Below are 55,349 nucleotides of genomic sequence, written 5' to 3' on the forward strand. Positions count from 1 at the left end.
ATGGTCCGCGCAACCCCTTCGGCGTCACGGTAACCCACCCGCGGCCGCTCCGTGTCCACATCGGACAGTGAGACGTCCGAGACCTCGAAGGAGATCGGGTACCCGCGGGCTTCGTGCGCGTCGATCAGGTCCTTGACGATCTCCTGCTGCCCGTAGACCGTGATCGTCTTCCCGGTCAGCTCGGTGAGCGCGATCCGGTGGTCGGCGCGGTCGAACCGCAGCGAGAGGCCTTCGTGCGGCATGCCTTCGGCAGCCAGCCGCTCGCCGAGTCCCAACGACGTCAGCAGCTCGACGGTCGGTTGCTCGCACACGCCCGCACGCACGCGCTGCCGGACGTACTCGCGGTCACGCGCTTCCAGGACCACGCAGTCGATCCCGGCTTCGTGCAGCAAGAACGACAACAGCAGCCCGGCCGGGCCGGCGCCGATCACCGCGACCTGCGTGCGCATCACGCCGCCCTCGCCTTCAGGTATGCCTTGAGGTCGAAGGCGCTCGCTTCGAGGTCGGCGTAGGCGGGCCGCGGGTCCGCGGTGAACAGCCGCCGCGCGGCGACGTGGTCGGCCGGCCGGTTGACCGACTCGACGGCGATCAGCACGTCGTCGCGGAAGGACAGCACGGAGAACTTGCCTTCGGCCGGGTCGCCCGCGACCACTGTCCGGTCGGCACCGGCGAGGATCCCGGCGATCTGCAGCTTCGCGCCCGCCTGGTCCGTCCAGAACCAGGGCAGGCTCGCGTACGGCTCGGGCGTGCCGGTCAGCACCGCGGCCACGCACCGGGCGTGGTCGACGGCGTTCTGCACGGACTCCAGCCGCGTCGCGGACCCCGCCTGCACGCACGGGAAGTTCGCGCAGTCGCCGATCGCGAAGATCCGCGGGTCCGCGGTGCGCAGGTGCTCGTCGACGACGACGCCGTTGTCCACGGGAAGGCCGGCGGCCGCCGCGAGCGTCGTCTCCGGCACGACACCGACGGCGACCACGACCAGGTCGGCGGGCAGCCGGGTGCCGTCGGACAGCTCGACCTCGCGGACGCGCTCGTCGCCGTGCAGGGCCGTGACGCCTTGGCCGAGCACCACCGTGTGCCCGGCCTCGCGGTGCAGCGAAGCGAAATAGGCGGAGATCTCCGGCGTCGCGACCCGGTTGAGCAGCCGGTCCTGCGCCTCGACGATCGTCACCGGGCGGCCGGCGTGCGAGGCGAACTCCAGCCCGATGAACCCGCCGCCGACCACGACGACGTTCCCGGCCTGTTCGAGTGACGCGCGCAGCCGGTCGGCGTCGTCGCGGGTGCGCAGGGTCAGCACGCCCGGCAGGTCCGCGCCGGGCACGGGCAGCCGCCGGTTGCGCGCGCCGGTGGCCAGGATCAGGTGGTCGTAGCCGAGCCGCCGGCCGTCTTCGAGCCGGATTTCGCGCGCGCCGCGGTCGAGGGTCTCGACCTGGGCGTCGACCAGCTCGATGTCCTTCTCGGCGAAGAAGTCCTCGCCACGCAGGTGCAGCTGTTCCTGCCCGGCGGTCCCGGCCAGGTAGGCCTTCGACAACGGCGGCCGCTGGTACGGCACGCCCGGCTCCTCGCCGACCAGCACGACCCGGCCGTCGAAGCCGCGATCCCGCAGCGAAGCCACGGCCTGGAACCCGCTCTGCCCCGCCCCGACGACGAGAACCGTGTTCTGTCCACCCATGCCTTTCATCCGATCACAAGAGACTCAAGCCGTCGAGGAATCGCCGGACGACCGCAGCGCGCGCGGCGCGCCCAGCACCCGCGAAATGCCGCGCGCCGCGGCCCGCACCGCCGGGATCAGCGTCCGCGGATCCGTTCCCTCGGCGGGAACGACGACGGAGATCGCCGCCACGACCTCGTCCGTCGAGTCGTAGACCGGGGCCGCCACCGACAGGGCGACCAGTTCGATCTGGCCGTCGCTGATCGCGTACCCGTCGCGGCGGACGTCCGCCAGCACCCGCCGCAGCTGCGCGGCCGAGCCGACCGTCTTCGGCGTGAACGTCTTCAGCGGGCCGGCCAGGACCTCCTCCTGCGCTTCGGCCGGCGCGTGCGCCAGCAGCACCTGGCCGACGCCGGTCGCGTGCGCGGGCAGCCGTCCGCCGACCCGCGTCAGGACGTTGACCGCGGCGCGGCCGGAGATGCGCTCGACGAAGACCACCTCCGGCCCGTCGAGCACCGCGAGCTGCACGTTCTGGTGCGTGGCCTCGTAGAGGTCCTCCAGGAACGGCATCGCGCTCTCCCGCAGCTCAGCGCCGTGCGGCGCGAGCGACGCGACCTCCCACAGCCACAGCCCGACGCGGTACGCGCCCGCGTCGTCGCGCACGAGCGCGCCGCGCCGGGTCAGCTCGCCGGCCAGCCGGTGCGTGGTCGACAACGGCAGCCCGGCGCGGCGGCTCAGCTCCGACAGCGTCAGCCGCGGCCGCTCGGCCGTGAACGCGCCCAGCAGATCGAGGACCCGGTCCACGACCGACGGCGGCCGCGACGCGCTGTGTCTCACCCGTCTTCGTCGTCCGGGAGCAGCGGCCGCATGAACGTCCGCCGGTACCGCAGCACGCACCCGCTCTCCTCGCGGATCTTGTCCGCCTCGATGAAGTCCGGGTCGACGCCGAACAACGTCCGGTAGCGCTCGTACGCGGCGAGGCTCTCGAAGCTGAACAGCGCCCGCGCTTCGTCGCTCGCCCCCTCTGACGGCAGGAAGTAGCCGTGGTGGATGCCGCCTTCGCGCTGCACCAGCCGCATCCACGCGGCGGCGAAGCGTTCGAAGTCGGGCAGCTTCGCGGGGTCGATGACGTAGTCGACGACGCAGGTGATCACTTGCCGCCCCAGACGCGGTCGGCCGTCGCCACGATCAGCTCCAGCTTCCGCAGCTGGTCGTCCGGGGTCAGGTCGTTGCCCTCCTCGGTCGAGGAGAACCCGCACTGCGGCGACAGGCAGAGCCGGTCGATGTCGACATAGCGCGAAGCCTCTTCGATCCGCCGCACCAGGACGTCCGGGTCCTCCAGCTCCGGCCGCTTGGTCGTGACCAGGCCGAGGACGACCTTCTTGTCCTTGGGCACGAACCGCAGCGGCTCGAAGCCGCCGGAGCGTTCGTCGTCGTACTCCAGGAAGAACCCGTCGACGGCCAGCTCCCCGAACAGCGCCTCGGCGACGAACTCGTAGCTGCCCTCGGCGGCCCACGAGGACCGGAAGTTGCCGCGGCACAGGTGCGTCGTCACGGTCAGGCCCTCGGGACGGCCGGACAGGGCCGCGTTCATCGTCGCGATGTTGCGCAGGTGCTGGGTGTCCGGGTCGCCGCCCATCCGCGCGACCAGCTCCCGCTGCGTCGGGTCGTTCAGGTAGGCGAGGCTGGTGTCGTCCAGCTGGAGGTACCGGCAGCCGAGGCCGGTCATCGCGGTGACCTGGTCCTTGTACGCCGCGCTCAAGTCGGCGAAGAACTCTTCGAGGTCCGGGTAGACGCTCTCGCTGACCGCGGCCCGGCCGCCGCGGTAGTAGACCATGCTCGGCGACGGGATGGTCAGCTTCGGCGTCACGCCCGGGTCCACATGGGACTGCAGGAACCGGAAGTGGTCGGCGAAGATCGGCTCGTCGAGCCGCACCTTGCCGTCGACCTGCAGGCCGGGCGGGCTGAACTCGAGGTCGCCCGCCAGGTTGTGGAACTTCACGTGCAGCCGCTCGTCGCTCTTCGAGATGCCGCCGAGCGAGTAGATGAAGTCCATGTGCCACGAGGCACGCCGGAACTCGCCGTCGGTCGCCGAGCTCAGCCCGGCCGCCTTCTGCATCTTGATCACGTCGCGGATCGCGTCGTCCTCGACCGCGCGGAGCTGCTCCGCGCCGATCTCGCCGTTTTCGTGCCGCCGCCGCGCGTCACGCAGTACCGGGGGCCGCAGCAGGCTCCCGACGTGATCGGCGCGAAACGGTGGACCCACCTGGGAAATACCGCCCGAAGTCATGCACCGATGGTCACACATCCGCGGCCTTCGCGCCGCCCCCCGGTACAAGATCATCACGGCCCGCACTTGCTACCGTCCGCTCATGACGGATTCCGCGGTCCACCCGGTCGACCGGGGCCTGCCCGCCGGGCGGCTCGCGCTGCTCGGCCTGCAGCACATGTCGATCATGTACGCCGGTTCGGTGGCGGTGCCGCTGATCGTCGGCAGCGCGCTGAAGCTCGACGCGGCGACGATCGGCCTGCTGGTCAACGCCGACCTCCTGGTCGCGGGCATCGCGACGCTGATACAGGCGGTCGGCATCGGCAAGCTGCTCGGCATCCGGCTGCCGGTGGTGGCGGGCGCGACGTTCACCGTCGTCAACCCGATGATCCTCATCGCGGCCCAGTACGGCCTGCCCGCGGTCTACGGCGCCATGCTCGCCTCCGGCGTGTTCGGGCTGCTCATCGCGAAGCCGTTCGCGAAGCTGATCCGGTTCTTCCCGCCGCTGGTGACCGGGACGCTGCTGCTGGTCATCGGCGTCTCACTGCTCGGCCCGGGCGCGGCGATGATCGCCGGCCACGACACGACGTCCCCGGACTACGCGGCGCCGTCGCACATCGGGCTGGCGTTCGGCGTGCTCGCGCTGCTCGTGCTCTTCACCCGCGTGCTGCGCGGGTTCGCCAACCAGATCGGGCCGCTGCTCGCGCTGGCCATCGGGCTGGTGGTGGCGATCCCGATGGGGCTGGTGCACTGGGACGGCCTGCGCGCGGCCGGCTGGTTCGGGCTCGCGTCGCCGTTCCACTTCGGCGCGCCGACGTTCCCGGTCGCGGCGATCCTGTCGATGTGCGTGGTCATGCTGGTGACGTTCACCGAGTCGACCGCCGACATGATCGCCGTCGGCGAGATCACCGGGCGCCCGCCGACCGACGCCGACCTCGCGCGCGGCCTGGCCACCGACGGCGTCTCGGCCGTGCTCGGCGGGGTGATGAACTCCTTCCCCGACACGGCGTTCGCGCAGAACGTCGGCCTGGTGCGGATGACCGGCGTGCGCAGCCGCTGGGTCGTCGCGGTGACCGGCGGGATCCTGGTCCTGATGGGTCTGGTGCCGAAGGTCGGCGCGTTCATCGCGGCGATCCCGGAACCGGTGATCGGCGGGGTCGCGGTGGTGATGTTCGCGATGGTCGCCGCGGTCGGCGCGCAGAATCTCCGGATGGTGGAGTTTTCCGGCAACCACAACACCTTCGTCGTCGCGGTGGCGCTCGGCGTCGGCCTGCTGCCGGCGTTCGCGCCGGACTTCTTCAAGCACTTCCCGGCCTGGCTGCAGACGATCTGCGGCAGCTCGATCACGGTGGCGGCGGTACTCGCGTTCGTGCTGAACCTGCTCTTCAACCACCTCGGCCGGCGCTCGGAGCCGGACCTGCTCAAAGCGCCGTGAGCGCCGCCCGCCACTGAGCACGCGAGAAGGCCAAGACGGGCGAGCTGGCGCCGAGCTTGGAATCCCGGACGCCGACCCATTCGGTCGTCGTGGTGTTCACCTCGACGCACTCGCCCTGGCCTCCGCTGGCACTGGACTTGAACCAACCGTCGGCATCACCAAGGACGCGCAGGGCTTCAGCGTGGTTCACCGGGCGATCTCCTTCGCAACTTGCTCGATCATGGCGATGCTCTGTTCCGGCTTGAGGGCCTTGTTCACCTGAATGCGGGTCAGGTCGTCACGATAGATCGAGATCTCGGAAGGATCTTCGATGAAGGTGCCCCGGATGCGCGACTCGAACCAGACGGTGCCCGGGTCATCCTCGAATTCGGCCGGGTATTCCATGATCGTGAAGGCGCCCTCGACACCGGGGTGGCTACCGGCGGCAGCCGGCAGGACCTGCACCGTGATGTTCGGCAGCTCAGCCAGTTTTATCAGCTGTTCGAGCTGGCGACGCATCACGGCCGGACCGCCGACGACACGGCGCAGTGCGGCTTCGTCGATGACACGCCACACCTGCAGCGGCTCCAGGCCAGTGCGATGGGTGAGCACTTCGTGGCGCGCCATACGCAGTTCGACCCGGCGGTTTACTTCGGCATCCGGCAATGTCGGGTTGACGTCGCGGATGACGGCTTCGGCATACTCAGGCAGCTGGAACAATCCGTGGACGACCATGGCGTCGTAGCCGCTGAGCCGCCGGGCGATGGATTCGAGGCCCAGATACATGGTGAACCACTCGGGCGTGACGTCGGAGAACCCGATCCACCAGTCCTTGCCCTTCTTGGCACGAGTCAGGAGCGTCCGGAAGAACTGGATGCGGTCCGCGTGGCCATACCAGGTGAGCAGGACTTCCAGGTCGGCAGCACTGGGCAGGTTCCGGCCGACTTCGACGTGGCCCGGCCACGCGGCGGTCTTGCCCAGACGCTCCGCCACGTCGGCGCGCTCGTACCCGGCTCGCTGACGCAGTCGCTTCAGCTCGACGCCGATCCATCGCTTGAGCGCGCTCCGGCTCGACTCGACCATCGGCGTCACCTCCCGGCAGAGCCCATGGCTCCTTCATCACCCGAAAAGACCACGCCAAAGGCTAGCGCGCTACTTTGTAGCGCACTACATTGAAGCGTGGCTGCTCTGTAGTTCTGACAAGCGATCACAGTAGCCTCTGGCGACACGGCAAGCGGAGAAGATCCACGACCCGTGAACCGTGTCGCCAGGTCCTCTCGACGAACCAGGTCCGGCGCCGATGGAGTACGTGATGACACCCGAACCGGCGGTGAACGACCCAGCCGACGCAGGACCACTCTGCGACGAATCCGAGTTCTCCGCACTCATCGAAGAGATGGTCGCCCAGGAAGCGCCGCAGTTGTTCGCCGTAGTGCAGGAGTACGGCGAACGCGTCGACGCCAGGATCGCCGCCTGGGGCATGGCGTTCCCCGATCACACCGAGGTCATTTCCACCGACCACACCCGGCGCATAAGCCTGTCGACACCCAGCCGCGCACTACGCCTCTTCAGCTTCGGCGACCGCATCCGCGCTCGCCTGACCTGGGTGTCAGCGGTCAAAGCGCCGTAAGCAGCCGGTCGACGAGCTGGGCCGCCGTGCCCGGCTCGACCGGGCGCCGGAACAGCACGCGCAGGTAGAACGGGGCCAGGACGAAGTCGAGCACCTCGTCGACCGACGGCACCGGCTCACCGCGCGCCTCGGCCTTGTCGAGCACGGCCTGCAGGTCGTCGCCGCGGGCTCGGAGGTACTCGAGCGGCTTCTCGTCGGGGCTCAGGGTCGCGACGAGCGCGCGGAGCAGGATCTGGCCGTGCCGGTCGCGCATCGCGCGTTCGACACCCTCGGCCCAGCCGAGCAGGTCGCCGCGCAGCGAGCCGGTGTCCGGGATCGGTGACGTCGTACGCAGGCGCGTCACCGCCGCATCGATCAGCAGCGCGTCACGGCTGCCCCAGCGCCGGTAGATGCTGGTCGGGTTGACCCCCGCCCGCTCGGCGATCTTGGGGATCGCCGCGTCGATCTCACCGGCGGCGAGCAGTTCGACGACGGCGTCGTGCACCGCGTCGCGGACACGGGCACTACGGCCGCCGGGGCGGGTCATGAGCCCATCCTAAAGCAAAGACTCTTGCTTTAGTGGCCACCCCCTGGCTAGCCTTAAGTCAAATCCAATGGCTTTAAGGAGGCCTTCGATGGCCGGCAAGATGACCAAGGAAGAGCGCGAAGCGTTCCTCGCCCAGCCGCGCGTCGGCGTGCTCAGCGTCGCGGCCGAGCCCGGACGGGCGCCGCTGACCACACCGATCTGGTACCGCTACGAGCCGGGCGGCGACGTCGTCGTGATGACGTCACCCGGCGCGCGCAAGGCCCGGCTGATCGAGGCAGCCGGCCGGTTCGCGCTGTGCGTCCAGCGGCAGGACGGCGTCTACCAGTACGTCTCGGTCGAGGGCCCGGTGGTGAAGTCGTGGCCGATGACGAAGGCGGAGCGGCACGAGATCGCGGCCCGGTACCTGCCACCGGGCGTGAGCGAGGCGTACACCGACGCGATGGACGAGCCCCACGGGAGCAACATCGCGATCGTGATGCGCCCGGAACGGTGGAACACCGCGAACTTCAGCGACATCGCGGAGAAGCTCGCCTGATCACCAGCAGATGATCAGGAAACAGGACGTCGGCTTGGGCCGAGACGGAGGGGGCGGAGTCGGGGACTGACCACCAGCCGGGGGCGTGGTCGTGGTCACCGAGGAACCCGGAGGCGCAATGCCGGCCGAGGTGGGGGTGGTCGTCACCGGGTTCTCGGTGCCGCTGCCACTGCCGGTGCTGCTCTGCGTGGCCGGCGGTCTGCCCGGCACCTCGGTGACGGTGCCGCGATGCTCGCCGGACGCGGTGACGACCTCGCCGCCGGTGCCGCCGCCGATCCCGCCGTCGGACGGCGAGTCGGTGGCCTGGTCCGCTCCGCCGAGGCCGGTGGTGCGCTGCGGGAAGGGGATGACCTGGATCTGGTCGACCGGGGCGGCGTCTTGACGGGTGTTGCCGCCGAAGGCGACCAGCACCGCGGCGGCCCCGCAGCCGATGACGACGGCCAGCATCACCGCGACCACTCGCCAGCGCGAGCTGGTCGGCGGCGGACGGTCGCCCCAGCCTTCGCGGACGAGCAACTCGGCGACCGATATCTCGTCGTTCACCCCGACAGACCTTCCCGAGAGGCCTTTCGGCCGAATCGTGACCGTATTCTTACCGTACAAGGCCCCCGAATGGGTGAAGTAGCGGCAAAAATCTGTCACAGATCGCTGGCCCTGACCGTGAGTGACGTCCACAGCGTTTTCTAAGGCGGCGCTCGGAATACTCCCAGCATGACCGGCGAAGCTCAGACCATGCTGCTGAAGGCGAGACAACCGGTCCCCCGGGCGCCCGCCGGCATGCGCGCTTTGCTCCGGTTCGTCCCGAATCCGAAGTCGACGCCGTTCACCTTCGGCTACCTGGTCGTCCTCCTCGGCACGACCCTGCTGCTCGAGTTCGCCGACCCCGCGGTGACCGAACGACTGCTCCGGCTGTCCAGCACCGACGCCCACAACCTGTGGCGGCGCCCGCTGACCTCGCTGCTGACCAGCGCGTTCTGGCTCCCGGACCAGGGCTGGCTCGCCTACGCCGCGATCTTCGCGATCGCCGTCGCCCCGCTGGAACGCCGCTTCAGGACCCGCCGCGTGGCGACCGTGTTCTTCTCCGGGCACGTGCTCGCCACCCTCGTCACCGAACTGCCGGTGATGGCCCTGATCAGCGCCAACGTCCTGCCGGTATCGGCCGGGCACTGGCTCGACATCGGCGTCAGCTACGGCTTCTTCACGACGGCCGGCGCGCTGGTGCTCCTGCTGCCCGGCCGCGCGCGGCTGTGGGCCCTCGCCGCGATGGAGGCGTTCATCGCGGCGATCTACCTCAGCGACGACCCGGTGAGCCTCGATTCGATCGTCACGCTGCTCGGCCACGCGTTCGCCGCGCACTTCGGGCTGCTCTTCTGGGGACCGCGCCTGCGGCGCGCATCCGCAGGCCGGGGCCCGATTCAGGCGGATATACACGAGCCGGAGTCGGTGGTGTAATCGACGGGCCAAACGCCGACTTCACGGGGGACGGACGCACATGGAGGCAGACGCCGTCGCCGCGAGCGGACCGGCCGAGCCCTCCGCCGACCCCGCCGAGCTGGTCGAACTGAGCCCGGACGCGATCTGCGTCCACCGGAACGGTGTCCTCACCTACGCCAACCTCGCCGCCCTCGACACCTTCGCCGCCCGGTCGGCGGACGAGGTCGTCGGGCGCCGGTTCATCGACTTCGTCGCCGAGGAGTCGCAGTCCACCTGGGTGGAGGAGCTCGCCAAGCTGACCAAGCCGGGTGCGGCGACCAAACCCGTCGAAGCCCTGATGTGCCGGCTGGACGGGAGCAAGTTCGCCGTGGAGACGGTGTCGGTGCGCCTCCACGACCACCTCGCCTACCAGGTCGTCATGCGCGACATCACGGCCAAGAAGGCCGCCGCCGACGCCCTCCACTACCAGGCCGCGCTGGTGTCGCACGTCAGCGACGCCCTGATCGCGACCACCGGCGAAGGCGTCGTGACCAGCTGGAACCCGGCCGCCGAGGCGGTGTACGGCTGGACCGCGGCCGAAGCCGTCGGGCGGTGCGCGAGCGAGCTCGTCGGCGCCCCGCTCGACCTGCCCGCCATCCGGCGCGGCGGCGGCGTCGCGGAAGCGGTGCACCGGCGGCGGGACGGCGCACCGCTGGCGGTCCGCGTCTCGGCCGCCGAGATGAACGACGGGTACGTGCTCGTCTGCGCCGACGAAACCGCGCGACGGCGAGCCGAGCAGAACTACCGCACGGTCGTCGCTTCGCTCGACGAAGGCGTGCTGGTGATGGGCGCGTCCGGGCTCATCGAAGCGGCGAACCCGGCGGCCTGCCGGATCCTCGGCGTCGCCGAAGCCGACCTGATCGGCGTCCCGTGCCACACGCTGGTGCTGTTCACCGAGTCCGGACAGTGGATCCCGCCGGACGAGATGCCTTCGGTGCAGACCCGGCGGACCGGCGTCACGCACAACGGCCTGGTCGTCCGCCTGCGCCGGCCCGACGGCCGCGACGTCTGGGTGTCGCTGACGTCCCGGCTGCTCAACCCGGACGACCCGGCGGCGACGGCCGTCGTCACGTCGTTCACCGACATCACCGAGACCCGCGCGATCAGCGCGCGGCTGGCCCACGACGCGACCCACGACCCGCTCACCCGGCTGGGCAACCGGACGCTGGTGCTCGGCAGGCTCGACGCCCGTGACCGGGGCGCGGTCACCGTGCTGTTCCTCGACCTCGACAAGTTCAAGGTCATCAACGACTCGCTCGGGCACTCGGTCGGCGACCAGGTGCTGCGGATCGTCGGCGAGCGCCTGCGCCGCAGCTCGGGCCGCGACGACCTGGTCGGCAGGCTCGGCGGCGACGAGTTCGTGGTCGTCACCGGCGAAGTCACCGACCCCGGCGAAGTCCGCGCGCTGGCCGAACACCTGCGGGCCGCGCTGGCCGAGCCGATCGGCGTGCTCGGCAGGCAGCTGCACCTCGACGCGAGCATCGGTGTCGTCCTCGTCGGCCGCGACGACCGGCGCAGCGCCGAGGACCTGCTGCGCGACGCGGACGTCGCGATGTACCAGGCGAAGACGCTGGGGCGGGGCCGTCACCACTTCTTCGACGTCGGCCTGCGCGAGCGGATGCAGCGGCGGCTGCGGATGGAGCAGGACCTGCGCGACGCGGTCAGCTCCGACCAGCTCTGGCCCGCGTACCAGCCGGTCGTCGACCTGCGGACCGGCGAGATGGTCGCGGTCGAGGCACTGCTGCGCTGGACGCACCCCCGGCACGGCGCGATCTCGCCCGCGGAGTTCATCCCGCTCGCCGAAGAGAGCGACCTGATCAACGTGATCGGCAAGGAGATGCTCCGCGCGACCACCCGCGAGCTCGCCTCGCGGCGCAGCGGGCAAGGGCTGGACCTGACGCTGAAGGTCAACCTGTCCGCCCGCCAGCTCGACGACCCGCACCTGGTGCCCGCGGTCGAGGACGCGCTCGCGAACACCGGGCTGCCCGCCGCCGCGCTGTGCCTGGAGGTCACCGAAAGCGCGTTGATGCGTGACCAGGCGGCGGCCGCGGAAGTGCTGGCGTCCCTGCGGTCGCTGGGCGTGCTGCTGGCGATCGACGACTTCGGCACCGGCTATTCGTCGCTGGCGCAGCTGCGCAGCCTGACCCTGGACACGCTCAAGATCGACCGTTCGTTCATCACCGGGATCGCCGAGTCCCGCGACGCGGCGGCCATCGTGACGAGCATCATCGCGATGGCCCACGCGGTGGATCTGACGGTGATCGCCGAAGGGGTCGAGTCGGCGGAGCAGCTGGAGCTGCTCCGCACGCTCGGCTGCGACCAGGCGCAGGGCTACCACCTCGGCCGCCCGGTGCCGGCGGCCGAGTTGTTCGGTCAGTAGACGGTCTTCAGCCGCTCCAGCTCGCCGGCCGTCAGCTCGATGCCGAGGTCCTTGAGGGTGGCGTCGAGCTCGTCCGGCGCGACGGTGCTGGTTTCGGTGGTGCCGTCCGGCTTTTCCACGGTGAGCTCGCGCCCGATCAGCTTGCGGCCGACCCCGGGTTCGAGCGTCATGATCACCAGCCGACCGGTGAAGGGCGACTTCGGGTGCGTCGACGTGTAGTGGTGGTAGACCTCGAAGTCGATGCGGTGCATCTCGTCGAGCCGGAACTCGACGATGTCCTCCGGGTCTTTTCGGAGCGTCCACCAGTGACCGTTCCGGACGATCCGCTGCGGCCAGCCGGCCTGGTCGACTTCGTGGCCGTCGACGAGCGGCATCGGGTCGAGGATCCCGGCCCCGTACCCGACGTCGGCGAGGAACTGCCGCCCGTCGACGTCGACGACGAGTGTCATGTGCGTGTAGGGCCCCGGCCGCCGCGGCTGCACGCGCGCGGCGAGCCGGTGCACGGTGTAGCCGAGCCGTTCGAGGACGGCGGCGAAGAGGCCATTGTGTTCGTAGCAATAGCCGCCCCGCCGCCGTCCGACGAGCTTCGCGCTCACGACGTCGAGCGAAATCCCTTGGTGCTGCCCGAGAACGACGTCGACGTTCTCGAACGGGATGGCCTGGACGTGCGCGCGCATGAGGTCTCGGAGCGCCTCTTCGGACGGCGGCCGGCGCTTCTGCCCGGTGCGCGCCAGGTAGGCGTCGAGATCGACGGCGTCGATGTCCCATTCCCCAGGTGTTGTCATGGGTTCAGGATGCAACCTCGACCTTGATCGAGATCAACCTTCGTGCACGACTTTCCGGACCTCGACGGCGGTGTACTGCGCGTCGGGAATCCGGGCGGCCAGCTCGACGGCGCGTTCCTCGCTTTCGACGTCGACGACGTAGTAGCCGCAGAGGAAGGCCTCGGACTCGACGAAGCCGCCGGTTTTCGTCTGCACCACACCGTTCTCGACCTGGATCGTCTTGGTTTCGGCCGGTTCGGCGAGCGCCTTGGTCTCGACCATCTCACCGGATTCGGTGACGAGCTTGATGAAGGCACCGTGTCCTTCGTAGACGGCGTTCTTCTGGTCGTCGGTCAGGGTGGCCCAGAGGGTGGGGTTCATGTGGAGGGTCAGCAGGTATCGCATTTTTGGCTCCCCGTGTGGGTGGCGGCCCGTGTTCGGGCTGCCTTCGCCGGGTGGTCGTCGCCCTCTGCCGGTTCCGGACACGGCGTCCCGCGGTTCACTCGTTCGGCCTAACGAGCCACTCTTCGGTCCACCGGTACCGGCCGAGCCGGACGGCGTCGAACTCGTCGAGATGACGGCCACGGACCGAGGCTGACGGTCCCGCGGTGCCACACCCTCAGCTTCGGCTGACGAGCAGGTATCGCTCGTCCTCGATCGGAGCGCCCCACAAGTCCGGATCGTCGAGCCGCGTCACCGCCGCCTCTTCCCGCCGGGCGAGGACCAGGCGTTCGCACTCGTCGGCGGAGATCCCGGCACCGGTGAACCACCGGCCTTCCACCAGAATCAGACGGCCGCCGGGTTTCAGCAGTCGCACCCAGACAGTCACCGCGGCGGACGGGTCGGACATGGCCCACAGCACGTGCCGGACGAGGACAACGTCGTACGTGCTTGGCGGGCAAGGAGGATCGGCCGCGTCCCCTCGGCGCAAGTCCACGCTGACCCCGGCCGCTTCGGCTTTCGTCCCGGCCACGTCGAGCATCCGAGGCGAGAGGTCGACCCCGCAGACGTCATGCCCGGCCTCGGCCAGCAGGACGGCAAGGCTGCCGGTCCCGCACCCGAGGTCGACGACCGCCGCCGGAGCAGGGGGCAGCAACGGCAGCAGCAGATCCGCCCAGGCGGCGCGAACCCGGGGATCGCGGAGGCCGTGGTCGGGCTGGTCGTCGAAGGTCGCGGCTTGGGCGTCCCAGTCGTCTTGCGTCACCGGGACATCGTGCCGGACGCCACCGACATTTCCGGGCCGGCGTGACCGGCCCCGGACACAAGAAAGCCGCCTTGACCTGAGTCAAGACGGCTTCTTCGAACGGTGGCCAGGGCCGGGGTCGAACCGGCGACCTTCCGCTTTTCAGGCGGACGCTCGTACCAACTGAGCTACCTGGCCGGGAACGCCGGCAAGGAGCCGAACGATCTTGCGACCCTGACGGGACTCGAACCCGCGACCTTCGCCGTGACAGGGCGACGCGCTAACCAACTGCGCCACAGGGCCTTGCTTTACTACAGTACTGCGTACTCCCAACGGGATTCGAACCCGCGTTGCCGCCTTGAAAGGGCGGAGTCCTAGGCCGCTGAACGATGGGAGCCCGGCCGGTTTCGGGTGACCGACCGACCGCGCTCTCAGGTCCCCCTGGGAGCGATTACAAGCATAGGGCACGCCGCCACCGCTTTGCACAGGGGGTTCCTTAAGCCTCCTATGAAGCCGCTACCTGCGCAAACGTTGCCAGGTCCGCCAGGCGGTGGTCAAACTCGGCCCGCTCGGGTTCCGTCAGTGCCGACTCCAGCAGTTCGCCGATCCGGTCGTCGGTCAGGGCCTCCGCGCGTTGCCGTCGGTCGCGCAGGTGCGGTTTGCGCTCCGCCGCCGCCACGAGCTCGTCGGCCGCGTCCTCCGGCCACGCCGTGCGCAGCAGGCGTGCGCGGCCGCCCTCCGGGTCCGCGATCACCGCCTCCGGCACCGAGAGGCCCACCGCCCGCAGCGCCGCGAAGTGGAGGCCGCCGCGCAGCTCGCGGAAGACCATCAGCGCGAAGCCGAGGCGTTCGACGTCGCCCGAGGGACGTTCGGCGTTCTTCCAGCCCGCGAAGAGCGCCAGCCCGCTCGCATCCGCGGCGTCGACGACGCGGAACAACAGCTCCGCCAAGCGGCCGGGCTCCGATACGGCCGAAAGGTTGACACGCGACCACCGGGCCGATGACTCCGCGTAGGCGCGGACCGCGGTGGGAGCGTCGACGACCGCCGTCGCCGCCGGCAGGACGAAGTCGAACAGCCAGTGCGGGAAGATGCCGAACAGCTCCGCGGCCACCTTCGGCGGGACGTCGCCGAGCACCGCCGAGCGGCCCCGCAAGTACAGCGAACGCGGCGGCAAGCCCACCTCCGCCTCCACCGCGGCCAGCTCCGGCGACGTCATGAACTTGCCGCCCAGCACCTGCACCACCGGACGGATCCGGTCCGCCAGCCCCGCCACACCCTCGATCGCCGTCATGTCCGTCCCCTTTCGACCCCCGGACCATAACAGTGTTACAAAACTGGCGTCAAGCATCCGGCGACAGCTTGGGAATTGCTCTCCAAAAAGACCCGCAACCTGCGGAGATATCACCGGAAGGGTCCGGCGGAACCACCGGACCCACCGGCTCAGCGCTGAACCGGCGCCTGACCGTCCTCATCCAAGTTCAACCCCAGCATCTCCAGCAACTGAACACAGTCCTCGACCCCCAGCGCACCATTCGCCACCGCCAGCCGAGCCCGCCGAACCTGATCATCCGAAACCCGCTGCGCATCAGCAGCCCCACTTCGCTGCGCCGGCAACGCCCCGGCAAACGGAGCACTCCCCCCATCGGCACCTTCGTACCGAAGGAGGAACTGCCGCACTTCAACAGACCCGCTCATAGCCCCTCCATACGGCTCACAACAGCTTGGCCGCGAGGCTAACCAGCACCAGCCGCCACACACAGCCCCCCGGAGAGTGAACCTCGTACCACGCTCCGCACAACGCAGCGCAATCGGCAACCACGAAGAAGACAGCCACCCGAACGAACGTCACCCCGCCCGAAAGTGACACTCCACGGGGAAATTTCCCGCTCTCCACTCGCCCAACCCACCAACTCGTGCAACAATCGAGGTGCTGACACACCCCCGGTCAGCGCCTGTGGAGATCCCCTCCGACCCCCGCGTTCCTCCCCCTGGCGCGGGGGTCCTCCATTTCTGGGCCTGCTCGGGCTTCGCCCTTCGCTTCGGCCCATTCATTCCGGTGTGCTGCCCGGGGGGCCGAGCCCCCCGGACCCCCCACGGTGCGTTCCGTGCGCTTCCAGCGTGGAGAGTGGCAGCGGCTGGGCGTAGGGGTCTTCGGGGGTGATCGACTCGGTGGGTTAGTGGGGGGTTGCTTTGTGTTTGGGGGGCGTTGGTCCGTGTGGGGGGTTGTTGGGCTGAATGGGGTGGGGGTTCGGCGTGTTGTAGCTCACAGTGGTTTGTGTGGCGAGATGCAAACGTTATCGTGGCGTTCGTGCCCCTTCCCTCCCTTGGCCGCTTGAGCAGCCGCACGAACCTGAAAGCCGCTGCGTCTTCTGGGCGTCATCGTGGTGCCGCGAAGCCTGCGGACGATGGTGTTGTCGAGGACACCGAGCTCACCTCCTACCTCGCCGCCCTGGCTCCGGACAACGACCTGGAAAGCACCGGGTCCGGCAAGCGGTTCGGGGAGGCTCAGGTCTACCAGCTGCGGATGAGCCTCATTGCCAGCCAGCAGCTCAAGGACATCGCCGGTGAACGGGGGATCTCGCCTCAGGCTCTTGCCCAGGAGTGGATTCTCGAACGGCTCAACTGGGAAGGCCAGGCCTCGTCGCTGCAGGATCAGCGGCAGCAGGCCGGCCACGCCGGCGATCTCGGCCACGTCGGGGATCTCGGTGACGTCGACGAGCTTGGTGGGGTCAGTGATCTCACCGATGAGTTCCACTTTCCCGCTGATGCCTTCGATGCGCCCGTGGGCGGGCGGCACTAGCCTGCTCGGCGCAACCCCAGCATGCGAAAGGGCCCCCGGCGGATGCCGGGGGCCCTTCGCTCAGGCCTTTGGACTTACGCAGGGCCTGTGAGGCTTGTGAGCCTCAGTCTCAGATCGCGCGGACCTTCTGGGCCTGCGGGCCCTTCTGTCCCTGGCCGACCTCGAACTCCACTCGCTGATTCTCCTCGAGAGTGCGGAAACCGCGGCCCTCGATCTCCGAGTAGTGAACGAACACGTCGCCTTCGCCGCCGTCCTGCGCGATGAAGCCGAAGCCCTTCTCCGCGTTGAACCACTTCACAGTGCCTTGCGCCACCGCTGTACTCCTCGTTACACAGATCCGCTTCGAATGCCACCGAAGCGGCACCCCGACCGTCCCGGGCGGTTCCAACGAGACGAGTCAAGAGCGGGTCGGCTCCATGGCTCGCGTCAGAAGTTCCGCGAGTGTGAAGCCACGAACACGCAAAACGACGGCCTGAGAGCAGACTACCGGGATCTGGCCAAAGTTGAACCCCGTGATCGGGGCGAAAACCCGCTCTGCGCACCAAGGTCACCGGAACGTCGTAGGGCTCCGGCCCGCTTCCCGCCGGACCCACCGGCTAGTCTTGCGCAGCGCAGCGGCGCCGTGATCACCGGATACGGCACGGAGTCGGCCGTGCCCCCTCAGTGAAAGAACTCGCGTGCGGGTGTGACTTTCGTCACGCCGATCTTGCTCAACGTCACGGGCACACGGGACGTCTCGTGAAGGGGTAGCACCAAAGGGGCAAAGGGGAATGGGTTGACGGTGAGGACTTCCACGCGGCGCCGGGGCGTCGCTATGGCATTGGGCTTGGTCGCCGCGCTCACGCTGGGGGCGTGCAGCAGTGAACCGACGGTCTCGGCGAGCGGTACCTCGGGGGGCGGCCCGACGCAGTCGCCGGCACCCACCGCGCAGCCCGCGAAACTGACCGTCACGCCCGCCGGCGGCGCCCAGGACATCGCGCCCGGCGAACCGGTCGGCGTCAAGATCTCCGACGGCACGATCATGTCCGTCACGTTGACGAACCCGGACGGCAAGCAGGTCCAGGGCCAGACGTCGGCGGACAAGAAGAGCTGGAGCGCCACCGAGCAGCTCGGCTACGGCAAGACCTACACCTGGTCCGGCCAGGTGCAGGGCGCCGACGGCAAGAACCTGCCCATCAGCGGCGCGTTCACCACGGTCAAGCCGAAGCGCCAGACGTCGGCCAGCCTGAACGTCGGGGACGGCCAGACGTACGGCATCGCGATGCCGATCGCGCTGACCTTCCCGAACCGCGTCACCGACAAGGCGTCGGTCGAGAAGGCGCTGTCGGTCGAGACCACGCCGAAGACCGAGGGGTCGTGGGCCTGGATGGAGGGCGATACTTCGGTGCACTGGCGGCCGAAGGAGTACTTCAAGCCCGGCACGCAGGTGAAGGTCAACGCCAAGATCTACGGCGTCAAGGTCGGCGACGGCGTGTACGGCAAGCAGGACCTGTCGGCCAGCTTCACGATCGGCCGCTCCCAGATCGTCAAGGGCAACACCCAGCAGCACACGATGCAGGTGATCCGCGACGGCCAGCAGATCGCCGACTACCCGGTGAGCTACGGCCTCGACTCCGACCCGGGCCGTGTCACCCACAGCGGCGTGCACGTCGTCATGGGCAAGCAGGCCACCTACGCGATGAGCAACCCGAAGTACCACTACGAGAACGTCGTGGTGCCGTGGGCGGTCCGGATCTCCAACAACGGCGAGTTCATCCACGGCCTGGCCGCGTCGATGTGGGCGCAGGGCAAGAAGAACGTCTCGCACGGCTGCCTGAACCTCTCGCCCGCGCGCGCCAAGGAGTACTACGACGGCGTGCTCCCCGGCGACCCGGTCGAGATCACCGGCAGCACGCAGACGCTGACCGCGAAGGACGGCGACTACAGCGACTGGACCTACGACTGGGCGAGCTGGCAGAAGCTGTCGGCGCTCGCCGGCTGAGACCACTGAGGGAACACCGGGCGGCCGGGAAGTCCAGCACGGGCTTCCCGGCCGTTCGTGTTTCTCCGCAAACCCGCGAAATCCGATGCAACCCCGGTGATCACCCGCCGCATGACTAAGGGCAGAGGCGCGGCGATCCCCTGCCGCGCCCGCGAGAATGAGGAGCTGTCTTGCGTATCCGCATCGCCCTGACCCTCGGCGCGCTCGTGCTCGCCGGTGGCGCCCTGACCGGTGGTATCGCGCTGGCTTCGGAGGCGCAGGCGCCGGTCCCGACGACCCAGGAGACCCGGCCGAACGAGCCGACCGTCGCCACGCCCCGCCCGACCAGCAGCCGTCCGGTCGACCAGGCTCCGCGAACGACGACGAGGCCCGCCCCCGCCAAACAAGCTCCGCGCGTCCCGCGGGCCGTCCCGGCGGGGCCGACCGGTGACCTGCACCTGCCGGCCGTGTGGGAGACCCGGTAGCCAGGTGATCTCCCGCTCCCGTCCGTCGACCGGGCCGGGCTCGCCGTGGGACGGCGAGTTCGCCCGGTACTTCGGCGAGCGCGCGCACAGCCTGCGGTCCACGGCCTTCCTGCTCTGCGGGGATTGGCACCAGGCCGAAGACCTCACGCAGGCCGCGCTGCTCAAGCTCTACCTCGCCTGGCCGAGGCTGTCGCGGCACGACGCGCTGGACGCCTACGCGCGCAAGGTCGTCCTGCGCACGTTCCTCGCTGAGCACCGGCGCAGCAGGTGGAAACGGGAGCGGCTCACCGACACCCCGCCGGAACTCCCGGCGGAACCCGCGGGCGAACAGGACGTGCTGGTCCGGCAGGCACTGGCCGTCCTGGCCCCCAAGCAGCGCGCCGTGCTGGTGCTGCGGTACTTCGAAGACCTGAGCGTCGAAGAGACCGCGCAGGCACTCGGCTGCAGCACCGGCACGGTGAAGAGCCAGGCCTCCCGCGGCCTGGCCACGCTGCGCAAACGGCTCGGCCCGCACTACGGTGCGCTGACGTTCAGCGCGGCCACGGAGAGGAGGTGACGAACATGGACTCCGAAGAAGACGTCCGCGCGTTCCTGAACGGCGCGGCCGGCGGCCCGCAGCCGCCGATGCGCCTCGACGCCGCCGACGTGATCGAGCGCGGCGGCCGGGTCCGGCGACGACGCAAGCGCTTCGCCGTCGCGGGCACTTCGACCGCGACGGCGGTCGTCCTGGCGGTGGCCGGCTTCCTGGCCGGTCACCGCGCCGGGCCGCCGGAGCCGGTGCAGCCGGCCGGACCCGGGCTGTCCACGGTCGGCACCACTTCCCCCGTTGCCCCGCCCACGTCGCTGACCGAAGTGCCGGCGACGTCGATCGCACCGCCGACGACCGAGCCGGACCACACCCAGCCACGCGTTCAGCGGACGTCGGCTCCCCAGGTGCCCTCCGCCGGCCCGCGGTCGACGTCCCGCCCGACGCCGACGAACGCCCCGCCCACCTCGGCTCCGGCCGACACCCGGCAGGAAGCGCCGAGGACGACGACGCGCTAGCGACCCCGGGCCGTGCGTGTGCCCCGCCCGGTGATCCGGACGGGGCACACGTCTTTCCGGCGTCCGCTCAGCGCTGAGCGGACGCGGAGGCCAGCTTGCCGCCGCTGTCTTCGGTGTCGATCTGCTCCATCGGCACCTGCGAGGTCTCCGGGATCCTGATGATCGGGAGGATCGCGATCAGGGCCGCCGCCATCAGGTAGTACGCCGGCCAGTCCTCGTTGCCGGTGCTCTTGATCAGCGCCGTCACGATGACGCCGCAGGTCCCGCCGAACAGCGACGTCGAGATGTTGTAGCCGATCGCGAACGAGCCGTAGCGCACCCGCGTCGGGAACATCGCCGGGAACGTCGAGCCGATCACCGCGAGCATGAGCACCAGCAGGAGCGCCACGATCAGGAAGCCGACGAAGAGCCAGAAGATGCTACCGGACTGCATCAGCTTGAGACTCGGCCAGCTCAGCACCAGGAATCCGATGGCCGCGGTGAGCAGCAGCGGTTTCCGGCCGATCCGGTCGGACAGCGCCCCGAGCGGGATGATGATCGCCATCTGGATCACTTCGACCGCGATGATGATCAACGTCGAGGTGTTGTCGTTGATCTTCAACGTGTCCGTGAAGTACGTCGGCATCGTGGTCAGCAGCAGGTAGTCCGCGACGTTCAGCAGCAGGACGATGCCGATCAGGTTGAGGATCATCCGCCAGTTGCGGACGAAGATCTCCTTCAGCGGCGCCTTCTTCGGCGCCTCGCCCGCGGCTTCCATCCGGCGGAACTCGGGGGTGTCCTCGAGCTTGTTCCGCAGGTAGAGCCCGATCAGGCCGAGCGGCAGCGCGACGAAGAACGGGATCCGCCAGCCCCAGGCGTCGACCTGGTCGGCCGACAGCGAGAGCGTCACCGACAGCACCACGAGGTTGCCGAGCACGTAGCCGGCCAGCGTGCCGAGCTCGAGGAAGCTGCCGAAGAAGCCACGGCGTTTCGTCGGGGAGTACTCGGCGATGAACGTCGCCGCTCCGCCGTACTCGCCACCGGTGGAGAAGCCCTGGATGATCCGCAGCAGCAGGATCGCGATCGGTGCAGCGATGCCCATGCTGTACGCACCGGAGTACGTCGGCAGGACGCCGACCAGGAACGTGCAGCCGGACATCAGCAGGATCGTGATGGCCAGGACCCGCTTGCGGCCGAGCTTGTCGCCGAGCGGCCCGAAGAACGCCCCGCCGAACGGCCGCACGATGAAGCCGACCGCGAGCAGCGCCAGTGACTTCAGGACCGCGTTGCCTTCACCCGGGAAGAACAGCGTGCCGATGCTGGTGGCGATCGCGCCCGAGGTGAAGACGCCGTAGTCGTACCACTCGGTGGCGTTCCCCATGGCCGAAGCCCAGACGGCGCGTTTGACGGTTCTCTCGTCCACTGACGGTTTGCCCGTCGTTGCTGCTGGTTCGCTCATGCCGGCGACGACTCCTCCCGTGCAGTGCCCATCGGGCCGTTCGAGCTCATCGGCCCAGTCTTGACCGGCTTTCGCAGGTCGGCAGCCTGAGCCGGGAATTCTCTACGGTGGGGAACTTTCCGGCTACGGAGAGAATTGGGTTGCGGACAAACCTCGCGGGCCGGGCGCGGCCCGTGGCTACCGGCGGGTTAACGTCAGCGCATGAGTCGTGTTTCTCAACCGTGGCCGCCGGTGCCGGTGGAGCCGGCCGTCCCGCACCCGAAGGCGCCGGCGCCGGGCACCGAGCTCGGGGTGCACTTCGCCGAGTGCTTCGGCTGTGGTGACGAGGCCGACGCCGGGCTGCACCTGCGCTCGACCGTCGGCGAGGGCCAGGTCGTGCACTCGCGGTTCATCGTCACCGCGGCCCACCAGGGCGCGCCCGGGCTCGCCCACGGCGGCCTGCTGGCCTGCGCGTTCGACGAGGCGCTCGGTTCGACGGTCGGCAACCTGCTGCACCGGCCGGCGGTGACCGGCAAGCTCGAGACGGACTTCCGCCGTCCGGTCCCGGTGGGTTCGACGCTGTTCATCGCGGCCCGCCTGGACGGCATCGCGGGCCGCAAGATCTACGTCAGCGCGGACGGACGGCTCGACGCCGAAGACGGCCCGATCGCGGTGAGCGCCCGCGCGCTGTTCGTGATCGTCGGCTTCGAGCACTTCAGCACCCACGGCGACCCCGAGGCGCTGGAGAAGCTGGCCGCGCAGCACGCGAAGAACAAGCGGGAACGCGACTGGGACATCAACCCCTGATCCAGGTCGTGAGTGCGTAGCAGTGTTCTAACACCGTTACGCACTCACGAGGCCGGTCACGTGAGCGTGCGGGGCCGGATGGCGTTCGCCCGGTCCACCAGCTCGACGCGCTGCTCGATCGTGGCCGCCAGCCGGGCCAGCGCCCGGTAGCACCGCTCCAGGCCGAACCGCAGCTCACGCTCCTCGAGGGCGCAGCCCAGCACTCGCGCCCCCGGCGTGGAGCCGCCCTGCTTGGCGGCGCGAAGCCACTCGTACGCGGCTTCGAGCACGTTCGCGCTGAGCCGCGTCCGGCGCTCGGCGTCCAGGCGGAGCCGCTCGAGCCGGGCCGACGCGTCGAGCAGGTCGTGCTCGGTGACCGGCGTCTCGCGGCCGTTGGCCTTGGTCGCCGTCGTCTTGATCTTGATCGCCGCGACCTGCGCGTCGATGTAGTGGGTCGACGACGGCGGCACGGTCTCCAGCACCTCGACCGCGCCGGCCCGCGCGCCCTGCGCCAGGTACACGCGGGCGAGGCCGAAGGCGGCGCTGACGTAGCTGCGGTCGGTGCGCCAGACGAGCTCGTAGAACCGCGCGGCGGCGAAGTAGTCGCCGACGCCTTCGGCGCTGACGCCCAGCGCGAGCTTCGGGGCGATCTCGCCCGGCAGGTCGTCGTACACCGCTTCGAACGCGACGTGCGCAACCCGCGAACGGCCACCCGCCAGCTCGATCAGGCCGCGGTACCAGTCGATCCGCCAGTCGTGCGGGAAGCCGTTCTTGATGGCCAGGTACTGCGCCGCCTGCAGCTGCCGCTGTGCCTCCGCCAGCTCCCCCAGCTCGATCCGGGCGCGCACGATCCGCAGCCGGACCTCGATCGACTCCCGGGGCGCGCCGGCCAGCGCTTCGATGGCGCCACGCGGCTCGAGCGCGGTCGTCGTGGCGAGCACGCCCGCGGCCGGGTCGTCGGTGTCCACCTGCGGGATCGGCAGGCCGGCGACGACTTCGTCCGCGCCGGGCAGCGGCACGCTCGCGCCGGCCTCCGGCACCACGAGCTGGACGCCGAACGTGCGGCTCTCCGGGCCGAACACGGTCGACGCGCCAGGCCGCGGCTTGCCGGTGCCGAGCGCCATGATTTCGCGCAGCACCCCGGTGAGCTGGTCGGCCATCTCCTCCGCGGAGAGGAACCGCCGGTCCGGGTCGGCGTGCGTCGCGCGCCGCAGGAACCGGTAGTAGGAGCCGAAAAGCGCGAAGAGCGGGACGGCGTCCGGACCGGGCAGGGTCGTCTTGAACTTGGTGGTGTACCCGGTGAACTCGAAGCTCAGCACGGCCAGCGTGCGCCCGACGGTGAACAGGTCCGACGCGATCGACGCGCCCTGCGTCGGCAGTTCCGGCGCGCTGTAGCCGGTGGTGAAGAACAGCGGGCTCTCGTAGTCGTCGATGCGGCGGACCGCGCCGAGGTCGATCAGCTTCAGCTGCTCGTTGGTCTGGATGACGTTGTCCGGCTTGAGGTCGCAGTAGAGCAGGCCCTGGCTGTGCAGGTAACCCAGCGCGGGCAGGATTTCCAGCCCGTACGCGATGACCTGGCCGATCGGCAGCGGCTCCGGACGGCGGCTCTCCCGGTGGTGCGCCAGCGCGAGCTGCCGCAGCGACTGGCCGCCGACGTACTCCATGACGATGTAGCCGACGGTCGTGCCGCTGTGCGCGTCCGGGTGCTGCACGAAGTTGTGGATCTTGACGATGTTCGGGTGCTCGACCTCGGCAAGGAACCGCTGTTCGTTGGCCGCGGCCGCCATCGCCGTCGCGTCACCGGTGTCGATCAGTCCTTTGAGGACGACCCAGCGGTCGCTGACGTTGTGGTCCTGCGCCAGGTAGATCCAGCCGAGACCGCCGTAGGCGAGCGCGCCGAGCACCTCGTACTGGCCGCCGACGAGCTCGTTCGGCTGAAGCTTCGGGACGAACGAGAACGGCGCGCCGCAGTTTTCGCACTTTCCTTCCGCCGCACCGGGTTCCCCGTCCTTGCCGCGGCCGACCTTCGCGCCGCAGCTGCCGCAGTACCGCTTTTCCTCCGACACCATGGGGTTCGTCAGCACCGCCGACGCGGGGTCGCGCGCGGGCACCGGCGGGACCTCGACCAGCCCGGCGCCGAGCCGTCCGCGCCGCGACCGCGACGTCCGCGACGACGTCCGCCGCGAAGTGCCGGGGAACGCGCCGGGGCCCGAGCCCGAGCCGCTGCCGGTCCCCGTGCCCGTGCCGGTTCCGGTGCGCCGTCCCTCGCTGGTGCGCTCGGGGAGGACGCTCTCGGTGCCGGGGTCCGGCAGCGGGGTTCCGGGGCCGGTCTCCGGCCGCGGTACCGGGGGCCTGATGCTCTGCGTTTCCGGAGCCGGCGCGGCGAGCACGCTCGTCGGCTGCGGCGCCTCAGGGTCCGGGCGGACGGCCTGCGTCGGCGGCGCCACCGCCTGCGTCGGCGGGACCGGCGGCGAGACGGGGTCGATGCTGCCCGGCGGGCGGGTCGGGTCTTCCGCGCCGGGGATCGGCGCACGCGCGGCGGACGGCTGCCCGCGCGGCGGCGTCGGCGGACGGCGCACGGGAGCGTGGAAGACGGTCTGTTCCCCGCCGGACGGCTCCCCGTCGTCGAGGCGGCCGGAGATCGACGGCTCCGGCGTCGCCCACCGCACCGGGGGTGGCGGCTGCCAGCTCGGCGCGGGCACCGGCTGCTGCTCGTCGTCCGGCGCGGCGTGCCGAGGACGGCGCGGCTCCTCCGACACTGCTACCTCCCAGATCCCCGACGACGTGCGGGAACCGATCCTAGTCGCGACGCGTTCACTGGTACTGCGCCTGCGGCGGCGAAGCCTGTCCCAGCGAAGGCTCGACCCACTGGCGGTAGCTCTTCTGCCACGCGCCGCTGTTGCGGATGTTCTCGAGCACAGCGTTGACGAAGCGGACCATGTCCTCGTTGTCCTTCGGCACGCCGATGCCGTAGTTCTCCTGCGTGAACTGGTCGCCGACGACCTGCAGCGTCGGGTCCTGCGCGGCCATCCCGGCGAGGATCGTGTCGTCGGTCGAAACCGCGTCGACCTGGCCCTGCTGGAGCATTACCAGGCAGTCCGACCAGTTGTCCACCGAGACCGCCACCAGCTTCGCCGGGTCGGTCGCGATCTTCGCCGCCGACGTCGACTTCTTCGCCGCGCACACCTTCTTGCCGCTCAGGTCGGCCAGCTTGGTCGCCTTCGACTCCTTCGTGACCAGCAGCCGCTGGCCCGCGACGTAGTACACCGAGGAGAACTGGACGTCCTTCTTGCGCGCGCAGGTGATGCTGTAGGTCCGGACGACGATGTCGACCTGGTGCTCCTTCAGGACGTCCGCGCGCTGCCCCGACGTGATCGCGCGGAACTGGACGCGGCCCTCGGGCGCGCCGAAGATCGAGCGGGCGATCTCGTTGACCATGTCGATGTCGAAGCCCTCGAGGTTGCCCGAGGTGGGGTTGCGGAAGCCGAACAGGTACGTCGTCTGGTCGACGCCGGCGATCAGCTTGCCGCGTTCCTTGATCTTCGCCATGGTCGAGCCGTCGGGGATCGACGTGCCGTTCGTCGGCGAGAGGCTGGCCAGCGGGTTGCAGCTGGTGTCGGAGCCGCCGCCGGCGCTCGAGTCCGGCCCGGCGACGTGCGCGGGCTGCGGCCAGGCCGCGCTGCCGACCGGAGCCGGGTCGACCGGTTTCCCGGGACTGCCGCACGACGCCGCCAGCAGCGCGACAACCGCCAGTACGCCCGCCCGGACCGTGTTGCCCCTGTTCACCGGTACTCCCTCAGTCGCTCCCGGATCCCCATGGTCACACCCGCCGCCGCGACGATCGCGAGGACGGCCAGCCCGGGCGCGAGGAACGTCAGCGCGCGGTCACCGTTGTGGGTGTCGTCGAGGAACTCCTGCCTGCCGACGTCGATCGCCGCCTGGAGGCTGTCGTCGAGCCGCCGGAACGCCGGGGCCGAGCCGTCGGTCTTGTCCTCCAGCACGGCGAAGTCCACGGCTTCCTGGTACTGGCCGGCGTCGTCCTGGGCCCGCACCTGCTTGTGCGCCTTGAGCCAGTCGTTCGCGGCCTTCGTCGCGTCGGCGACCTTCCCGGCGCCGTCGCCGCTCTGGATCAGGCCCCGGGCTTCGCCGAGCAGGCCGCCCTTGCCGTCCGGGCCGACCAGCTGGGCCGCGTTGGTGCCGAAGTCCTTCTCGTAGGCGGCGCCGTCGCCGCGGGCGACCAGCGTCAGCGTTTCGTCGGCGCGGGCCTGCAGCGCGGCAATGCGCGCGCGGACCAGCACGTCGACGCGGTGCGAGCCGTCGTCCTGGCCGCTGCCGACCAGGCTGCCCTGGAAGATCAGCGCGACCGCACCCCACAGCAGCGACACCACGACGGCGGCCGTCGCGACGACGAGCCCGACGTTGAGCAGCCGGTTGGTGCGCCGGGTCAGGTAGACCTGGGCGACGATCAGCGCGGCCAGCAGCGCCACCATCAGGATCGTGGCGAGCCACGGGAAACCGGTGGCGCTGTCCTGCTCGTCGATCAGCCGCTCGGTGTCGACGCGGTAGAGGTCCTGCGCGGCGGGCAGGATCTTCGCCCGCATCAGCTCGGACGCCTCGCGCAGGTAGGACGCGCCGACCGGGTAGCCGAGCCGGTTGTTCGCCCGGGCGGTCTCGACGAGCCCGGTGTAGACCGGCAGCTGCTGGTTCAGGGTGTCGACCGGGGCGGCCGCGTGGGCGACGTCCGAGGCGTCGGAGGCGGCCTTCGCGAGCGCGGCGCCGGCTTCGGCGACGTCACGCTCGTAGCGCTGGCGGAGTTCGGGCGGCTCGGTGCCGATGGAGAGGAACGCGCTCGCGGCGGTCGCGTCGGCGTCCGAGAGTGAGCGGTAGACCTGCTGCGAAGCGGCGGCGAGCGGCTCGCGGTGGTCGATGACGCCGCTGATCGTGTCGTCGCGGTTCTGCACCGAGAGCGTCGCGACCAGCCCGGCCACGAGGGCGAGCAGCACCAGCCCGACGGCGATCACGGTGAGCCGGCCGGGTGTGGTCGCGGCCGAGCGGACGATCGCGCGGACCCCCTGGCCCGGCAGGTCGAGCAGCCCCAGCAGGCCGCTGCGGCCCGCGGCGCGGTCGCGGCCGTCCGGTGGCGACGGTGGGGGTCCCGGCGCGGGCGCCGTCGGACCCGGGGCCGTCGCAGTGCTGGTCATCCCCGATTCCTCCCCGAAAGCCGTACCCGCAGAAGGTAGCTGAGTGGCGGCGCGCGCAGCCACCGGCACCGCCCGCTGTCATCAGCACGTGATCTCGGCGTGGGTGTTTCTGCCCACATCCGGAGATCAGGTCCGCGCTCCGGCCGGTCCGTCTTCACCTGTCCGGGTGACTCGCCGCGCACTGCGACGCACCGTCCACATCGGACTGTTCGGGGGATCAGCCGCGGATGGCCGGAGCGAGCGAGTGCGGGAGCACGGCTTCGGGGGCCGACGGGCGCCGGACCACCACCTCGACGTCGTCGGCGAAGCGGTAGGGCTTCGCGCCGAGGATGCCGCCGAAGTGGCGCCGCAGCCGGGACATCTCCGCGCGGACGGTGACCGTGCGGCCGGCGTCGCCGAACAGGTCGGCCGACAGCTCCGACGCCGACCGGCCGTCGCGCCGGCTGGCCAGGACGTACAGCATCTCGGCGTGACGCGGGCTGAGCCGGTGCGTCCAGGTGCCGGCCGCGCTGGAAACGGTCAGCTCGGGCTCGCGCGGAGACCGGACGTCAAGCACGACGCGGGTGGGCGGGGCGGCCTCGTTCCCGGTGGGCCGGATCAGCCAGCCGCCGGGCACGGGCTCGACCGCGCAGTTGCCGTACGCCGGCAGCCAGACGCGGCCGGGCGCAAGGCCGGTGGGCAGCGCGATCCGGTCGACCGGCGCGAGCCCGGCGGCCGCGGCGACCCAGCCGTGTTCGTCGGCCACCACGGCGGGACCGCCGACCTTGGCGAGCACCGGGACGGCGAAGCCCCGCAGTCTCTCCAGTTCGGTGAGGTGGGTGGTGCGCAGCTGGGACTCCGCGAGCCGCGTCACGGCGTCGACCAGCGCCAACGTCGTCGCGTGGACGGTCGAGGCCGGCCCGGAGAGGTCGACGACACCGAGCAGCCTGCCGTCCCGCGGGTCGTGCAGCGGCGCGGCCGCGCAGGTCCAGGAGTGCTGCGCCCGGACGTAGTGCTCGGCCGAGTAGACCTGCACCGGACTGCGCGCGACCAGCGCGGTGCCGATGGCGTTGGTGCCGACGGACTCTTCCTGCCAGTCGACGCCTTCGACGAACCCGAGCCCGTCGGCGCGGCGGCGGACCGCGGCGCTGCCGTCACGCCAGAGGACCGCGCCACCCGCGTCGGCGATCACCATGATGTGCGCGGCCTGCTCGGCGAGGCTGATCAGGCCACTGCGCAGCGTCGGCAGGGCCTCGGCCAGCCCGCTCGCGCGACGGCGTGCTTCCAGCTCTTCGAAGGTCAGGACAGGCGCCGCGGCCCGGCTGTCCGGGTCCATGCCGAAGCGGCGCATCCGCTGCCAGGACGCGCCGATGACGGCCCGCGGGCGGCTGGGTAGCGCTTTGCCGCTCAAGGCCGCTTCGTGCACTTGCGCGAGGACGCGGGCGTACCGCCGGGGGTCCACCCCGGCCGGCAACGCTGCCTCGAGGTCTCGCTGACCCAACCGCCGCTCCTTGCGCTTTCGACCTCCTCAGTCTGCCTTTTCGATCCGGTGATCGGAAGGTGGCGGCCGTCTCGCTGAAGGGCTCTTCGCCGGCCAGGGAGGTGCCGGCGAAGAGCCCTTCAGCGGCCTCCGGCGGTGATCGCGGTGACCACGGCCGGGGGCTTCCAGGTGGAGCACGGGGCGTGCCGGATCATCGCCGGTACTCCACGACCGCCTTCGCCGCGTTGAGCACCTTCTGCGCGTCCGGGATGTAGAGGTCCTCGAGCACGTCGGAGAACGGCACCGGCGTGTGCGGCGGCGTCACCATCTCGATCGGCGCCCGCAGCGAGCCGAACGCCTCCTTCGCGACGAGCGCCGAGATGTCCGTGGCGAGGTTGCAGCGCGGCGACGCCTCGTCGACGACGACGAGCCGTCCGGTGTTCCCGACGCTCTCCAGGATGGTTCCGGTGTCGAGCGGGCTGGTGGTGCGCGGATCGATGATCGCGGCCTCGACACCGTTGGCGGCCAGCTCCTTCGCCGCTTCTTCGGCCATCGCGACCATGCGGCCGATGGCGACGATCGTCACGTCTCCGCCGTCGCGAACGACGTTCGCTTGGCCGAACGGGATCGTGTAGCTGTCCTCCGGGACCTCGCCGCGGGTGTCGTACAACGCCTTGTGCTCGCAGAAGATCACCGGGTCGTCGTCCCGGATCGCCTGGATGAGGAGGCCTTTCGCCTCGTACGGGCTCGACGGTACGACGACCTTGAGCCCGGGGACGTGCGTGAAGACCGGATACAGGCACTGCGAATGCTGCGCCGCGGCCCGCAGCCCGGCGCCGTACATCGTGCGGATCACCACCGGCGTCCGGACGTTGCCGCCGAACATGTACCGGAACTTGGCCGCCTGGTTGAAGATCTGGTCGAAACCGACACCCATGAAGTCGATGAACATCAGTTCCGCGACCGGCCGCTGCCCGCGCGTCGCGGCGCCGATCGCCGCGCCGACGAAGGCCGACTCGGAGATCGGCGTGTCCAGCACCCGGCCGGGGAACCTGGAGAAGAGGCCTGCGGTGACATCGAGGACGCCACCCCAGGGGTGGTCCTGGCCCATGACGATGACCGATTCGTCGCGTTCCAGCTCCTGCGCGAGCGCCTCGTTGATCGCCTCGCGGTAGCTGATCGTGCGCACGACGGCTCCCCTCCGGTGCTCGGTCTTCGGTGCTCAGTACGAGACGTAGACGTCGGTTTCGAGGTCGTCCCGGGTGGGTTTCGGCGCGGCCTTCGCCTCGGAAACGGCGTCCTCGATGAGCTTCGCGACCTCGGCGTCGATGTCGTCGAGGACGTGTTCGGCCGGCTCACCGCCGTCGGCGACCCGGGCACGGAACCGTTTGAGGCAGTCGAGGTTCTCGTGGGCGGCTTCGCCGTCGCGGCCGGTCTGCTGGTCGGCGTCGAAGTGCCCGAAGTAGCGGGTGAACCTGACCTCGATCAGCGTCGGGCCGCCGCCTTCGCGGGCCCGGCCGATCGCCTCGCCGGCCGCTTCGTGCACGGCGAAGAAGTCGAATCCGTCGACGATCACACCGGGCATGCCGAACCCGGCGGCCCGGTCGGCGAGGTTGTCCGACGCGACAGACCACGCGCTCGACGTCGCTTCGGCGTAGCCGTTGTCCTCCGCGACGAAGATCGCGGGGAGGTGCCAGGCGGACGCGAGGTTCAGCGCCTCCAGCGTCGTCCCCTGGTTGCCGGCGCCGTCACCGAGGAACGCGACGCCGACACCGCCGGTGTCCTGCTGTTTCGCGGCGAGCGCGGCGCCGCAGATGAGTGGCGGGCCGCCGCCGGCGATCCCGTTCGCGCCGAGCATGCCCTTCGAGAGGTCGGCGATGTGCATCGAGCCGCCCTTGCCGTGACACGTTCCTGTCTTGCGGCCGTAGATCTCGGCCATCATGGCCTTGACGTCGACACCCTTGGCGATGCAGTGGCCATGGCCGCGGTGGGTGCCGGCGATGGTGTCACGGTCGTCGAGGTGAAGGCAGACACCGGTGGCCGAAGCCTCCTCACCGGCGTAGAGGTGCACGAAACCCGGGATTTCGCCGGTCGCGAACTCGTCGTGGACCCGCTCTTCGAAGGCCCGGATGGTGCGCATCAGGCGATACGCCTCCCGCAGGGTGTCCGTCACGTTCGACGCTCCTTCCCTTGCTCGGTTTCCGTGCGCAACAGCCCCTTCCGCGCGGCCTCCGCCATCGCCGCCCGGACGTCCACGACCCACGGCCCGTCCGGCTTGAGCTCGACGAACGCGCTTTCGCCGGTCTTCAGCTCGAGTTCGCGCTCGCCGTCGAGCGCGATGACGCCACCCGCCGCGGCCAGCTCGACGCGCACGCCGGGCCGGAGCACGCCCCAGCCTTTGACGCCGACCGGGCGGACGAGACCAGGCGCGATCGGCGCGTGCACGACATACGGCGTCTCGCCGACCGGTCCGAGCTGCAGCGCGACGCCGTCCGGGCTGGACCGCGGGCTCGGGCAGAGCTGACCGGGCACGCTCGACAGGCCGATGCCGTCCGGCTCGGCGAAGGTGCAGTACAGCTCGGTCAGCGAGGACGGGTCCCACAGCGCCCGCGCCCCGATGTGCCTGCTCAGCGACACGCAGACGTCGACGAGCGCGATCTCGCGGCGTGCCTTCGTGACGACCTCGAGCATGCTGACGCGGTGCGTGACGAGGTCGGGATCGATCTGCCCGGTGGCGATCAACCCGGCGGCCAGGCCCGCCACGGTCGCCTCCCGCATCTGCGGGAAGACGTTGTTCGTCCCGGTGGAGAGGGCGAGGATCGGCACGTCTTCGCAGGCCGAGGCCGCGACGCGGGCGGTTCCGTCGCCGCCGAGGACGACGATGACCCCGGCGCCCGCCTCGACCATCCGGCGAACCGCGTTCGTCGTGTCGGCGGCGGTGCCGGTGAGCGGATCGTCCTCGCAGAAGTCGACGTCGGGCCAGGTACCGCCCCGGCCGAGAGCGCGCAGGACCGCGGCGGAGATGCCGCCGAGGTCAGTGGAGACGAGAGCCCGGTCGAGCCCGGCCACGGCGAACGCCGCCAGCAACCGCTGGACCATGTTCGCCTTCTCCGCGGTGGGGAACACCGACGCTTGCGCGACCAGCCGGCGGATGTCCCGCCCCGACGCCGGGTTCGCGACGATCCCCGCCACCGTTTCGCCCACCTGACCTCCTTGCCCGGAGGACCAGGAGACTCCGTGGTCCGGCGCGGGCGGAAGGGTTGCAGGGCGTTGCAGTGACAGCATCGAGGCGTCGAAGATCACACCGGCGGCGTTTCAGCCAGTGGACTGTCCAACCTGGAGAATGTCGTGAAACCGACATCGGCGGAGAAGAACCAACCGGAGGTTATCCCCGGCAGAAGGCTACGACACGAGCTTTGCCGTGCCCTCGTAGGTGAAGCCCGCCTCCTCGACCGCGGCGCGGACGTCGTCTTCCGCCAGCGCGGCTGCGGCACGCACGACGACCCGGCCCGCCGGGACGTCGACGTCCACTTCGGCCACTCCGGGCAGCGCCGTGATTTCTTCGGTGACCGACTGCGCGCAGTGTCCGCAGCTCATCCCGGAGACGGTGTAGCCGTGCTCGATCATGCGGTGGAGCTTACGAAAAGGGCCGCCACCCCGAACGGGTGACGGCCCTTCCCCAAGATCAAAGTCAGATCACGGTGACCGACGTGGCCTGCGGGCCCTTCTGGCCCTGGCCGATCTCGAACTCGACGCGAGCGTTCTCCTCCAGGCTCTTGAAGCCGTTACCCTGGATCTCGCTGTAGTGAACGAAGACGTCGCCGCCACCGTTGTCGGGGGTGATGAAGCCGAACCCCTTCTCGGAGTTGAACCACTTCACAGTGCCCTGAGTCATCAAAAATCTCCATGTGTAACACCAAAAAAACAGGAAGCCACTTCGGCGACCCGGGTCAGCACCCGGACGGTTTGCTTCCTCGGTGAGGAGACACTACGCCCGCTGAGTTCTGCGAGCGTGACTCAACACGAACACAAAATCAAGACCAAGAGCAGTAAAGCACACCTAGAGCGGCACCGACAAGCGGTCTTCACCCGGGAGAGGTGAGCTATTCGCCACTCGCCGGGCGCAGCCCCTCGTTCGCGAACGGCGAACGCCAGGTCGCGTCGCGGTCCGCGGCCACCACGGCGTCGTCGTGGGCCTCGGCGCTCGCGCTGAACAGCACCGGTACGACGCCGGACTTCCGCGCTGGTTCGGATGCGTGCTGGTGATCGGTCACGTCGAAACTCCCCTCGTTCCCTGCCCGCTCGGCGCGGGTCATGACCGTGATGGTGCCGTACGGCACCGACAGAAACCGGTTGTCTCCCGCCGGGACCCGGCCGGGAAGGTTCAGCGGCGAACCACCACCGGAACACCGCCAGATTACCTGAGCCAACGCCCTGCTACCACACGACATTCCCAGCGTTTTCCGGAATGAAACCGAGCAAAACCCTTACTGGGCGGGAGGTTGCGGACGAGCCTGCCCGAGCAGGGCCGAGATCCGGACGTCCGGGGTCACAACGTCGGGGTCCGTGCGCACGTCGATGACGCACGGCCGTTGCCGGACGAGTGCGCTGGCGATGATCGGCTCGAGCTCTTCGCGATCGTCCACCGTGTACCCGGCCGCGCCCAGTCCACGCGCCCACGAAGCGAAGTCGGTCAGCGGGATGGACACCCCGGACAGCCGGCCGTAGGTGCGGGCCTGGTGCATGGCCAGCGCCCCGTGCACGCCGTTCTGGAAGACGACGACCATCACCGGCGCCCGGTACCGGACGGCCGTTTCGATCTCCTGGCCGGTCATCAGCGTCCCGGCGTCCCCGACCATGGCCACGACGGTCCGCCGCGGCTCGGCCAGCTTCGCCGCCACGGCGGCCGGCACGGCGTAGCCCATAGCGGCGTTGCTCGGGCCGAGCTGGCTGCGCGGCGCGGTGAAGCACCAGTAGCGGTGCATGAACTGCGCGAAGTTCCCGGCGTCGCTGGTCACGATGGTGTCCTCGGGCGCCAGCTTCCGCAGCGCCCGGACGACGTCGACCGGGTGCACCCGGGTGTTGCCGCTGGTGTCGGGCGGGGTCATGAAGGTGTGGACGGCCGCGTTCGCCGCCGAAGCCCGTCTGGTCCGCGGCGCCGCCACCGCCCGCAGCTCCCGCAGGAACGGCTCGACCTCGGAGTCGACGCGGAAGGTCAGCCCCCGCCGTTTCGGGCTGACCTCGATGCCAGTACCGACCATGACCAGCGTCTGCTGGGCCGTCGGGTAGCGGTAGGCCTGGGACGTCACCTCGTCGAGCTGGGTGCCGAGCGCGAGGACCAGGTCGGCGCGCTCGAGCGCGTCGAGCTGCCGGGCCGGGATGCCGAGCCCGAGGTGCCCGGCGTAACGGGCGTGGTTCTCCGGGAAGGCGTCCTGCCGCCGGAAGGCGTTGTAGACGGGCAGCGCGAGCTCGTCGGCCACCGCGATCAGCTCGTCCCGTGCGGACCGCGCCCGGCCGCCGACGATGACCACGGGGTATTTGGCCTCGTCGACCAGTTGCGCCACGGCGTCCGCCGAACGGCCCAGCGTGCCGGACGCCGGCGGCCGGACCCGCGCCATCGGCTTCGCCGCGTCGTAGGGCATGCCCCAGACATCGCAGGGCACGCCGAGCACGACCGGCCCCGGCCGTCCTTCCTGCGACGTCGTCAGCGCGTGCGCGAGCAGCCCGGGCAGGCCGTCCGGATCGGTCACCCGCAGTGTCGACTTGGCGATCGACTCGAACATGGCGGTGAGGTCCGACGTCGGCAGCTCCCCCGACGACGACGGCACCGGCGCCATCGCCGGCGTCTCCAGGATCACGACCATCGGGGTCTCGTCCTGGTACGCCGTCTGGACGCCGATCGCCAGGCTCGCCGCACTCGGCCCGCGGCTGGCGAGGAGCACTGCGGGACGCTCGGTGAGCTTGCCCTCCGCCTCCGCCATGAACGCCGCACCCGCGTCGTGGCGCGCCGAGACCAGCGTGATCTCCCGCTCGCGCTGCAAGGCGTCGAGCAGTTCCAGGAAGGACTCACCGACCACCGCGTACACGCGGCGGACACGCGCCTCGGTCAGGATCCGCACGGCCGTCTGGGCGACGGTCGCTCCCAGTTGGTATCTAATGAGGAGAGCTTAGGCGGGCACCGTTCAGTGCAGTCAAGTGATCTTCGCCGAAACCCGGCAAGGATAGGCCGAATGTCCGCTTTGACCGACTGACAGCCGATCAAGGGAGCGAGGACCGCAGACTTGACCGTGACAGAACATGAAACTGTTTTTACTTATGGCGCACCGGCCTTGAAGTACGGCACCGGCGCCAGCGACGAGATCGGCTACGACCTCACGCAGTACGGCGCGCACCGCGTGCTCGTCGTGACGGACCCGCAGGTGGCCGCGACCGGCTGGCCGCGCCGCATCGCGGACGGCATCGCCGGCTACGGCATCGAGACCGAGCTCTTCGACGGCGTACACGTAGAACCCACCGATGTCAGCATGCAGAAGGCGGTTGACTTCGCCCGCGGAACCGGCCCGTACGACGCGTTCGTCGCCGTCGGCGGCGGATCGGCCATCGACACCGCCAAGGCGGCGAACCTGCTCACCAGCAACGACGGCGAGCTGATGGACTACGTCAACGCCCCCGTCGGCGGCGGCCGCGCACCGGACCGTCCGCTGAAGCCGCTGGTCGCGGTCCCCACCACCACTGGCACCGGTTCCGAGAGCACCACGGTCTGCGTCCTGGACGTGCTCTCCCTGCGCGTCAAGAGCGGGATCAGCCACCTGCGGCTGCGCCCGACCCTGGCCGTCGTCGACCCGCGGCTCACCGTCAGCCAGCCGGCCGGCGTGACAGCGGCCAGTGGCATGGACATCCTGTGCCACGCCGCGGAGAGCTACACCGCCAAGCCGTACACCGAGTTCGAGCGCAAGCGCCCGGAGCAGCGCGTGCCGTACTGCGGCTCGAACCCGCTGGCCGACATGTTCGCCGAGCAGTCACTGCGGTTGCTGTCGTGGGCGCTCCCCGCCGCCGTGCGCGACGGTTCCGACCTCAAGGCGCGGGAAGCCATGGCCCTGGCCGCGACGTTCGCCGGCCTCGGGTTCGGCAACGCCGGCGTGCACATCCCGCACGCGAACGCGTACCCGATCGCCGGGCAGGTCAGGGATTTCCACCCGGACGGCTACCCGGGCGAAGAACCCATGGTGCCGCACGGCATGGCCGTCTCGCTGACGGCGCCCGCCGCGTTCCGCTTCACCTTCGCCGCGGCACCGGACCGCCACCTTCGTGTCGCGCGCCTGCTGGCACCCGACTTCGAGTGGCCCGGCGACTTCGCCGACCACCTGCCCGCGGCGCTGATCGACCTGATGCGGCAGATCGGCATCCCGGACGGCATCGGCGCCGTCGGCTACACGGAGTCCGATGTGGACTCCTTGGTGGAGGGAACCCTCAAGCAGCAACGCCTGCTGGCCACGGCGCCGCGCGAGGCGTCCGCCGAAGACCTTTCGGGCATCCTGCGCGATTCGGTGTCGCTGTGGTGAACGGTTACCCGCACTGGCAGACGGTTCCGTTGCGCTGGAAGGACAACGACGTCTACGGGCACGTCAACAACGTCGTGCACTACTCGCTGATGGACACCGTGATCAACACGTGGCTGATCGAGCAGGGTGGCCTCGACATCGAAGCCGGGTCGGTGATCGGGCTGTGCGTCGAATCGCACTGCGGGTACCACTCATCGGTTTCCTTTCCTGGTTCGCTTCGGGTCGGGTTGCGGGTGGCGCACCTCGGGAAGTCCAGCGTCCGCTACGAAATCGGGATGTACGCCGCCGACGAGTCCCTGGTCGCCGAAGGGCACTTCGTGCACGTCTTCGTGGACCGCGAGTCCCGCCGGCCGACACCGGTTTCCGGCAAGCTGCGTGAGGCACTGGAAGCACTGCGGCCCGGCTGACACGCACCGCCGCCGGGTCACCTCCTTTCTGACGGTGCAGCTTCCGGGCTGTGTTCTTCCCGCGCTTCCGATGATGCCGCACGGCACCGACAGAACCGGCCGATCGGTTCGAGTTGTCCACAGGCTCGCCGAAGATCGGCGAGTTATCCACAGATTTTCGAACGGGTCTTCCCCGCCCCCTCGACGGCGATAAGCTGGCAGCACATGAAACCAGTCCACACTGGACGAGCGGTCAGCTCACCCGAGCGGCTCGCGACACGGATGGCGACCTAGGCGTCGATCCGGTCGCACCGGAATCCGGAGGAGCGGACGGCCCGGGCACGGTACCGGACCCGCCGGCGGCAGGCGCCCCAGTGGCGGTCACCGAACCCGTCCCCGCAGGTGGACTCATTGTGGTTGTGAACCCGTCTCCGGCAGGCGCCCCGCAGACGGCAGCACCACGAACCTCGGCAGAAATCGCGGGGCCATCGCCGGAAGGCGCCCCGGCAATGGCCCCGCGACTGCCGGTAAGCGACCGGCCCCTGGTGCTGGGGGCCGGTTCGCTGCCCACACCCGCCGTCGTCGTGGCATCGACAGCTGGTTTACCAGCCGCCGGTGTCGCCCAGGCCCGCATGAGTTCCGCGTACCGCGCCGAGCCGGCCAGGAGGTCGGCGTGGCTGCCCAACGCGGTCTCGCGGCCGTCCATGACGAGCACACGATCCGCGCGCAAGGCCGAAGACAACCGGTGCGCGATCACCACAAGGACACCACCCCGCGCGGCGAAGGCCCGCTCCGCACGGGCTTCCGACACCGGGTCGAGATGGGAGGTCGCTTCATCGAGAACCACCAATCGCGCCGAACCGGCGTACACCCTGGCCAACGCGAGCAGCTGCGCTTCGCCCGCGGAGATGCCTTCGCCGCCGTGACCAACCTCGGCGTCGAGGCCGCCCAAGCGCTTCAGCAACGCGCCCGCGCCCACCGCGTCCACGGCGGCCGACAGTGCATCGTCCGAAGCGGAAGGAGCGAACAGGCTCACGTTGTCCCGTACCGTTCCCGCGAAGATGTACGCCTCTTGCGGGATCAGCGCCACGAGCTCGTGCCGGAGCGCCGCGGGCACGTCCCGGACCGGGACACCGCCCAGTAGCACCCGGCCCTCCTGTGGCGCGAGCATCCCGGTGAGCAAACCGGCCAATGTCGACTTGCCGATGCCACTCGGCCCCACGACGGCGAGGTGCTCACCGGGCCGCAGCGCCAGGTCCAGCTCGCGAACCACGGGTTCGGCCGACGCGCCCCAGCCGAACGTCAGCCCGTGCACCCGCACGTCGGTGCCGCGCGGGGTCGCCGTTCCGTCGGCGACGTCGGGCAGCTCGGCCGTTTCCGCCAGCCGGCGGAGCGCGACCAGCAGACGCAGAACGACGGTGCCGGCCGTGGCTGCCAGGCCGCGCAGGGCCGGTTGCATCGTCGTGGCCAGGTAGACCAGCGCGCCAAGGGCCGCCCCCGCAGTCAGCTCGCCGCGGCCCACCAGGGCTGGGGCCAACGCCAGTGCGAGGAGCAACGGGGCGAACCCGCCGAGCGAGACGACCAGCGCGCGGAGGGCACTCGAGCGCGCCACGCGGATCGCGGCATTCGCCTGGGCGTCGACTGACGTGTCCATCGCCAGTGCGGCGATCGGCTCGGCACCGCACGCCACGACGTCGCGCATCCCGGCCAGAGAAGCACCGGCAGTCACGGCCGTCTGCTCGTCGGCCAGCGCCAGCGCGCGCTGACGACGCGCCAACGAGGGCAGGAGGCAGGCAAAGGCGACCAGCGCGGAGATCACCGGCACGGCGACCGGCACCACGAGAGCGTCGGCGATGGTCAAGAGCCCGGCGAGCGCGGAGGCTGTCGTCACCAGCATGCCGCGGGCCTGGACCAGCAAGCCCGCGGTCGCGTCGCGGACCACCTCGACGTGCTGGGTGATCCGGGCGACGCCGCTGGAGTCCGGCTGGTTGCGAGGCGGGGACTCGTTGTTCAGCACGCCACGGACGACCGCCGTCACGAGAGCGTCGCGCAAAGGTTCGACGACCTTGCCGAGCTGGTGCCACACCAGCCGGGCACCGAACGCGCCGAGCACGGCGGCCAAGCCGAACAACGCCAGCCAGCCGAGCCCGGCCGCAGGGTCGCCGACCGCGAAACCTCGGTCCACGGACAGCTCCACCAGCCGCCCGGAGAAGAAAGCTGGTACGCCTTCGAGTAGCGAACACAGAAGCAGCACGACACCGCCACGCCATTGCCCGGCGAGCGCGGACCAGTACAAGCGGCGCAGGCTCACTCGTCGTCCTCCGTGAAAACACCCCGGTAACCCGGCTCTTGCCAGAGGGCGGTGTGCGGGGCGACCGCGCGGATCCGGCCGTCGTCGAGCCAGACCACCAGGTCCGCACGGGCCGCTGTGCTCACCCGGTGGGTCACGACGACGCGCGTGCGACCCGGCATGGCGCCGGCCAAGGCGCGTTCGACCGCAGCCTCGGTGACCGTGTCCAGGCTGGCCGTGGCGTCGTCGAAGATCAGGACGCGCGGGTTGCGCACGATTGCCCGCGCTAGCCCGAGCCGCTGGGCCTCCCCGCCCGAAAGCGGTGTCTCGGTCAACGGAGTGCGGTAACCCTCGGGCAGCCGGACGACGACTTCGTCGACCTGAGCGGTCCGGCACGCGATGCGGACGGCGGATTCACCGGCCCACGAGCCGTAGCCGACCGCTTCGGTGACCGTCGCGCCGAGCAGGGCGGGGCGTTCGAAGGCGTAGCCGAAGATCGCGCGTACTTCCTCGGGACGGATCTGGTCGAGCGGACGGCCGTCGAGGAGAACCTGGCCTTCGTCGGGCGTGATCAGGCCACCGAGTACGCCCGCCAGCGCTGACTTCCCGGCGCCGGACCGGCCGACGACTGCCACGAAGGTGCCGCCGTCGATGCGCAGGTCGATCTCCGCCAGCGCTCCGGTGATGCCGACGTGGCGGAGCTCCACCGTGCCGTCGCCGGGCAGGAGCGGGAGCTTGCCGGGCTTGGGTTCGGGCCCGTCGAGCACCTCGGCGAGCCGTTCTGCGCAGCCGCGCGCCCGGGACAGCATGGTCAGCAGCGGAATCTGGGTGACCAGGCCGAGGCCGAGCGCGACGTAGCCGAGGGTGGCGACGACATCGCCGACGCTCAGCCGGCCCTCGAGGACGCCGAAGCCGGCCGCGGCCAGCACGGACAGCTCGACCGCCGGCGTCAGCAGGCCGGCGCGCCAGACCATGCGGGCCTGGGTGCGCCACAAGCCGTGGCCGGCGAGCGTCAGTTTCGGCAGCGGGCGCAGGACGCGCTCAGCTTCGCGTTCGGCCGTACCGGACGCGGCGATCGTGCGGAGGCCGGCGACCGCGTCGACCATCCTGGCCGCGATTTCGCCGGAAACCCGCTGGTAGGTGAGGACGTCGTCGGCGGTGCGGCGGAGATGGCTGCGGGCGAGCAGCAAGGCGAACGGGATGCTGCCCAGGAAGACCAGCGCCAGCCGCCAGTCCAGCAGTGCGAGCAGGGCGATGGCCCCGGACGAGATCACCAGCGTCGAACCGCACTGGACGATGATCGTGACGATGCCGCCGGCGCCCGTGCAGTCGCCGGTGAGGCGGCTGATCGCGTCGCCCTCGGCGAAACGTGTGCGAGTGCCCAGCGTCAGGAGCTTGCCGAAGACGGTGCGGCGCAACCAGGCGGACGCCGTCGCGGTCACGCGGGTGGTCAGGATCCCGCCCACGACGTCGGCGGCGATCTCCGCGCCGCCGACGAGCAGCAGCCAGGAGACTTCACGTCCGCTCGGACGGCTCGCGACCACGGCGTCCACCGCGTCCGCGAGCGCGCCGGGAAGGAGCAGGCCGGCCGCGGTGGCGACCAGCGCGGCCGCCAGGACGGCGACCAGCCGGAGGCGATCGAGGCCGGCCACCCTGACCAGCAGCCGATCGGCGGGCCCGCGCATCTCACTCCTTCGGAAGAGGTACCGCCGAGGCGGTGCCGGAGCCACAATGAAGGTGCGGGAGCGGCGCACTTGGCCTGTGCCGCTCCCGCACCGTTCACCTCGGACTACGTGCCGACGATCCAGGAGGTCAGAAGCAGGTCAACAGGCTGAGGGTGCTGTGGGCGCAGGCGGCGAGCAGGCTCAGGTTCGACGTGCCGCAGCCACCACCGCCGTGGCCGCCGTCGAGCACCTCGGGGGTCTCCATCGCCTGCAGCTCGAGAACGAGTTCCATCGGTGTCCCTTCCTTCGATTTCTTCGGATCCGCCGGTCAGCGACCGGTGGTCTGGAGGGACGGCGTGCCACCCAGGAAGGGCAGCACCTCCTTGCCGTCCAAGAGGGCGGCGAGGGCGAGGAGGATCCCCGCGCTGCCGGTCTTGACGTCCATCGACAGTCTCAGCAGCTGGTTGCCGGGGAAGGCGAGGCCGCCCTTGTACGGCACCGCGTACCAGGCGAGCCGGGCCAAGTGCAGGTCGATCGCCGTGCGGATCGGGTGCTCTGGGGCGGGATTCGCGCCGAGTGCGACCGCCAACCCGCACCGGCCGTAGAGCAGGCCGGGATGGATGACGAACTCGCCACGGCACGATTCGCGCAGGCCGGGGAGGCTCTCGCAGGCTTCGGCGTCCGGGCGGTGGCGCGCCAGTTGCTCGGCGACGAGGAGGATTCCGGCGCTGCCGATGCCGGCGTAGGGCAACGTGCGGGCCGCGCCGTCGCGGACCTGCAGCGAGCCGTCGTCGGCCTCGATGCACTCTTCGAGGTCGCGGCAGAGCGCCTGGTCGGCGAACGAGAGCCAGGCCGGCTCGCCGGTGCGCTCGAAGAGCCGCACGAACAGCAGCGCGGGTCCGGACCAGCCGGAGAGCAGGCCGGCGCGGGCGAAGTTCCCGGGCGGTGTCGCGGTGTCCAGCGCCTCGGCCAGCCGGACGGCCGTGGTCAGGGCCTGGCGGCCGAACTCGTTGTCCTGGCGAACCGTCGCGAAGTGCAGCATGGTCAGCCCGATGCCGGCCAGTCCGCTCTCCATCGCGTGGTCGGTCGTCTGCTCGACGAGCTGAGCGGACGACGCCAGCAGCTTGCTCGCCTCGTCGTGGTGTCCCAAGTTCTCCAGGACGTAGGCGATGCCGTAGCTGCCGTCGTAGAAACCGGGCCGGGTCGGCGGGTCACGGCGGACGGACTCGATCAGCCACCGCTCGTGCTGCGGGAACCGGCCGACGCCGATGACGTCGAGGGCGTGCAGCACGCCCGCGGCACCGACGCCGAAGCAGGCGCCGCCGACCCGGAACTGCTCGATGTCGCCGGGGAACAGGCGGTCCTGGCGCTCGGGTGTCGCACTGGCCAGGATCGCCTCGGCGATCTGCTTGCGGACGAGCTGCCAGTCCGGTTCTTCCTCGTCGAGCTCGGTGTGGACCGGTGCCGGCTCCGCGGGCGCTTCACGCGGGGCCAGCACCGCGACTGCGGCGTCGGCGTACCCCTCGGGCAGCGCGAACCGGCGCTCGACGAAGTCGGCGATGCCGCGCAGCTTCGCCGGGGCGAGCTCCGTCAGCGGCGAAAGCGGCAGGAACAGCCACAGCCGCAACGCCGCGACCGCGTGCTCGTCGATCTCGAAACCGGTGCGGTCGGCCGGGGCGCGGAATCCCGGTGCGCCCAGTGCCGGGCGGTCGCCCGACTCGGCGTCGAACGCCATCTCGAAGTCGATCAAGGAGATCCGGCCGTCCTGGTCTTCGTCGATCAGGATGTTCAACGGGTGGAGATCGCCGAAGACGACGCCGCGGGCGTGGATCGCCGCGATCGTCCGCTCCACCCCGGCGACGATGTCCAGCGCGCGGCGGGTGTAGGCGGCGAGGTCGGCGTCCGTCATGCCGCGCCGGGTCAGCGGGTAGTTGCGGGCCAGCCAGTTGCCCAGTGAATGGCCCGGCATGTACTCCATGGCCAGGTAGTGGTGCTCCCAGACGGTGAACCGCTCGAAGACGCGCGGCACCCCGGGGACGCCGGCCAGCCGCTCGAGCACCTCGTGTTCGCGGCGCAGCCGTTCGACGGCGTCGAACCCCGCCTTGTCGAGACCGGCGTGCGGGCGGGCCTCCTTGAGGACGGCTTGGGCACCGCCCGCCTTGGGGTCGGCCAGGTACACGCCGCCACCGTTCGAGAAGTGCAGGGAGCTCGTCACCCGATAGGGGAACTGAGCGGGGTCACCGCCTTTGCGCGCGGCGATGCTGCTCTGCAGACAAGCCGGAATCTTCACCCAATCGGGCACGGAGAACTTCGGTTCACGCTTGTCGGGTACGATCCTTCCGTCCCGCCTGCGGATCGCCAGGACGCGGTTTCCCTCGTGTTCGACCCACTGCTCGGCGAATCCGCCGTAGCGGACGTAGAGTGGTCCGTCGCCGTATCGCAGGTCACTCAGGATATACGCGCCGTGCTCGCCTTCGAGGCGTGACGACAGGTCTTCGAGAACCCGTTCGAGTTCGCCGTCGTCGGCCGGGTAAATCGTCACCAGCTTCGCGCTGCCGTCGCGGGGTGCGTATTTCGAATTCCGCGCGAGCAGGGTCAGCACCGAGCGGAGGTGCTTGTAGGAGATCCGGTGCTCGACGCAGTACTCGTGCACCTCCGCGAGTACCCGCCGGGCGTTGCCCAGACCGGCGGAAACGTGGATTTTCCAGCCCTGGTCAGGTAGAACACGCCCCTCCGGGTGAAGCACCCGCCAGACGCCGCGATCGGCGGTGACCCAGTCGGCGCCGGGTGTCGGCAGCTCCGCGGCGAAGTCGTCGACCCGCGCACCGATTTCCTGCTGTTCGTCGTAGAACAACGGATCGGCGAAGCAGAATGCTTCGTAGCGCAGGTCCATCCCGGATACCCCTCCGTACGTTCCCCCCGGTGCGCCGCGGCTCCGGGACGAGGAATATTCCCCCACGCCGAACGGCCCTGGGCCAATCCGCCAACCCGGGGGTTCAACTGGGCTATCCGAGGTAGGCGAAAAGGCCGCTTACCACTCAGTAACCGAACGCAGGGTGATTTTTCGCGACCGGCATCCACTCTGCCGTGGTGTAACACGAAGCTTTTTCCATCATTCCCCAGGTCCACACCAGGATCGAGCGGAATAAACCGTCGAATTGGCAGAATGCCATCAAGACCCTTCCGTGATCGATTTTCCCGATACGCGCCGAACAGGTGAGTACGGTGGTCCGCGCCACGCTCCCGGCCCCTCGGCCGGCGGGCCCGTCGGTACCACGGAGTAAGTTGGCGCCCGGCGGACCGGAAGGAGGAACGGGTGATCTTCGGATTCGCCGTGACGGTCGCCGTGGCTGCCACGCTCGTCGCGCTCTGGAGCTTCTTCCAGACGGCTCGCAACCGGCTGCCGGACAACCCGCTCCTGATCGCGCTCGGGGTCGTCGAGCTGCTGCTGGTCGTCCAGCTGGTGATCGGGATCGTGCTGCTCGCCGGCGGTGCCCGCCCGGGCAGCCTGGCGACCTACCTGGCCTACCTGATCGGCTGCCTGGTCGTGCTGCCGGTCGGCGCCGCCTGGGCGCTGGCCGAGCGGAGCCGGTCGAGCACGGCGGTGCTCGGCATCGCCTGCCTGGCCATCCCGGTGATGGTGCTGCGACTGAACGAGGTGTGGAGTGGAGCAACAGCGTAGAACGGCCAGTGGCCCCGGACGGGTGCTCGTCGCCGTGTACGCGATCTTCGCGCTGGCCGCGACGTCGCGGGCCGGCGTCCAGATCAGCACGAAGTTCCACGAAGCCCCGCTCGCCTACCTGCTCTCGGCGTTCGCCGCGGCCGTCTACATCGTCGCGACCGTCGCGCTGGCCCGCCGCGGTGACGGCTGGTGGCGCGTGGCCCTCGCGGCCTGCTCGATCGAGCTGCTGGGCGTGCTGACCATCGGCACGCTGAGCCTCGTCGACGCCGCCGCCTTCCGGCACCCGACCGTCTGGTCGGTCTACGGCGAGGGCTACCTGTTCATCCCGCTGGTGCTGCCGGTGATCGGGCTGTACTGGCTGCGGAAGACGGCTCCCGCGAAGGTCGCCGCCTGAGCACCTCAGGCGCGGAACAGTACGGGAAACTGCCCGTACCCGTCGTGCGGAAATAAATACGGATTCGACCGGCGACTTTCGTCGGTTCCGGACATTCGCCGAAAACTCGGACACTCTTCTCGTTCGGTCCCCACCGGTCTTTCCCGTGCGGGCTCTCCGCACCGAAGGAGCAAGCGTGAAATTCGGCAAATTCGTCCTGCTGGCCGCGAGCACCGCACTGACCGTCGCCGGCCTCGGCGGTCCGGCGGCCGCCGACAGCACCCCGCAGGCCCAGCCGTCGATCATCGGCGGCAGCACCGCCACGAGCGGACCCTGGGCCGCCCGGCTGTTCGTCAACGGCACGCAGAACTGCACCGCGACGATCATCGCGCCGCAATACATCCTCACCGCGAAACACTGCGTGAGCAGCTCCGGCACGTACACGTTCCGGATCGGCAGCCTGGACCAGACCAGCGGCGGGACGCTGGCCACCGGCTCCACCATCACCCGGTACCCGGGCTCCGCCGACCTGGCGATCGTCCGGCTCACCACGTCGGTGAGCGCCACCTACTCGCCGCTCGGCAGCGTCGGTGACGTCTCGGTCGGCCAGAACGTCTCGGTCTACGGCTGGGGCGCGACCAGCCAGTGCGGCTCCGAGATCAACTGCCAGTCGCGGTACCTCAAGGTCGCGACGGTGCGGGTGAACTCGATCAGCTGCAGCGACTACACCGGCGGGATCGCGGTGTGCGCCAACCGCGTCAACGGCATCACGGCCGGCGGCGATTCGGGCGGTCCGATGTTCGCCTCCGGCCGCCAGGTCGGCGTCGCGTCGACCAGCGACCGGTCGAACAACACCGCCTACACGAACATCACGCGTTACCGCAGCTGGATTTCCCAGGTGGCGGGCGTCTGATTCCCCGGAATGGGCCCGGCCGCGCGGCCGGGCCCATTGCCGTCAGGACGTCGAAATGTCGTCGAGCTGTTCGGCGGCGGGCCGGACCGGGTAGAGGTCGCCGCCCGGTTCGGCCGGCACGCGCGGCAACGCCGCACGTGCCGCTTTGTCGCCCGCGTCGGCCGCCGCGTGCAGGACGTCCAGGGCCGCGTACGGCCGGAAGTCCATCTCCGGATACGGCCACACGGTCTGCCCCTGCGTGGCGCCCGGGATCAGGAAGTCCGCTGCGGCGAACAGCGTGGCGCCGCTGGGCGCGGTGTAGTGCCACAGGTCGACGCCGACGTGCCGGCCGATCTGGGCGAGCCGGGTCAGCGCGACCAGGTTGAAGTTGGAGTAGTGCCAGCTGCGGGTCCGGCTCGCCTCCGCCGGCTGGTAGCCGTTGGCCTGGATCTGCGGCGCGATCCGCTTCGGCCCGGCGTCCCGCGCGATGGCCGCGGCCAGGTCCCGCTGTCCGGTGCCGAGGGCGAGCGCGGCGACGAGCATGTCGTAGAAGCTGCCGTGGTTGTTCTGCGCCGCGGCCTCGTCGGTGCCGTTCTTGCTCGTGCGCAGCCAGGTCAGGAACTGCGTGTACCAGCCGGTCATGCCGGCCTGGTCGGTCTTCGTCCAGCCGGGCGCGCCGGTGGCCAGGATCGCGGTCGCGTCGACGACCTGGGTCAGCGTGTACGAGAACTCGATGATCCCGATGCCGCGGCCGTCGACCTTGCACGGGATGCCCTGGGCGAAGTTCATGTTCGGGTTCATCTTCGTCGCCGCGTCGAGGAACCACGTGCGCAGGTCGAGCGCCGCGCGCCGGGCGTACCGCGCGTCCCCGGTGTAGTACCAGGCCAGCGCGAGCCGGTAGATCGCGGCGAACGCCTCGCCGCGGTAGGCGTGGTCGGTGATCTCGTCGACGATCGGGTTGCGCTGGCCGTCGCGCTGCACGAACGGGCAGCCCCACGGGTTTTCCGCGGTCGGCTGCGTGGTCGGCCACCAGTAGGGCGCGAGGCTGAGGTAGTCGTGCTTGTCGCCGCTGGGCGGGACCTGTTTCTTCGAAGTGACGCTCCACGGCCCGGCGGTGAGGTCGGTCTTCGCGGCGGTGAGCAGGTTGTTCAGTGCCGTGCGTGACGTCTTTTCGCCGACGAGCGCGGCGAGCTTCGTCCGCAGCAGCTGTTTGCCGTCGAGGACGGCGGTTTCGGGCGCGCACACCGGCCCGAGAACCGGGACGGTGCAGCCCGAGGGTCGCGGCACGGCTTCGGCCGGCGCGGCGAAGGAGGTGGCTAGGCCGAGCGCGGCGAGCGCGGCCACGACGGTGTGGCGGAAAACCATGTCCGCTCCATTCACAAATATGAACATCAGACCTGTGAGTGAATGGAGCGTACGCATGTGAATGTCGCGGAAGCAAGGTTCAGACCTCTGCCGCCGACGGCCGCGGACGCTCAGTCGCGAGGCCGGAAGAAGGCGACGAGCCGGGCCGTGGTCAGCGCGTCCCACGGATCGGTGGTGGCGAGCACGGCCGCCGCGCCCGTGGGGAACTTGACTTGGACCTCGCGGGTGTCTTCGCCGAACCCGGCGAGGTGCAGCGTCAGATCGCTGACGCCGGGCTCGTGCCCGACGAGCGCGAGCGTGGTGACATCCGGTGGCGTCCGGCGGACGGCGTTCAGGAACTCGCCGACGTCGGCGCCGTACAGGTCTCCGTCGTACTCGACGGACGGCTTCGCGGGGAGTTCGTCGCTGACGCGCTGCCAGGTTTCCCTGGTCCGGCGGGCCGTGGAGCAGAAGACCAGCTCGGGAACGTGCCCGGCTTCGGTGAGCCACCGGCCGAGCTTGGGTGCGTCGCGGATGCCGCGGGGCGCGAGGGGACGATCGTGGTCCGGGAGATTGTCCGACCAGTCCGACTTCGCGTGCCGGAGAACGATGAGCCACCTGGTCGCGTCCATGCCGGTCACCCTAACGGCGAAGGGGCCCTGGAGCGGTTCGCTCCAGGGCCCCGGTTCACTCAGCCGATCACTGCTGGGCGGGAACGCCCGGCAGTGCGACGTGCGGCTGCTTCACCGGCGACAGCAGGCTGCTGCCCGCCAGCCCGGACACCACCGGAACGACCGGCACCGGGTTGTCCGCCCGCGGCGCGCTGGGCACACCCGGCAGCGCGACGTGCGGCGGCTTGACCTGCGGCAGCAGGCCGCCACCGGTCAGGCCCGACAGCGCGGGCAGCGACGGCAGCGACGGCACGGCCGGCGACGGCACGGGGCTGTCGCTGCGCGACTCGTGCCCGGTGGCACCGGCGACGGCGGCGGGGAGGCCGCCGAGCGTCTTGCCGGTCACCGAGCCCAGGGCCTCGGCGACCTGGCCGGCAGCGCCGCCCGTCCCGTTGCCGAGCAGGGCCATCCCGCCGCCGAGACCGTCAGCGCCGAGGCCCGGCGCGTCGGCGCGGGACGCCATGTCGTCACGAGCCAGCGGCGACACCCCGCCGAGCAGACCGCTGAGGTCGAGCTCGACCGGGATCTGTGCGGCCTCGGTCCGCCCGACCATGACGTCGGTGGTGTCGGTGCCCGTGTTGAGCACCTCGGCCAGGACCGGGATCGTCACGTTCTTCACCTGCGGCACCAGACCCACCGGGATCTGGATCGCCGGCTTCGCCGTCGGCGTGCCGCTGACGTCGCTGTCCACCGTGCTGTCGACGTGGTTGTTCACGTGCGACAGCGCGCCGATGCCCCAGCGGAACACCTCGGGGTCCGCCGCGACCGGCACGTCGAGCAGGGCACCGCTGAGGGCACCGGTGCCCATCGTGGTCTCGTCGCCACCGTCGGTCGCCGTCAGGTCGTTCTGGACGTCGTTGGTCGCGGACCCGATGGCGGAAATGCCCAGGCCGTAGACCTGCGGCATCGCCTGTGCCTCGGCCGAGAGGATGTCGCCCGAGAGCGCGCCACCGGTGCCGTCGGTCGTGATCGGCCCACCGGAGACGAGGTCGTCGGTGTTCTCGGTGTGGTTGACCGTGTTGGCCATCAGCGAGATCGACTGACCGGTCGCCTGGACGAACGGCTGGATCGGAGCCGCGACCGCGTCACCGGCGATCGCGCCACCCTTGCCGGAGGTGAACGTCGGGCCACCCGCGTGCGAGGTGACGTCGTTGTCCGCGTCGACGGCCGCGCCGCCGATCCAGGACGCCGCCCAGCTGCTGACCTGGCCCGCGCCACCGATCGGCGCCTCGACGACGTTGCCGGTGATCGCACCGAGGTCACCGTTGGCGTAGTTCGGGCCGCCGGAGTGGAACTCGGTGTCGTTGGTGCCGATCGCCTCGGCCATCCCGCCCCACGTGGCACCGATCGTGTTGACCTGCACCGGCAGCGAGCTCGCCTGGTCGACGATGTTGCCCGCGACCGCGCCACCCTTGCCGGTCGCGGAGTCCGCACCGCCCGCGTGGACGTGGGTGATGAAGTCGCCGTGGCTGGTCGGGTTGCCGCCCCACGCCCCGGCGATGTTCATCACCTGGGCGCCGATGGCTTCCGGCGCGGTGACGATGTTGCTGGAGACCACACCGCCGTCGTCGTCGGTGTTGTTGTCCCCGCCCGAGGTGAGGCACTTGTGCTCGGTCATCGTCGAGGTCGGGATGCCGCCCCACGCGTAGGCGCCGTTGAGCACCTCGACCGGCGTCGCCAGCGGCGCGTCGACGATGTTGCCCGCCGCGACCGCGTTGTTGCCCGAGGTGCCCTGGAAGCCACCCGCGACCACGTTCTCGGCGTTGGAGCACGACGAGGTCGGGATGCCGCCCCACGCGCCGGCGTTGCAGATGACGTCGGCGTCACCGGCCAGCGACGGGCCGACGATGTTGCCGCCGCCCACGGATTCGTCGCCGTGGTCGTAGGTGTTGCCGCCCACCACCGAGTCGACGGTGGTGTAGCACTCGGCGGTGGAGATGCCGCCCCAGTCGCCCGCGGTGCCGCAGACCTGGGCCGGGAACGTGGCCGGCACGTCGGCGACGGTGCCGCCGACGATCGAACTGTCGCCGTTGGTCACGTTGCCGCCACCGGCGTGCGCGGTGTTCTCGTGCGTGCAGTGGGTGGAGGTGATGCCACCCCAGGCGCCGGTGTTGCAGGACGCCACGACGGGCTCCGCCACCTGCGGGTGCGCGATCGTCCCGCCGACGACCGAACCTTCGCCGCCGGTGTAGACCGGACCGCCCGCCGTCGAGTCGATGAAGCTCATCCCGGTCGCGTCGGCCAGGCCACCCCACGCGGCGGAGTTGTGGTTGCCGGTCACCGGAGCCGCGACCGGCGCGTCGGCGACGGTGCCGCTGCCGACCGAGTGGTCGCCGTTGGTGGTGTCGCCGCCACCGGCCTGCGCGCTGTAGTCGTTGGCGCAGTTGGTGCCGGTGATACCGCCCCACGGGCCGGAGGTGCAGTTGACCTCGACCGGGCCCGCCACCTGCGGGTGGACGACGCTGCCGGCGCCCAGCGCGTCGGCACCGTTGGTGACGATGTCGCCGCCCGCGACCGAGCCGACGTTGTTCTCGGAGGTCGCGAAGGACTCGCCGCCCCACGCACCCGCGGTGCCCATCACGGTCACCGGCAGGGCTACCGGGGCCCCGGCGGCCGTGCCACCGGCGACGGACTTGACGCCGTCGGTGACCGTGCCACCGCCCGCGTTCGCGTTCAGGTTGCTCACCGAGTCGGCGTTGGTGAGGCCGCCCCAGGGACCCGAGGTGCCGTTCACCGCGACCGGACCCGCCACACCCGGGGTGAGTGCGGTGCCGCTCGCCAGCGAGCCGCCGCCGTCCGTCGTCGCATACGGCTCGCGCTCGGGGGCGCCCCGCAGTTCGGACTCGGGCGTGCCGGCCTCGGCGAGAACGGTGTTGACCGTGTTCGCGGTGGCCTTGCCACCCCAGGCGGCCGCGGTGCCGTCGACCTGGGCCGGCAAGGCAACCGGAACGCCGGCGATGGTGCCGGAGGCGACACCGTCCTTGCCGCTGGTGGTCAGCTGACCGGGCGAGTGGGCGCCCTGGGTCGTGGTCGTGTTGACCGTGCCCGTGCCACCCCAGCCGGCGGCGGTGTTGTTGACGCCGATCGGCAGCGCACCCTGGACCGCCGCGATGGTGCCCGAGACGACGCCGTTGTCGCCGTTGGTGGTGACCGGGCCGCCGACCGTGCTGTCCTGGTTGGCGAAACCGTCCACCGTCGCGTTCGACAGCGTGCCGAACGCGAGGTTGTTGACCCCGATCGGAGCCGTCACCGGTGCGGTGACGACGTTGCCCGCGGCCGGACGGCCTTCACCCGTGGTGGTGATCGGGCCACCCTGCTTGTGGACCTGCTCCGAGTCGTTCACCACGTGCGAGTCGCCGCCCGCGCCGAGCGCCCAGCCGGTGATCTGGACCGGGGCCGAGACGTCGGGCTTGACGACGTTGTTCAGCAGCAGGCCACCGAGCGGCTTGGTCGCGTCGTGGAGCAGGGTGCCCGTCGTGACGTCGGTGTCCATGTCGAGCGGCAGCGGCGATTCCCCGGCGGGAGTGCCGAGGTTGATCTTGCGGATCTGGATCGGCACGCTGGCGCCACCGTCCAACGGCGACGGAGCCAGGTCGGGGTTGACCTGCTCCTCGGCGGAAGCGATGCCGGTACCCAGCATCATCAGACCGCCGGCCAACAGCGCGGACTGGAGCCCGCGTTTGGCCCAAGGGTGCATTGCCTGTTTCTCCTATTCGTATACTTCCCGGCTTCTGCTGGGAACGGGGTTAGAAAGCAGCTGTGAGCGCTTCGTCCACAGTGGACTCGCGGTGAATCAGCCGGGTCAAGGCGGTACACACGCGTTCGGCGGCCCGGCCGTCGCCGAACGGATTGCGCTCGACGGGCACGCGCAGCCCCGCGTCGAGCAGTCGTGAAGCTTCGCTCAGGATCCGGGCGCGGTCGGTGCCCACCAGCCAGGCGCAACCGGCTTCGACGGCTTCCGTCCGCTCGGTGACCTCACGCAGGACCAGCACGGGAACGCCGAAGCTGGGCGCCTCTTCCTGGATGCCACCGGAATCGGTCAGCACCAGGCTGGCCCGGCGCAGCGCGCGCACGAGATCCGGGTAGCCGAGCGGGTCGGTGAGCACCACCCGCGGGTTCCGGCCGAGCGCGGTGACGATCTGGGTGCGCACCGCGGGGTTCGGGTGCCACGGAAGCAGGAGCCGCACATCCGGGTGGCCGGCGACCAGCGCCGACCCCGCGTCCAGGGCCTCCGCGAGCGGCTCTCCCCAGGACTCCCGGCGGTGCGCGGTCATCAGCACCAGCCGCGCACCGGTGGCGTCGAGCTCCCGTTCGAGCGCGGCGAAGCGCGGGTCGGCGGCCGGCAAGTCCGCGGCGGCGATCTGCCGGACGGCGTCGACCACCGTGTTGCCGGTGACGACGATTTCCGGTGAGGGCAAGGATTCCTGGCGCAGCGCCGCCGCGGCGGCGGCCGTCGGCGCGAGGTGCAGCGCGGCCAGCCTGGCGATCAGCTGCCGGTTGGCCTCTTCCGGGAACGGCGCCCCGAGGTCTCCGGTGCGCAGGCCGGCCTCGAGGTGGGCGATCGGGACGCGTCGCCAGAAGGCGGCCAGCGCGCCGGCGAGCGCGGTGGTCGTGTCTCCCTGCACCACGACCACCGACGGGTTCGACCGGACCAGCACCCGGTCGAGGGCCGGCAGCAGCTGGGAAACCAGTTCGGCCTGGCCGCCCGCACCGCGGTCGAGGAGGAGCCGCTCGTCCGGCCGGAGGCCGAAGGGCGCGAGAGCCTGCTCGACCACGTCCCGGTGCTGTCCGCTGTGGACGATCAGCGGCCGGTGCCCGGCACGGGCCAGGCGCACGGCGACGGGCGCCACCTTGACCGCTTCGGGCCGGGTGCCGATGAGCAGGAGAACCTCAGTCAACGGATTCCTCGCAAAGGTGCCGCGGCCGAGCCGACGGCAGGGGGGTTCAGGTGTTTTCGTTCTGCCGTCGGCGCTGGGTGACCCGCACGAGGACCACGCCAACGACGAGGCTGATGACGCCGAAGACGATCCACCACGTCAAGTTCGCTCCGGTCGACGCGAGAATCCCGCTGCCTCCGACGACGCCACCGATTCCAGGCCGATACACGTTTTGCTCTCCGTTTTTGACAAGACCGCGTGGCGCGCGTCGGCAAACCCGACGCGCGCTGCACCGCAGAACCCGAATGAATCGAGCGAGACACTATCCGCAGCGCGAGAAATAGCGCAAACGCCGCGCCCAGACAACACCTGATAGTGGGGTTTGCGTCGCCCAGAAGAGGTTACCGACCCTCGATCATCACCGATTTGGCAGTGCTGTGACCTGAACAAAGGACCCTCGAACGAGTGATCAACCCCGCCCGGAGTGTCGAAGAGCGACCACATTATTCTGCGGCCGACACACCTCATCAAAGGTCCGCCTTCGCCTTGATGCGGCTCGGTTCCTCACCCACGGAGCGACGCAATGAGTCTGTCATTCTTGCTGAGCTGCGCTCAGGCGTTCGCGATTGTCATGAGCGCGGCGTTCGTCCTCTACGTCTGCGGGATCATCGTGCCGTACCTGCGGCACCGTCCCACTTGGCCCGGCGATCCCACTCTTTTCCAATGGCATTTCTTCGTGCCGTGCCGGGACGAAGAACTCGTCATCGGCGACACGATCCGTTACCTGCGGACGCGGTTCACGGCGGCACATGTGTGGGTGATCGACGACCATTCCGACGACCGCACCCTCGAAGTCGCGCTCCGGATGCAGGGGCCACCGCACCGACGTGACCCGCGGCTGCACGTCGTGGAACGACGCCGTCCCCACGCGCGCACCGGAAAGAGCGACGCGCTCAACGCCGCCTACCGGGCCCTGCGCGCGTGGGCCGGACGGAACGCCGACGCCGAGAACACGATCGTCGTCGTGGTCGACGCCGACGGGCGCCCGGCCGGGAACTGCATGTACGTGTGCACGGCCGCCCACCTCTTCGGCAACCCGTCCGTCGGCGCGGTGCAGATCGACGTCCGGATGGGCAACCGCGGCACGGCGCCCCGCAGCGACAACAAGGTCCGCCGCAAGTTCGGCCGGGCGCTCGTGCGCATGCAGGACCTCGAGTTCCGCACCGCGATCGCCGCGATCCAGATGTCCCGCGGGCACACCGGAACGATCGCGATGGGCGGCAACGGCCAGTTCACCAGGCTCTCGGCGCTCGACTCGATAGCCGGCCCGCAACGACGGCCGTGGCGCGGCTCGCTGCTCGAGGACTTCGAACTCGGCGTCCACCTGCTCACCGCGGGCTGGAAGACGGGGTTCACCATCGACACGCACGTCGACCAGGAGGGCCTGTACAGCATGCGGCGGTTCCTCGCCCAGCGCACCCGCTGGAGCCAGGGCACGATGCAGTGCGCCCGGTACGCCCGCCGGATCTGGCGGTCCCCGAACCTGTCCACCTTCGGTGCGGCCGAGATGCTCTACTACCTCGCGCAGCCGTGGATGCAGCTGCTGGGCAGCCTGGTCTACCCGATCCCGTTCGTGCTGCTGGCCCTGCAGACGATGGACGACCCGGCGGCGGTCTGGGCCTGGTTCACCGGCGGCGCGTGGAAGTACCTCCTGATGTACGGCATCGCCGGGCTGCTGCCGTTCCTCATCTGGGGGCCGGTGTACCGCAAGCACTGCGAACCCCATTCCGGACCGCTTCTGGGGATCGTCTACGGGCTCGGCTACGCGTGCTACATCTACACGTTCTACATCACGGTGTGGCGAGCGGTGTTCCGGCTGGTCCGGGGCCGCAACGGCTGGGCCAAGACCCGGCGCAACACCGAACGGCCGACGTCGAAGGTGGTGGCCTTGGACCGATGATCCCCGGCCACTCGCCGCTGGTCGTCAGTACTTCGCCATCGCCGTGAGCGAATCGGCGATTTCGCCGGAACTCGCGAGCACGTCCTCGGCCATGCCGAACCGGAGCGATCATGGTGTTCCCCACCCACAGGTCACCGTGCAGCAGCCGCGGGCCGTCGACCGCGTCCAGGACCGCGCGGTGCCGATCCACGACGACCATCACCTGTTCGATGTCCCCGGCGTCCAGCCCGGCGTCTTTCGTGTCCGCCGCGACATCTTCGAAGCAGGCGTGCAGCGCACCGCTCCACGTGTCGTGGCCGGGGCGACCGGAGCGAGATAAGGAACGGCCGCGTACTCGTTCCGCATCAGTTCGGGCTCGGACCTCGACTGGCGCGCCGGTTCGGGCGCGACCCTCAGCACAACCGGACGCTCGGTACCCATGTCCAGCCGGTACACGTTGTTGTAGTAGCCCCCGCCGAGCTCGACGGCCGACAGCACCTGCGCACCGGAGCCGAAGACCCGACGGCACATCGCCAGTGGTCCTGCACCCGGCAGCGAACGCGCCGCCCACTGCCCTGCGTCACGACCACTTCGTGGTTGGGTGACCAGGGAGTTTGAGTGGGCCGCCTGGGGCTCGAACCCAGAACCTACGGATTAAAAGTCCGCAGCTCTACCAATTGAGCTAACGGCCC

55 protein-coding genes and 4 tRNA genes (1 of these 59 only partly in view) are annotated in these 55,349 nt (G+C 70.3%); 18 read left to right on the plus strand and 41 right to left on the minus strand.

Going from position 1 to position 55,349, the window contains the following annotated elements; all coding sequences use genetic code 11:
- The 5 genes in view from CF165_RS00610 to CF165_RS00630 are tightly spaced (at most 24 nt apart) and all read right to left on the minus strand, a layout consistent with a single transcriptional unit that may run on beyond the window.
- Window positions 1–449, minus strand: the 5' end (the start) of a protein-coding gene (locus CF165_RS00610) for a 4-hydroxybenzoate 3-monooxygenase (RefSeq protein ID WP_093945413.1). 730 nt of this gene lie to the left of the window's left edge; 449 of the gene's 1,179 nt are visible here — the first part of the coding sequence; it begins with the start codon at window positions 447–449; the stop codon falls past the left edge of the window.
- A complete protein-coding gene (locus CF165_RS00615) occupies window positions 449–1,672 on the minus strand; it encodes an NAD(P)/FAD-dependent oxidoreductase (protein WP_093945414.1) in 1,224 nt (407 codons plus the stop codon). Before CF165_RS00615 ends, CF165_RS00610 begins: the two co-directional genes overlap by 1 nt.
- A 24-nt stretch (window positions 1,673–1,696) precedes the next feature.
- Window positions 1,697–2,488 (minus strand): IclR family transcriptional regulator, encoded by a 792-nt coding sequence (locus CF165_RS00620; RefSeq protein WP_093945415.1) that lies wholly within the window; start codon window positions 2,486–2,488, stop codon window positions 1,697–1,699.
- Entirely contained in the window at window positions 2,485–2,805 is a 321-nt protein-coding gene (locus CF165_RS00625) for an NIPSNAP family protein (RefSeq protein ID WP_093945416.1), read from the minus strand. Before CF165_RS00625 ends, CF165_RS00620 begins: the two co-directional genes overlap by 4 nt.
- Window positions 2,802–3,941, minus strand: a complete 1,140-nt coding sequence (locus CF165_RS00630) for a 5-methyltetrahydropteroyltriglutamate--homocysteine S-methyltransferase (protein WP_240521409.1) — start codon at window positions 3,939–3,941, stop codon at window positions 2,802–2,804. Before CF165_RS00630 ends, CF165_RS00625 begins: the two co-directional genes overlap by 4 nt.
- 82 nt (window positions 3,942–4,023) lie before the next feature.
- Between CF165_RS00630 and CF165_RS00635 the strand changes: the two genes are divergently transcribed.
- Complete coding sequence (locus CF165_RS00635) at window positions 4,024–5,355, plus strand: nucleobase:cation symporter-2 family protein (RefSeq protein WP_093945547.1); 1,332 nt, start codon at window positions 4,024–4,026, stop codon at window positions 5,353–5,355.
- Here the strand turns inward: CF165_RS00635 and CF165_RS00640 are convergent.
- Both CF165_RS00640 and CF165_RS00645 read right to left on the minus strand, forming a co-directional pair.
- Window positions 5,342–5,545, minus strand: a complete 204-nt coding sequence (locus tag CF165_RS00640; protein ID WP_093945417.1) for a DUF397 domain-containing protein — start codon at window positions 5,543–5,545, stop codon at window positions 5,342–5,344. The genes CF165_RS00635 and CF165_RS00640 overlap by 14 nt on opposite strands.
- Window positions 5,542–6,417, minus strand: coding sequence for a helix-turn-helix domain-containing protein (locus CF165_RS00645; protein WP_093945418.1), 876 nt, complete (start codon window positions 6,415–6,417; stop codon window positions 5,542–5,544). The genes CF165_RS00640 and CF165_RS00645 overlap by 4 nt, the downstream gene beginning before the upstream one ends.
- 217 nt (window positions 6,418–6,634) lie before the next feature.
- On the opposite strand from CF165_RS00645, the gene CF165_RS00650 reads away from it, so the two are divergent.
- Window positions 6,635–6,964, plus strand: coding sequence for a hypothetical protein (locus tag CF165_RS00650; protein ID WP_093945419.1), 330 nt, complete (start codon window positions 6,635–6,637; stop codon window positions 6,962–6,964).
- Here CF165_RS00650 and CF165_RS00655 read toward each other — a convergent pair.
- Complete coding sequence (locus CF165_RS00655) at window positions 6,951–7,490, minus strand: TetR/AcrR family transcriptional regulator (RefSeq protein ID WP_093945420.1); 540 nt, start codon at window positions 7,488–7,490, stop codon at window positions 6,951–6,953. The two genes, CF165_RS00650 and CF165_RS00655, sit on opposite strands and share 14 nt — an antisense overlap.
- A gap of 88 nt (window positions 7,491–7,578) precedes the next feature.
- Here CF165_RS00655 and CF165_RS00660 point away from each other — a divergent pair, with 88 nt between their 5' ends.
- Window positions 7,579–8,025 (plus strand): pyridoxamine 5'-phosphate oxidase family protein, encoded by a 447-nt coding sequence (locus CF165_RS00660; RefSeq protein WP_093945421.1) that lies wholly within the window; start codon window positions 7,579–7,581, stop codon window positions 8,023–8,025.
- Here the strand turns inward: CF165_RS00660 and CF165_RS00665 are convergent, their stop codons facing one another.
- On the minus strand, window positions 8,026–8,568 hold the full coding sequence (locus CF165_RS00665; protein ID WP_093945422.1) for a hypothetical protein: 543 nt from the start codon (window positions 8,566–8,568) through the stop codon (window positions 8,026–8,028).
- Window positions 8,569–8,736: 168 nt separating this feature from the next.
- On the opposite strand from CF165_RS00665, the gene CF165_RS00670 reads away from it, so the two are divergent.
- Both CF165_RS00670 and CF165_RS00675 read left to right on the plus strand, forming a co-directional pair.
- On the plus strand, window positions 8,737–9,477 hold the full coding sequence (locus tag CF165_RS00670) for a rhomboid-like protein (RefSeq protein ID WP_143268405.1): 741 nt from the start codon (window positions 8,737–8,739) through the stop codon (window positions 9,475–9,477).
- 40 nt (window positions 9,478–9,517) lie between these two features.
- On the plus strand, window positions 9,518–11,878 hold the full coding sequence (locus CF165_RS00675) for a sensor domain-containing protein (RefSeq protein ID WP_093945423.1): 2,361 nt from the start codon (window positions 9,518–9,520) through the stop codon (window positions 11,876–11,878).
- Here the strand turns inward: CF165_RS00675 and CF165_RS00680 are convergent.
- From CF165_RS00680 to CF165_RS52405, 8 genes are all read right to left on the minus strand, one after another.
- Window positions 11,872–12,663, minus strand: a complete 792-nt coding sequence (locus CF165_RS00680) for an arylamine N-acetyltransferase family protein (RefSeq protein WP_093945424.1) — start codon at window positions 12,661–12,663, stop codon at window positions 11,872–11,874. The genes CF165_RS00675 and CF165_RS00680 overlap by 7 nt on opposite strands.
- A gap of 33 nt (window positions 12,664–12,696) precedes the next feature.
- A complete protein-coding gene (locus CF165_RS00685) occupies window positions 12,697–13,047 on the minus strand; it encodes a YciI family protein (protein WP_093945425.1) in 351 nt (116 codons plus the stop codon).
- 214 nt (window positions 13,048–13,261) lie between these two features.
- Entirely contained in the window at window positions 13,262–13,846 is a 585-nt protein-coding gene (locus tag CF165_RS00690) for a class I SAM-dependent methyltransferase (protein ID WP_093945426.1), read from the minus strand.
- A 103-nt stretch (window positions 13,847–13,949) separates the two neighbouring features.
- Window positions 13,950–14,023, minus strand: a tRNA-Phe gene (locus tag CF165_RS00695).
- Window positions 14,024–14,054: 31 nt separating this feature from the next.
- Window positions 14,055–14,128: transfer RNA gene (locus CF165_RS00700), tRNA-Asp, on the minus strand.
- A 21-nt stretch (window positions 14,129–14,149) separates the two neighbouring features.
- A tRNA-Glu gene (locus CF165_RS00705) sits at window positions 14,150–14,222 on the minus strand.
- A 108-nt stretch (window positions 14,223–14,330) separates the two neighbouring features.
- On the minus strand, window positions 14,331–15,116 hold the full coding sequence (locus CF165_RS00710) for an SCO6745 family protein (RefSeq protein ID WP_093945427.1): 786 nt from the start codon (window positions 15,114–15,116) through the stop codon (window positions 14,331–14,333).
- 149 nt (window positions 15,117–15,265) lie between these two features.
- Window positions 15,266–15,520 carry a hypothetical protein gene (locus CF165_RS52405; RefSeq protein WP_086838175.1) on the minus strand — a complete coding sequence of 85 codons (255 nt, stop codon included), beginning with the start codon at window positions 15,518–15,520 and terminating at the stop codon, window positions 15,266–15,268.
- Window positions 15,521–16,133: 613 nt separating this feature from the next.
- On the opposite strand from CF165_RS52405, the gene CF165_RS00725 reads away from it, so the two are divergent.
- Window positions 16,134–16,625 (plus strand): hypothetical protein, encoded by a 492-nt coding sequence (locus CF165_RS00725; RefSeq protein WP_205660738.1) that lies wholly within the window; start codon window positions 16,134–16,136, stop codon window positions 16,623–16,625.
- Between the two features lie 109 nt (window positions 16,626–16,734).
- On the opposite strand, the gene CF165_RS00730 is transcribed toward CF165_RS00725, so the two are convergent.
- Window positions 16,735–16,938 (minus strand): cold-shock protein, encoded by a 204-nt coding sequence (locus tag CF165_RS00730; RefSeq protein ID WP_003097368.1) that lies wholly within the window; start codon window positions 16,936–16,938, stop codon window positions 16,735–16,737.
- Between the two features lie 501 nt (window positions 16,939–17,439).
- Between CF165_RS00730 and CF165_RS00735 the strand changes: the two genes are divergently transcribed.
- From CF165_RS00735 to CF165_RS51030, 4 genes are all read left to right on the plus strand, one after another.
- Window positions 17,440–18,606, plus strand: a complete 1,167-nt coding sequence (locus CF165_RS00735; protein ID WP_093945429.1) for a L,D-transpeptidase — start codon at window positions 17,440–17,442, stop codon at window positions 18,604–18,606.
- A gap of 170 nt (window positions 18,607–18,776) precedes the next feature.
- Window positions 18,777–19,070, plus strand: a complete 294-nt coding sequence (locus tag CF165_RS00740) for a hypothetical protein (RefSeq protein WP_093945430.1) — start codon at window positions 18,777–18,779, stop codon at window positions 19,068–19,070.
- 4 nt (window positions 19,071–19,074) lie between these two features.
- The gene (locus CF165_RS00745) at window positions 19,075–19,626 is read left to right on the plus strand and encodes a SigE family RNA polymerase sigma factor (protein WP_093945431.1); all 552 of its coding nucleotides are present in this window, start codon (window positions 19,075–19,077) and stop codon (window positions 19,624–19,626) included.
- A 5-nt stretch (window positions 19,627–19,631) separates the two neighbouring features.
- The gene (locus CF165_RS51030; protein ID WP_158226726.1) at window positions 19,632–20,114 is read left to right on the plus strand and encodes a superantigen-like protein SSL4; all 483 of its coding nucleotides are present in this window, start codon (window positions 19,632–19,634) and stop codon (window positions 20,112–20,114) included.
- 67 nt (window positions 20,115–20,181) lie between these two features.
- Here the strand turns inward: CF165_RS51030 and CF165_RS00755 are convergent, their stop codons facing one another.
- A complete protein-coding gene (locus CF165_RS00755; RefSeq protein WP_093945433.1) occupies window positions 20,182–21,516 on the minus strand; it encodes an MFS transporter in 1,335 nt (444 codons plus the stop codon).
- A 237-nt stretch (window positions 21,517–21,753) separates the two neighbouring features.
- On the opposite strand from CF165_RS00755, the gene CF165_RS00760 reads away from it, so the two are divergent.
- Entirely contained in the window at window positions 21,754–22,338 is a 585-nt protein-coding gene (locus tag CF165_RS00760) for a PaaI family thioesterase (RefSeq protein ID WP_167441296.1), read from the plus strand.
- A gap of 56 nt (window positions 22,339–22,394) precedes the next feature.
- On the opposite strand, the gene CF165_RS00765 is transcribed toward CF165_RS00760, so the two are convergent.
- From CF165_RS00765 to CF165_RS00815, 11 genes are all read right to left on the minus strand, one after another.
- The gene (locus tag CF165_RS00765; protein WP_093945435.1) at window positions 22,395–25,076 is read right to left on the minus strand and encodes a tetratricopeptide repeat protein; all 2,682 of its coding nucleotides are present in this window, start codon (window positions 25,074–25,076) and stop codon (window positions 22,395–22,397) included.
- A gap of 55 nt (window positions 25,077–25,131) precedes the next feature.
- A complete protein-coding gene (locus tag CF165_RS00770; RefSeq protein ID WP_093945436.1) occupies window positions 25,132–26,103 on the minus strand; it encodes a glutamate ABC transporter substrate-binding protein in 972 nt (323 codons plus the stop codon).
- The gene (locus CF165_RS00775) at window positions 26,100–27,518 is read right to left on the minus strand and encodes a GlnX family signal transduction membrane protein (RefSeq protein ID WP_093945437.1); all 1,419 of its coding nucleotides are present in this window, start codon (window positions 27,516–27,518) and stop codon (window positions 26,100–26,102) included. The genes CF165_RS00770 and CF165_RS00775 overlap by 4 nt, the downstream gene beginning before the upstream one ends.
- A gap of 217 nt (window positions 27,519–27,735) precedes the next feature.
- A complete protein-coding gene (locus CF165_RS00780) occupies window positions 27,736–28,998 on the minus strand; it encodes a GAF domain-containing protein (protein WP_093945438.1) in 1,263 nt (420 codons plus the stop codon).
- Window positions 28,999–29,188: 190 nt separating this feature from the next.
- Complete coding sequence (locus CF165_RS00785) at window positions 29,189–30,166, minus strand: alpha-ketoacid dehydrogenase subunit beta (RefSeq protein ID WP_093945439.1); 978 nt, start codon at window positions 30,164–30,166, stop codon at window positions 29,189–29,191.
- A gap of 33 nt (window positions 30,167–30,199) precedes the next feature.
- Window positions 30,200–31,150, minus strand: coding sequence for a thiamine pyrophosphate-dependent dehydrogenase E1 component subunit alpha (locus CF165_RS00790; RefSeq protein ID WP_093945440.1), 951 nt, complete (start codon window positions 31,148–31,150; stop codon window positions 30,200–30,202).
- Window positions 31,147–32,181 carry an ATP-NAD kinase family protein gene (locus CF165_RS00795; RefSeq protein WP_093945441.1) on the minus strand — a complete coding sequence of 345 codons (1,035 nt, stop codon included), beginning with the start codon at window positions 32,179–32,181 and terminating at the stop codon, window positions 31,147–31,149. The genes CF165_RS00790 and CF165_RS00795 overlap by 4 nt, the downstream gene beginning before the upstream one ends.
- A gap of 198 nt (window positions 32,182–32,379) precedes the next feature.
- On the minus strand, window positions 32,380–32,604 hold the full coding sequence (locus CF165_RS00800; RefSeq protein ID WP_093945442.1) for a heavy-metal-associated domain-containing protein: 225 nt from the start codon (window positions 32,602–32,604) through the stop codon (window positions 32,380–32,382).
- A 64-nt stretch (window positions 32,605–32,668) separates the two neighbouring features.
- The gene (locus CF165_RS00805) at window positions 32,669–32,872 is read right to left on the minus strand and encodes a cold-shock protein (protein WP_013222289.1); all 204 of its coding nucleotides are present in this window, start codon (window positions 32,870–32,872) and stop codon (window positions 32,669–32,671) included.
- 208 nt (window positions 32,873–33,080) lie between these two features.
- Window positions 33,081–33,293 (minus strand): hypothetical protein, encoded by a 213-nt coding sequence (locus CF165_RS00810; protein WP_143268408.1) that lies wholly within the window; start codon window positions 33,291–33,293, stop codon window positions 33,081–33,083.
- A 171-nt stretch (window positions 33,294–33,464) separates the two neighbouring features.
- The gene (locus tag CF165_RS00815; protein WP_093945444.1) at window positions 33,465–35,123 is read right to left on the minus strand and encodes a thiamine pyrophosphate-dependent enzyme; all 1,659 of its coding nucleotides are present in this window, start codon (window positions 35,121–35,123) and stop codon (window positions 33,465–33,467) included.
- Window positions 35,124–35,306: 183 nt separating this feature from the next.
- Here CF165_RS00815 and CF165_RS00820 point away from each other — a divergent pair, with 183 nt between their 5' ends.
- Together CF165_RS00820 and CF165_RS00825 are read left to right on the plus strand one after the other, a co-directional pair.
- Window positions 35,307–36,539 (plus strand): hydroxyacid-oxoacid transhydrogenase, encoded by a 1,233-nt coding sequence (locus CF165_RS00820; protein ID WP_167441297.1) that lies wholly within the window; start codon window positions 35,307–35,309, stop codon window positions 36,537–36,539.
- Window positions 36,533–36,946: an acyl-CoA thioesterase gene (locus CF165_RS00825; protein ID WP_093945446.1), complete on the plus strand. Its 414-nt coding sequence runs from the start codon at window positions 36,533–36,535 to the stop codon at window positions 36,944–36,946. Before CF165_RS00820 ends, CF165_RS00825 begins: the two co-directional genes overlap by 7 nt.
- Window positions 36,947–37,178: 232 nt before the next feature.
- On the opposite strand, the gene CF165_RS00830 is transcribed toward CF165_RS00825, so the two are convergent.
- The 5 genes from CF165_RS00830 to CF165_RS51035 all read right to left on the minus strand — a co-directional run bounded on the left by CF165_RS00830 (window position 37,179) and on the right by CF165_RS51035 (window position 44,118).
- Window positions 37,179–39,236, minus strand: coding sequence for an ATP-binding cassette domain-containing protein (locus CF165_RS00830; RefSeq protein WP_093945447.1), 2,058 nt, complete (start codon window positions 39,234–39,236; stop codon window positions 37,179–37,181).
- Window positions 39,233–40,900: an ABC transporter ATP-binding protein gene (locus tag CF165_RS00835; protein WP_093945448.1), complete on the minus strand. Its 1,668-nt coding sequence runs from the start codon at window positions 40,898–40,900 to the stop codon at window positions 39,233–39,235. Before CF165_RS00835 ends, CF165_RS00830 begins: the two co-directional genes overlap by 4 nt.
- Before the next feature lie 127 nt (window positions 40,901–41,027).
- Window positions 41,028–41,171, minus strand: a complete 144-nt coding sequence (locus tag CF165_RS00840; protein WP_093945449.1) for a SapB/AmfS family lanthipeptide — start codon at window positions 41,169–41,171, stop codon at window positions 41,028–41,030.
- Window positions 41,172–41,207: 36 nt separating this feature from the next.
- Window positions 41,208–43,772 carry a class III lanthionine synthetase LanKC gene (gene lanKC / locus CF165_RS00845; protein ID WP_093945450.1) on the minus strand — a complete coding sequence of 855 codons (2,565 nt, stop codon included), beginning with the start codon at window positions 43,770–43,772 and terminating at the stop codon, window positions 41,208–41,210.
- A gap of 145 nt (window positions 43,773–43,917) precedes the next feature.
- The gene (locus CF165_RS51035; protein ID WP_158226727.1) at window positions 43,918–44,118 is read right to left on the minus strand and encodes a hypothetical protein; all 201 of its coding nucleotides are present in this window, start codon (window positions 44,116–44,118) and stop codon (window positions 43,918–43,920) included.
- A 77-nt stretch (window positions 44,119–44,195) separates the two neighbouring features.
- Here CF165_RS51035 and CF165_RS00850 point away from each other — a divergent pair, with 77 nt between their 5' ends.
- From CF165_RS00850 to CF165_RS00860, 3 genes are all read left to right on the plus strand, one after another.
- The gene (locus CF165_RS00850; RefSeq protein WP_093945451.1) at window positions 44,196–44,561 is read left to right on the plus strand and encodes a hypothetical protein; all 366 of its coding nucleotides are present in this window, start codon (window positions 44,196–44,198) and stop codon (window positions 44,559–44,561) included.
- 22 nt (window positions 44,562–44,583) lie between these two features.
- Window positions 44,584–44,955, plus strand: a complete 372-nt coding sequence (locus CF165_RS00855; protein WP_093945452.1) for a hypothetical protein — start codon at window positions 44,584–44,586, stop codon at window positions 44,953–44,955.
- Window positions 44,956–45,130: 175 nt separating this feature from the next.
- Window positions 45,131–45,847, plus strand: coding sequence for a S1 family peptidase (locus tag CF165_RS00860; RefSeq protein WP_093945453.1), 717 nt, complete (start codon window positions 45,131–45,133; stop codon window positions 45,845–45,847).
- A gap of 42 nt (window positions 45,848–45,889) precedes the next feature.
- On the opposite strand, the gene CF165_RS00865 is transcribed toward CF165_RS00860, so the two are convergent.
- The 5 genes from CF165_RS00865 to CF165_RS54200 form a co-directional block, all read right to left on the minus strand.
- Window positions 45,890–47,191, minus strand: a complete 1,302-nt coding sequence (locus CF165_RS00865; protein WP_240521411.1) for an alginate lyase family protein — start codon at window positions 47,189–47,191, stop codon at window positions 45,890–45,892.
- A gap of 110 nt (window positions 47,192–47,301) precedes the next feature.
- Window positions 47,302–47,802 carry a SixA phosphatase family protein gene (locus CF165_RS00870; RefSeq protein WP_093945549.1) on the minus strand — a complete coding sequence of 167 codons (501 nt, stop codon included), beginning with the start codon at window positions 47,800–47,802 and terminating at the stop codon, window positions 47,302–47,304.
- 67 nt (window positions 47,803–47,869) lie between these two features.
- Complete coding sequence (locus CF165_RS00875; protein ID WP_093945454.1) at window positions 47,870–51,538, minus strand: beta strand repeat-containing protein; 3,669 nt, start codon at window positions 51,536–51,538, stop codon at window positions 47,870–47,872.
- Between the two features lie 49 nt (window positions 51,539–51,587).
- Window positions 51,588–52,739, minus strand: coding sequence for a non-hydrolyzing UDP-N-acetylglucosamine 2-epimerase (gene wecB / locus CF165_RS00880; protein ID WP_093945455.1), 1,152 nt, complete (start codon window positions 52,737–52,739; stop codon window positions 51,588–51,590).
- Between the two features lie 46 nt (window positions 52,740–52,785).
- The gene (locus tag CF165_RS54200; RefSeq protein ID WP_143268410.1) at window positions 52,786–52,947 is read right to left on the minus strand and encodes an LAVTG motif-containing sortase-dependent surface protein; all 162 of its coding nucleotides are present in this window, start codon (window positions 52,945–52,947) and stop codon (window positions 52,786–52,788) included.
- A gap of 354 nt (window positions 52,948–53,301) precedes the next feature.
- Here CF165_RS54200 and CF165_RS00885 point away from each other — a divergent pair, with 354 nt between their 5' ends.
- Entirely contained in the window at window positions 53,302–54,678 is a 1,377-nt protein-coding gene (locus tag CF165_RS00885; RefSeq protein ID WP_240521412.1) for an XrtP-associated glycosyltransferase, read from the plus strand.
- Between the two features lie 136 nt (window positions 54,679–54,814).
- A complete protein-coding gene (locus CF165_RS00890; protein WP_143268412.1) occupies window positions 54,815–54,997 on the plus strand; it encodes a hypothetical protein in 183 nt (60 codons plus the stop codon).
- Between the two features lie 279 nt (window positions 54,998–55,276).
- On the opposite strand, the gene CF165_RS00895 is transcribed toward CF165_RS00890, so the two are convergent.
- Window positions 55,277–55,349 (minus strand) — tRNA-Lys (locus tag CF165_RS00895).

The organism is Amycolatopsis vastitatis (assembly GCF_002234595.1).
Taxonomy (GTDB): Bacteria; Actinomycetota; Actinomycetes; order Mycobacteriales; family Pseudonocardiaceae; genus Amycolatopsis; species Amycolatopsis vastitatis.

What these genes read in the sequence shown, in the direction of transcription:
- CF165_RS00875 (WP_093945454.1), bottom strand. Translation starts at nt 51,538, where the DNA reads ATGCACCCTTGGGCCAAACGCGGGCTCCAGTCCGCGCTGTTGGCCGGC.
- CF165_RS00735 (WP_093945429.1), top strand. Translation starts at nt 17,440, where the DNA reads ATGGCATTGGGCTTGGTCGCCGCGCTCACGCTGGGGGCGTGCAGCAGT.
- CF165_RS00835 (WP_093945448.1), bottom strand. Translation starts at nt 40,900, where the DNA reads ATGCGCGGGCCCGCCGATCGGCTGCTGGTCAGGGTGGCCGGCCTCGAT.
- CF165_RS00675 (WP_093945423.1), top strand. Translation starts at nt 9,518, where the DNA reads ATGGAGGCAGACGCCGTCGCCGCGAGCGGACCGGCCGAGCCCTCCGCC.
- CF165_RS52405 (WP_086838175.1), bottom strand. Translation starts at nt 15,520, where the DNA reads ATGAGCGGGTCTGTTGAAGTGCGGCAGTTCCTCCTTCGGTACGAAGGT.
- CF165_RS00655 (WP_093945420.1), bottom strand. Translation starts at nt 7,490, where the DNA reads ATGACCCGCCCCGGCGGCCGTAGTGCCCGTGTCCGCGACGCGGTGCAC.
- CF165_RS00670 (WP_143268405.1), top strand. Translation starts at nt 8,737, where the DNA reads ATGACCGGCGAAGCTCAGACCATGCTGCTGAAGGCGAGACAACCGGTC.
- CF165_RS00840 (WP_093945449.1), bottom strand. Translation starts at nt 41,171, where the DNA reads ATGGAACTCGTTCTCGAGCTGCAGGCGATGGAGACCCCCGAGGTGCTC.
- CF165_RS00810 (WP_143268408.1), bottom strand. Translation starts at nt 33,293, where the DNA reads ATGACCCGCGCCGAGCGGGCAGGGAACGAGGGGAGTTTCGACGTGACC.
- CF165_RS00660 (WP_093945421.1), top strand. Translation starts at nt 7,579, where the DNA reads ATGGCCGGCAAGATGACCAAGGAAGAGCGCGAAGCGTTCCTCGCCCAG.
- CF165_RS00635 (WP_093945547.1), top strand. Translation starts at nt 4,024, where the DNA reads ATGACGGATTCCGCGGTCCACCCGGTCGACCGGGGCCTGCCCGCCGGG.
- CF165_RS00645 (WP_093945418.1), bottom strand. Translation starts at nt 6,417, where the DNA reads ATGGTCGAGTCGAGCCGGAGCGCGCTCAAGCGATGGATCGGCGTCGAG.
- CF165_RS00800 (WP_093945442.1), bottom strand. Translation starts at nt 32,604, where the DNA reads ATGATCGAGCACGGCTACACCGTCTCCGGGATGAGCTGCGGACACTGC.
- CF165_RS51030 (WP_158226726.1), top strand. Translation starts at nt 19,632, where the DNA reads ATGGACTCCGAAGAAGACGTCCGCGCGTTCCTGAACGGCGCGGCCGGC.
- lanKC (WP_093945450.1), bottom strand. Translation starts at nt 43,772, where the DNA reads ATGGACCTGCGCTACGAAGCATTCTGCTTCGCCGATCCGTTGTTCTAC.
- CF165_RS00685 (WP_093945425.1), bottom strand. Translation starts at nt 13,047, where the DNA reads ATGCGATACCTGCTGACCCTCCACATGAACCCCACCCTCTGGGCCACC.
- CF165_RS00710 (WP_093945427.1), bottom strand. Translation starts at nt 15,116, where the DNA reads ATGACGGCGATCGAGGGTGTGGCGGGGCTGGCGGACCGGATCCGTCCG.
- CF165_RS00680 (WP_093945424.1), bottom strand. Translation starts at nt 12,663, where the DNA reads ATGACAACACCTGGGGAATGGGACATCGACGCCGTCGATCTCGACGCC.
- CF165_RS00865 (WP_240521411.1), bottom strand. Translation starts at nt 47,191, where the DNA reads ATGGTTTTCCGCCACACCGTCGTGGCCGCGCTCGCCGCGCTCGGCCTA.
- CF165_RS00760 (WP_167441296.1), top strand. Translation starts at nt 21,754, where the DNA reads ATGAGTCGTGTTTCTCAACCGTGGCCGCCGGTGCCGGTGGAGCCGGCC.
- CF165_RS00615 (WP_093945414.1), bottom strand. Translation starts at nt 1,672, where the DNA reads ATGGGTGGACAGAACACGGTTCTCGTCGTCGGGGCGGGGCAGAGCGGG.
- CF165_RS00870 (WP_093945549.1), bottom strand. Translation starts at nt 47,802, where the DNA reads ATGGACGCGACCAGGTGGCTCATCGTTCTCCGGCACGCGAAGTCGGAC.
- CF165_RS00805 (WP_013222289.1), bottom strand. Translation starts at nt 32,872, where the DNA reads ATGACTCAGGGCACTGTGAAGTGGTTCAACTCCGAGAAGGGGTTCGGC.
- CF165_RS00885 (WP_240521412.1), top strand. Translation starts at nt 53,302, where the DNA reads ATGAGTCTGTCATTCTTGCTGAGCTGCGCTCAGGCGTTCGCGATTGTC.
- CF165_RS00630 (WP_240521409.1), bottom strand. Translation starts at nt 3,941, where the DNA reads ATGACTTCGGGCGGTATTTCCCAGGTGGGTCCACCGTTTCGCGCCGAT.
- CF165_RS00775 (WP_093945437.1), bottom strand. Translation starts at nt 27,518, where the DNA reads ATGACCAGCACTGCGACGGCCCCGGGTCCGACGGCGCCCGCGCCGGGA.
- CF165_RS00650 (WP_093945419.1), top strand. Translation starts at nt 6,635, where the DNA reads ATGGAGTACGTGATGACACCCGAACCGGCGGTGAACGACCCAGCCGAC.